The following is a 56904-nucleotide window of genomic DNA, read 5'->3' as shown; positions in this document are numbered from 1 at the left end:
GGCCAGCCGTCCTCGACGATGGTGCTGTCCTCTCCGCTGGCCTGGCGCCCGGTGCGGCCCTCGGGATGATCCGTCCCCGCTCGAACAGGCGCGCGGACCCATCCGGGTGACGTGCTTCGAAAGCGCTGGCGAAGGTCTCGGGTTCTGCCAGACTGCTGCGCAAGGGGCGGCGCGGCGGAAGGCGGGGACCATGACGGCAGGCGGCGCTACGGAGCAAGCCGGTTCAGGCGCGGACGGCGCCGCGGGTCTGCAGGCCATAGACCACATCGTCGTCCTGATGCTGGAGAACCGGTCCTTCGACCACATGCTCGGCTACCTGTACCACGGTGCCGGCAACGTCACGCCGACGGGTCAGAGCTTCGAGGGACTGACCGGTGGCGAGTCGAATCCGGGCACTGATGGCCGGCCGGTGCCCGTCTTCCCGATCACGGCGAGCACTGCGAACGCCTACTTCATGCCGGGCGCGGACCCCGGCGAGGGGTACATGGCCACCAACAGCCAGCTGTTCGGGGCGACCACGGCGCCGAGCGCGCCGACCGCGCCGGCGATGCGGGGCTTCGTGTCCGACTACGCGTACTCGCTGGGCTGGGAGTCACGCGAGGGCTGGTCGATCGTCCCGGGCACGCGGCCGCAGGACATCATGGGCTGCTTCACGCCGGAGACGCTGCCGGTCCTATCGGCGCTGGCCCGCGGGTACGCCGTGTGCGACCACTGGTTCTGCTCGGCCCCGACCGAGACGCTGCCGAACCGGGCTTTCGCGCTGGCCGGCACGAGCCAGGGCCACATGGACGACAAGACCCGCACCTTCACCTGTCCGTCGATCTTCGGCTCGCTGAGCGCCGCGGGAATCAGCTGGAGCGTGTACGGCTACGACGCGCAGCCGCTGACCAGGCACAACTTCCCGGACATCAGCAACGCCCCGGCCTCGCACTTCGGCCGGTTCGCGGACCTGCGCGCGGCCGCCGCGGACGGCTCGCTCGCCGCGTTCACCTTCGTGGAACCGTCCTGGAGCAGCACCGGGAACAGTCAGCACCCGAACTACGACGTGGCGCTCGGAGAGCAGTTGATCCACGACGTCTACGAGGCGCTGCGCGCCGGTCCGCAGTGGAACAGCACCCTGCTGATCATCACCTACGACGAGCACGGCGGGTGCTACGACCATGTGCCACCGCCGTGGGGGGCGACGGCGCCGGACAACACGACCGGCGAGTTCGGGTTCGACTTCACCCGGTTCGGGCCGCGCGTGCCCACGGTGCTGATATCGCCGCTCATCGCGCCGGGCACGGTGTTCCGGGTCGGGGACGGGGCCACCCCGCTGGACCACACCTCGATCCTCAAGACGGTCGAGACGCGCTGGAACCTCGCCCCGCTCACCGCGCGCGACGCGGCGGCCGGGCACGTCGGCGCGGTGGTGACGCTGACCACGCCGCGCACCGACGACGTCCTCGCGGGCGTCGTCGTGCCGGTGTCCGGCGGCATCACGCCGGCGGCCGACAGGATCAGCCACCTGCAGGAGGTCCTGGTGGACCTGATGGCACGCGAGGTCCCGGCCGGCGAGCACGTCCCGGCGCCGCACACGAACGAGGAGGCGCAGTCCTTCATCCGCGAGCGGTCCGAGGCCGAAACGGAGCACCGATAGCGGCCGGAGTCAGGGGCTGTCTGCGTCCGCGCCCGCCACCCCACACCGCGGTGGCCGCGGTGTGGGGTGGCGGGCGTGTCCGAGTCGCCGCGGGCGCCGGCCGGCCCGGCTTACGTATACGGGCCCGGACAGCGATCCGGCAGCGGCCGGCTTCATCAGCCCCCGTAGTTCAATGGCCGCCGTCGCGCAGTGCCTCCAGTATCCGCTGTTCGTCGGCCGGCGGCAGGCCGTGGCCGTTGATGCGGCCGTCGTCGTCCGCGAGAGACGGCGCATCCCTGAGCCAGGCCCAGGTGTCCCGCACGGTTTCGGCGATCGGGCGGCACTCCAGACCCGCCTTGAGCGCGTTCGACACGTCCGTGTCCCAGACCCCCGCGAACGGTTCGCGCCGGGGCGACCAGAGCGGGAGACCCGACCAGACCGGCACGCCCCGCTCCAGCAGCAACTCATCCGGAGCCCAGACGAGGCGCGCGTGCGCGCCGGTGGCTTCCACGCACGCGGCCAGCCAGCCGCCGAAGGTGGTGTGGCCCTTCGGGCCGGTGAGCAGATACGGCTCGGTGCGTCCCTCTTGCAGGCAACGCAGGCCGAACCGGGCGATGTCCCGGGCGTCGATCAGCTGCATCTCACGCTCCGGTTCGCCGGGGGCCAGCACGTCGCCGCCGCGCGCTATGCGGCTGAGCCACCAGGTCAGGCGGCCGGCGTTCTCGTGCGGGCCGAGGATGATCCCCGGCGAGTGAATCAGCACTCTACCGGGGAAGGCCGCGCGGAGCGCGCGTTCACAGCCCGCCTTCAACGGACCGTACTCGCCCTCGGTCGCGTCGGGCTCGCACGCGAGCAGCGGCGAACCGTCGGTGATGCTCCGGGCGGGGAAGTGCGCGAAGGCGGAGACGCTGGAGACGAACAGATACGCGCCGGCCGCGCCGGCCAGCGCGCGTGCGCCGTCGCCGACGACCTTAGGCACGTAGCCGGAGGTGTCGACGACCGCATCCCACGGCCCGGCCGCGGTTCCCTCCGCGACCAGCCTCCCGAGGTCCGCGGGATCCTCGCGGTCGCCGCGTATCGCCTGGACGCCGGGAAGATCGGGACCGGACAAGCCCCGGTTGAACACGGTGACGTCATGACCTGCGGCGAGGGCTTCGGCCGCGAACGCACGGCCGAGGAAGCGGCTGCCGCCTAGAACGAGAATACGCACCCGTTCATCCTCGGCCGCGCGCCCGGCGAGGGCAACGGTGTTCGCGCTCCGCGCGAAACGAACCCGGGACCGCCCGGTGGCGAAACCGGTAGAGATGTCACGAAGCTGATGCGGTGCGCGCGCACCCTGACCGGGGTTTGGAGGAGTCAGTATCTGCGACATTGGGGCCGCACATCGGGAGGGAACCTTGAGCGCCACGACCTTGGGCAGCATGAGCGCACACGAGACGGCTGGGGGCCGGTCCGGGGCGCGGGACGGCGTGCACGCGGCAGGGGCGGTGCCGTACGACGGCGTCCTGCTCTCCGAACAGCAGCGCGCCGACTTCGACCGGGACGGTTACTTCATCGTCCGCGACGCGGTGCCCGAAGAGCTGCTGGGCCGGCTCGACGAGGCGATGGACCGGGTGTACGCCGCGGAGAAGCAGTCCGGCGGCCTGCACCCGGACGACCAGAGCCTGCACCTGATGGGTTTCCTGCACCGGGACAACAGCTTCCTGGAACTGTTGGAGCTGCCCACCGTCTTCCCGCTGGTCTGGGGGATCCTCGGCTGGAACATCCACGCCTATCACCACCACCTGGACGTGCACCCGCCGATCCCGCGGCCGCGCGGGAAGGTCTGGCGCTGGCATCAGGACGGCGGGCGGCAGAACCTGGAAATCGAGACCGAGCCGGTGCGCCCACTGCTGTCCATCCGCACCTCGTTCTGGCTCTCCGACGCCTCCGAGCCGGGCCGCGGCAACTTCATGTGCATTCCCGGCTCGCACAAGACCGGCCGGCTGCCACGCCCGCAGCGTCCGGAACTCGGCTTCGAGGATCCGCAGGGGGCGATCGAGGTCTGCCCGAACCGCGGCGACGTCGTCGTCTTCGACCGGCGCATCTACCACGGCCGGTCCGACAACTACTCGCAGATCACTCGCAGGGTGCTGTTCGTCGGGTGGACGTACCGCTGGATCGCTCCGCACGAGGACCGGGTGATCACCCCGGGGCATCCGTGGTGGGAGCGGTTGACGCCGATCCAGCGGCAGTTGCTCGGCGGCGGCCGCGACGCGATCTCGTACTGGGGCCTGGGTGAGGACCGCTTCCCGCTGCGCGAGTACCTGTCCGAGCGCGGGCTGCTGGATCCGGCCGTGAACAACAACAGGTAGTCCGGGTCGCCACGACGGCGCCGCGCCCGGCCGCGAGCCCGGTGGGCTTGTCGCTCGCTTCCGGATCGCTTCTAGGCGGTGTTGGGGAATGTATCAAGGCAACGATTCGGCCGCCGCTTTGTCGGAATCGTAATGGCGAATCCGGTCAGCGACGAGCATGGGCGCGCGGCCGGAGCGTCCTCGCGCGTTCATGATTCAACACAGCGGTCGTCTGTGGACGTTTCGGCCGTGCGTCCAGGCGAAGTCGATCACCGGATTCGCCCCTTGAGGCATTCCGCAACACTGCCTAGAGCGGGGTGGCGCCGTCCGGCGGCCAGGTCTCTTCGAGGTAGACCACGGTTCCGGGCGCGCTACGGATGGCGGCGAGCCTGCGCGCGATGAAAGGCCGCGTGCCCCGCGGCAGATCGCCGGGTTCGAAGAACCCGATCTCGGCGATCTCCTCCGGCTGCGCCCGCAGCGTATGCGGCGCCTGACACACTCCCGCGTCGAAGGTGAGGCTCAGGAACTGCACCGGGCTGCCGTCGGAGCGCTGCGCCCACTGCACCGCCAGCAGCGGGCCGAGCCGCTCGGCGACGAATCCCAGTTCCTCGGCCAGTTCGCGCACGCAGGCGACCGCGGGCGGCTCGTTGTCGTCCACCACACCGCCCGGCAGCGACCAGCCGTCGCGATAGGTGTTGCGTACCAGCGCCACCCTGCCGTGCGGGTCGCGCAACACCGCGTTGGCGGAGAGCGCCAGCTTCGGCAGGCTCGCGAACCACTGGGCTGACTCGTTCGGGCTGAACGTACTCACGGAGACCGAGTCTGCCAGACGGCCGCCGCGCCGCACGCCCCCCGGCACCCGATCACCGTGCGGCCCTCGCGGCGTTGCGCGAGATCGCCTCGACGAACTCGTTCCACAACGGCTCGGGAAGGTCGTGCCCCATGCCCGGGAAGATACGCAATTCAGCGCCCGGTACAGCCGCCGCGGTGGCGCGCCCGCCGCTGACATCGACCAGCGGATCCTGGTCACCGTGCATGACGAGCACGGGGAGTTTCAGGGCGCCGAGCGCTTCGGTGCGGTCCGGTGAGGCCGCGATGGCGGCCAGTTGGCGGATGCCGCCGTCGGGCCGGTACGCGCGGTCGTAGGCGGCCGCGGCGCGCTCATAGCGCACCTCGTCCGACACGGCGTACTGCGGGGCGCCGGAGCCGATGATGCGCTGCACCTGCACTGCGCGGCTTATCGCCTGCTCCCGGTCCGCTCCGCGCGGCGCCATGAGGGCCGCCATCGCCTCCTGCGTGGGGTAACCGACGTCGCGATTCCCGGACGTCGACATGATCGAGCACAGCGACAGCACCCGCTCGCCGTGCCTTATCGCCAACTCCTGGGCGATCATCCCGCCCATCGAGGCGCCGACCACGTGCGCGCGGTCGACTTCGAGGGTGTCCAACAGCCCGGCGGCGTCATCGGCCATGTCCGCCAGCATGTAGGGAACGCAACCGCGGTCGCCGCCGAGGATGGCGACCAGGTCCGGCTCGGGAAGCCCGTCGAACTGCGTGGACAGCCCGATGTCCCGGTTGTCGAAGCGGATGACGTGGAAGCCGCGCTCGGCGAGCTTTCCGCAGAACCGAGGGTCCCACGCGGTCATCTGCGTGCCCAGACCCATGATCAGCAGAAGCGCGGGGTGCGCCGGGGAGCCGAAGGTGTCGTACTCGAGTTCGATTCCGTTGGCCGCGGCCCGGGGCATGGTGCTCCTTCACTCAAGCGGACCAGCCGTCCGCCGGTTCATCCCAACGGATGATCTCACGTACACCGGCACGACGCCGCGATGACGGATCATGGAGTGGTGCCCGATCGCGCGACCGTACCCGAGAACCTGCGCTCGGACCGCGCGCTCGACCGCTGGCTGCGGGATCTCGACGCGCTGGACCAGCCGCACGTCGAGGTCGCGCTGCCGGACATGAGCGACCTGCCCGAGATCCTGCTCGATCTGGCCGTCGCGCACGAGGACATCAACGAGATCGTCGCGCTGCGGCCGCGCGTCACCGGCGACGACGAGGCGCGCTGGCTGTTCGAGCGCGTCACGCGCTCGCTGATCGGGCGCGTCGGAACGATCAACCATCCGGTGCGGGCTCCGGCGCCGCCCGGCTCGTGGGGCGCGCTCGGCCGGTACTTCTACGTGTTCGTATATATCGCGGTACTGCCGCACACGCTCGACTACCACCGCCGGCGCGGTGTGCCGCCGGAGGTCTCGCGCCGCACGCTCGCTGACATCGGCCGCAACATGGCCGCCTACCGCAGACGGCACGGCGCCGGCGGCCTGCTGAATCCCTGGTGGCCGGTGCTGCACCTGCGCGGCGAGCTCTACCAGCTCGGGCGCTTGCAGTTCCAGCGCACGACGCTCGGCGGCCGCACCGGCAACGCCGTCGCCCGGGCCGGCCTGCCGCTGGGCCCGGGCAGCACGACGCTCGCGCTGCACGTCCCGGACTTCTGCGGCCCGCTCGGCCCCGCGGCGTGCGACCGGTCGCTGGAGCTGGCTCGCGCGTTCTTCGAACGCTGCTACCCCGAGGAGCGCTACGCCGTCGCGACCTGCCACTCGTGGCTGCTCGATCCGCAGTTGCGCGAACACCTTCCGCGGGATTCGAACATCGTCGGCTTCCAGCGCCGTTTCCGCACCGCGTACGTCTCGCCCGAGGATTGCGACCGCGAGACGATCGGTTTCGTCTTCGGCGATCCGGACCTGCCGCTGGACTGCCTGCCACGCCGCAGTACCCTGCAACGCGCCGTAGCCGACCACCTGCTCCGCGGAGGGCACTGGCACGTCGGACACGGCTGGTTCGAGCTCTGATCGCGTGAACCCGTGGTCAACCGGACGCGCGAAGCACACGGCTTCGAACTCGCAGAGCTCAACATCGCCCGTCTGCTCGAACCCCTCGACTCGCCGCGACTGGCGGGCTTCGTCGCGGGACTCGAACCGGTGAACGCGGCCGCCGACGCGGCACCGGGCTTCGTGTGGAGGCTGAAGGACGAGTCCACGGCCGACGCGACTTCGTTCCGGATATTCGAGGACGACTGGCTGCTGGTGAACATGTCCGTCTGGACGACGCACGAGGCGCTGCACGCCTTCGTGTACGACGAACTGCACCGCGCGGTGCTGCGCCAGCGCCGGGACTGGTTCGAGCACCTCGCGGAGGCGGTCACCGTGCTGTGGTGGGTTCCGGCAGGCAGCCGGCCGACGGTGGCCGAGGCGCAGGAGCGGCTGGAGCACCTGCGCAAACACGGCACGACGCCCTATGCCTTCGGACTGCGCGATACCGTCGCGCCGCCGGCACCCGGCGCCGACTACGCGCCGCAATAAGCAGCGCCGCGTGGCGTTTTCCGGCGTGGTGTGTCAGGACACGCCGACGATGGGCAACCGCAGCGCGCCGGGAGCCGACTCGGGTACGGCCGGCCGGCGCGGCGGGACGGGTTCGAGCCGGCGGTACGCTTCGCCGACCCGCGGCCGGCGGTCCGCCTCGCCCTTGTTCGGCCAGAAGGACATCGCCCGCTCGGCCATCGCCGTGATGGTCAGCGAGGGATTCACCCCGAGGTTCGCCGGGACCGCCGACCCGTCGACGACATGCAGCCCTTCGTACCCGAAGACGCGGTGGTAAGGGTCTACGACGCCCCGGTCCGGGCCGGCGCCCATCACCGCGCCGCCGAGGATGTGCGCCGTCAACGGCATCCCGAACAGGTCCCCCACCGTGCCTCCGGACACGCCGCCGAGGTTGTCGGCCAGCAGGCGCGCGGCCTGGTTCGCCGCCGGGATCCAGGTGGGATTCGGCTCACCGTGCCCCTGCCGGCTGTGGATCTTGATCCGGCCGGTGCGCGTGCGCCGCGGATAAACCGTCAGCGAGTTGTCGAGCGACTGCATGACCAAAAGGATGACGGTGCGCTCGGCGAACTTGCGCGTCGTCAACAGCACCGGGACCTGGGTCGGATGCCTTAGGGCCTCGCCGAGCGCCTTGATCACGCGCGGGACGCGGCCGCCTCCGTCGGTGAGCGGGGCGCGCAACAGGCCCATCGCGTTGCTGCCTTTGCCGTAGCGCACCGGCTCGATGTGAGTGTGTTCGTCAGGATGGATCGACGAGGTGATCGCGACGCCCTCGGTGAAGTCGTGGCGGTCGTCGCGCGCGGTGGCCCCGAGCAGCGCTTCGGAGTTGGTGCGCGTCAGTTCGCCGAGTGTCGCCGACAGGGCGGGCAGCCTGCCGTTCACGCGCAGAGTGTGCAACAGCCGCTGCGTGTTGTAGGCACCCGCGCAGAACACCACGTGCTCGGCGGTGAAGGTCTTGCGTGCCTTGCGCGAGCGTCGACGGAACCCGACGGTCGGGCGCGCGGTGACCCGGTATCCGCCGCCGCCGAGCGGTTCCACGTCGGTGACCGTGGTGAGCGGATGGATCTGCGCCCCCGCCTGCTCGGCGAGATGCAGATAGTTCTTCACCAAGGTGTTCTTGGCGTTGTGCCGGCAGCCGGTCATGCACTCGCCGCAGTGCGTGCAGGTGCGCCGCGAGGGCCCGGCTCCGCCGAAGTAGGGGTCCGCGACCTCGGTGCCCGGGGGCTCGTCGTTCGCGCCGAAGAAGACGCCGACTGGCGCCTGGTGATACGTCGCGGCGACACCCATCCGGTCCGCGACGAGCCGCATCTCCTCGTCCGCGGGAGTCATCCGACGGTACGTCACCACGCCCAGCATGCGGCGCGCCTGGTCGTAGTACGGGTCGAGTTCGCTCTCCCAATCGGCGATGCCGCGCCACTGCGGGTCCTCGAAGAAGGCGCGCGGCGGTTTGTAGAGCGTGTTCGCGTACACCAGCGAGCCGCCCCCGACTCCCGCTCCGGCCAGGATCAGCGCGTTGTCGAGGCGGTGGATGCGCTGGATCCCGGTGCAGCCCAGCGCGGGGGCGAACAGGAAGTCGCGCAGATGCCAGGAGTTCTCGGCGAACTCCCGGTCGGCGAAGCGCCGCCCGGCCTCCAGGACGGCGACCCGGTAGCCCTTCTCGGTAAGCCGCAGCGCGGTCACCGAGCCGCCGAAGCCCGAGCCGATCACGAGCACGTCGTAGTCGAAACCGTCCGCGGCCGCGCGGTCGGCGGGATCCTGCACCGGCACCGGGTCAGTCATGCCGCGGATGTTACTACCGACCGGTAGGTTTGGCGACGGCCCGCGCGCTGTTTTCCGTCCTGGCGGGCCGCGATGGCGGACAATGGTCGCCATGACCACGCAGGCCCTGCTGCGGGACTTCACCGAGCGGCAGATCGAGCGCTCGCGCCGCCGCAAGCGCGCCGTGCTGCCGCTGCGCCTGGCCTCGGCGGCGACCGGTTTCGCGGCGGTGTGCGTGCTCGCATTCACTCCCCTCGGCGCGGACCTCGTCCGCGGTGCCGGTTCGCTGGCCGGCGGCGGCTGGATCGCACAGGCCCTGCTCGGCGCGGTGGCCCTCGATCTGGCGCTGACCCTCGTCGGCCTGCCGGCCGGCGCCCGCATGGAGAGCGTCAACCGCCGGTGGCGGCTGTCGAACCGGTCGTGGCGGCTGTTCTGGGCCGACACGGCCAAGGGCCTGCTGATCGGTGCGCTGCTGCTGGCCTCGGCGAGCCTCGGGCTGTTCGCGCTGATCCGCGCGCTGCCCGGCACCTGGTGGATTGCGGCCGCCGCGGCCGCGGCGGCACTGGTGTTCGTGCTCTCCTTCCTGGTGCCGGTGGTCTTCGAGCCCTTGTTCAACCGGTTCCGGCCGCTGGAGGCCGGTCCGCTGCGCGAGCGGTTGCTGCACGTCGCGGCGCGCAGCGGGGTGGCGGTACGGGACATCATGGTCAGCGACGCATCGCGCCGGACCAACGCCATGAACGCCTACGTCTCCGGGATGGGCCGCACCCGGCGCATCGTGGTCTGGGACACCACTCTCACGCAGGGCGAGCCGGACGAGGTCGCCGCGATCACGGCCCACGAACTCGGACACGCCGCCCGGCGCGACGTGCCCACCGGCACCGCGCTCGGCGCGCTCGGCATGATCGCCGGCACCCTGCTGCTCGCCGGGGCGCTGCACTGGCGCGCGCTGCTCGAAGCCGCGGGGACGCCGGGTGCCGCCGACCCCCGCACGCTGCCGCTGATCATCGGCATCGCAGCCGTGTTCAGCACTTTCAGCGCCCCCCTGTTCAATGCCCACAGCCGACGCATCGAGGCCCGCGCGGACGAGTACGCGCTCAACCTGACACGGAACCCGGCCGCCGTCGTGTCCGCGTGGCGCACCCTGGCCGTGCAGAGCATCTCCGACCTGGAACCGCATCCGCTGGCGCAGCTGTGGCTCGGCACTCACCCCGCGATACCGGCGCGGATCGCGCATGCGCGCGGATGGGCCGCGGCGCACGGGGTACCGGTCGCGTTGCCCGACCCGGGCGCTGCGGCACACCCGCGCAGCGACGATGACCAGCACGAACACGAAGCGGCCGACGGGCGACCGGATGGCTGACCGGCAGAGACACGACGGAGGAGTCCCGATGGCACAGCACGCCCCGCTCGACCAAGACACGGTCGAGCGCCTGCTCGGCTCGCTGGAAGGCTGGACCCGCGAGGGCGACACGATCCGGCGGGTGTACCAGGCCGAGGACTTCCCCGGTGCCATCCACCTGGTCAACGTGGTCGCCGTGCTTGCCGAGCAGGCGCGCCACCACCCGGACATCGACATCCGCTGGCGCACACTCACCTTCACCTTGAGCACCCACGACGCCGGGGGCCGGGTCACCATGGCGGACGTGCGCCTGGCCGAGCAGATCAACGAGGCGATCGCCACGCAGCCGGCTGCTCGCTGAGAGCGAACATGCGGGCGGAACACTCCGGCGCGACGGGAAGTTGAGCTCAGCAGACTCAACCTCGCGTCCGCTAGGAGTTACCCGATGGCCCTTGCCCCGACCACCCGTGCGCTGCCGGTCCTGCCCCTCGACGACGCGGTGGTGCTCCCCGGCATGGTCGTGCCGCTCGACCTGACCGACCGCGAGGTGAGCGCCGCAGTGGACGCGGCCCGCGCCGAACGCTCGGAATCCCCCGAACTGCTCCTGGTCCCGCGCCCGGACGGCAGGTACGCCGCTTACGGCACCCTGGCCGTGATCGAGCAGACCGGCCGGCTGCGCGGCGGCCAGCAGGTCGCCGTCGTGCGCGGCACGCACCGCGCCCGCATCGGCCGCGGCACCACCGGTCCCGGCGCGGCGCTGTGGGTGCTGGCCGAGATCCTGCCCGAGACCCCCGCCACCGAGCGCACCCGCGAGCTGGCCGAGACCTACCGCGAGATCGCGGTCAAGATCCTCCAGCACCGCGGCGCCTTCCAGGTCGTCGACGTCATACGGCAGATCCAGGACCCCTCCGCCCTGGCCGACTCGGCCGGCTACGCGCCGTACCTGACGCTGGAGCAGAAGACCTCCCTGCTGGAGACCGCCGATCCGGCCGAGCGGCTGGAGACCGTGCTGACCTGGGCCCGCGAGCAGCTGGCCGAGCTGGAGGTCGCCGAGACCATCCGCAACGACGTGAACGAGGGCATGGAGAAGCAGCAGCGCGAGTTCCTGCTGCGCCGCCAGCTGGAGGCCATCCGCAAGGAACTGGCCGAGCTGGAGGGCCGCCCCGCCGACGAGAAGGAGGACTACCGCGCCCGGGTCGAGGCGGCGAACCTGCCCGAGAAGGTGTTCGAGGCGGCCGTCAAGGAGGTCGACAAGCTCGAACGCGGCAGCGAGCAGTCCCCCGAGGCCGGCTGGATCCGCACCTGGCTGGACACGGTGCTTGAGCTGCCCTGGAACGAACGCACCGAGGACGCGTATGACATCCCGGCCGCGCGCGCCGTCCTGGACGCCGACCACTCCGGGCTGGACGACGTCAAGGAACGCATCGTCGAGTACCTGGCGGTGCGCAAACGCCGGGCCGACCGCGGCCTTGGCGTCGTGGAGGGCCGTCGCTCCGGGGCCGTGCTCGCGCTGGTCGGACCGCCCGGGGTCGGCAAGACCTCGCTGGGCGAGTCGGTGGCCCGCGCCATGGGCCGCAAGTTCACCCGCGTCGCCCTCGGCGGCGTGCGCGACGAGGCGGAGATCCGCGGACACCGGCGTACCTACGTCGGAGCCATGCCGGGGCGGATCGTGCGCGCGATCAAGGAGGCCGGGACGATGAACCCGGTGGTCCTGCTCGACGAGATCGACAAGGTGGGCGCCGACTACCGCGGCGACCCGACCGCGGCGCTGCTCGAAGTGCTCGACCCGGCGCAGAACCACACCTTCCGCGACCACTACCTGGAGGTCGAGCTCGACCTGTCCGACGTGGTGTTCCTGGCGACCGCGAACGTGCTCGAATCCATCCCCGGACCGTTGCTGGACCGGATGGAGTTGGTGCGCCTCGACGGTTACACCGAGGACGAGAAGGTCACCATCGCCCGCGACCACCTGCTGCGCCGCCAGTTGGACCGCGCGGGGCTCTCGGCGCAGGAGGTCACGTTCGAGGACGCGGCGCTGCGCCGGCTGGCCGCCGAGTACACCCGCGAGGCGGGCGTGCGCGACCTCGAGCGCGGCATCGCGCGCGTGCTGCGCAAGGTCGCGGCCCGCAGCGCGACCGGCGAGTCGCAGCTGCCGGTGACGGTCGGCCCGGACGCGCTGCGCGACTACCTGGGCAGGCCGCGGCACACCCCGGAGACCGCGGAGCGCACGGCGGTACCGGGCGTCGCCACGGGCCTGGCGGTCACCGGCGCGGGTGGCGAGGTGCTCTTCGTGGAGGCGTCGCTGGCCGACCCGGAGACCGGGTCGACTGGGGTGAGCCTGACCGGCCAGCTCGGCGAGGTGATGAAGGAGTCGGCGCAGATCGCGTTGTCCTACCTGCGTTCGCACGGCGCGGAGCTGGAACTGCCGGTGAGCGACCTGAAGGACCGCGGCGTGCACGTCCACGTGCCCGCCGGGGCGGTCCCGAAGGACGGGCCGAGCGCCGGAGTGACGATGGTGACCGCCCTCGGTTCGCTGCTCTCTGGCCGTCCGGTGCGCGCCGAGGTGGCGATGACCGGAGAGGTCTCGCTGACCGGGCGGGTGCTGCCGATCGGCGGGGTCAAGCAGAAGCTGCTGGCGGCACAGCGCGCCGGGGCGAGCACGGTGCTGCTGCCGAAGCGCAACGAACCGGACCTGGACGACGTGCCGGCCGAGGTGCGCGAGGCGCTGGAGATCCACCTGGTCTCGGACGTGCGCGAGGTGCTCGAACTGGCCCTGTCGCCCGCCAACGCCCCGCGGCCGGTGACGCTCGCCGCGGGCGCGTAACGCGCCGCTGGAGGCGGTGCCGGGAGACGCTCAGGCTCGGATCAGGGCCCCGCGGACACTCCCCGGCGCCGCCCGGCGTCGGATGCTAGTGTCCCGCGCCGGCAGCGACGAGCATGGGCGCGCGGCCGGAGCGTCCTCATACCGGGGCCTCTAGACGCCGCCGTCCTCTTCGCGGACGGCGGCGTCTTCGTCTGCTGACACGATCTCGGCGGGAGCTGCCGCGGGCCGGTTGCCGGGCGCCTTGATGAACACGGTGCCGGAGTTCAAGTCGATCGGGCCGCGGCCCGGTTCCCCCGGTGTCTCCTCCTCGCGCGTGTTCTCCAACCGGCGCAACTCCTCGGTGCGGTGCCGATTGCCGGGACTGAACAGGTCGAAGAAGATGCTCACCTCATCAAGGTACATGGTGGTCCCGGCGGGTGGTACCGGCCGAACCCGGATATCCGCTCGGCCGCAGGTGAGACCGCGAACCTCGGGGCCGGACGCCGTGGAAGAATCATCATCCGGCCCTGAGCCGTCCCCCGCACCGCGCTCAAGATCCCGCGCGAGGTTGAGGGGTGTGACGGCCAATGCCGCCGGCGCCGCCTGCGCGGCTCATGCGATCAACTCTCCGGCCGCCTACGCGAGCACCCGCGTGACGAAGGTCGCGGTCACCGCGGTCCCGGGCCGGTAGCGGGCCGCGCGGACCGTGAGCGAGTCAGCAAGCTCCCGCGCTATGTAGAGCCCGCGCCCGCCCTCGTCGCAGGCCGCCGCTTCGATCGCGGCGCGGTCGGGTATCTGTGCGCCGGTCCAGCGTCCCGCGTCCCGCACCGTGCACGCGGCGGCCGGTCCGTAGGCCGAGGGTTCGCAGCGCAGCACCAGACGCACCGGACCGCGCCCGTGCCGGAACGCGTTGCCGGCCAGTTCGCTGACCACCATCGCGGCGTCCGAGGAGCGTTCGGCCAGACCCCACTGGTCCAGGGTCCGTACGGTGAGACGACGAGCGTCCGCCACGGCCGTGGGCCCGGGAAGGGTGGTCACCACGAGCCGGTCGAGAGGCACAGGCATGATCCACCGGGCACGGTCCGGGACGTACGTGGTCAGGGAGGGCCCGACCGCTGTGAGCATCCGGCGGGCCAGACGGCGGGCTTCGCGCCGCACGGCCGATCACCTCGGTTTCGCTTCAGTTGATCGCCGCACTCGATCGCCGTGTACCAACTCCGTCAACGGTCACTCTGCGCTACCTTTACCCAAACGTCAAGGTCTAGACCAATTTATCACCGAGTGTGAGTTGACAATCACGCCTGTACATCGCGCGCGGGAAAGCGCGTGACCGCCGCCCGCGCCCCCACTACCGCCGCCCGCGCACCGATATCGTGATCGTCAGGCCCGGGCGAGAAGGAGGCGGCGTGCGCAGCGTCGAAACGGTGTTACTGCTGGTGGCGGTGGCCACCGTGGTCGCCGCGTTCGCCAACCGGCTCGCCATCCCGGCGCCCTCACTGCTCGTGGCCGTCGGCGTGGTGGCGGGCCTGGTTCCCGGGGTGCCGACCGTGCGCGTCTCCCCGGAGGTCATCAGCCTGGTCGTGCTGCCCCCGCTGTTGTATGCCTCGGGTGAGGAACTTTCCGTACGGGATCTGCGCGCGGTGTGGCGGCCCGTGGCGATCCTGGCAGTCGGGCTGGTGCTCGTCTCCGCCGTCGCCGTCGCGTTCGTGGCCGCCGCGCTGACCCCGCTCAGCAGCGCGCTGGCCTTCGTGCTCGGCGCGATTCTGGCCTCCACCGACCCGGTCGCGGTCACCGCCCTGGCCCGCCGCCTGTCCCTGCCGCCGCGCATGCAGACCCTGGTGCAGGCCGAGTCGCTGTTCAACGACGCGACCTCGCTGCTGCTGTACAAGGTGGCGCTCTCGGTCGCGGTCGCGGGCGGCGCCACCTCGGGCGGCAAGGTGACCGTGGAGTTCGTGAAGCTGGCCGCGGGCGGCGCGGGGGTCGGCGCCGCCGTCGCGGCGGCCGCCCGGCTGGTGCGCCGCCGGGTCGAGGATCCGCAGGTGGACACCGTGATCTCACTGGTCACGCCGTACGCCGCCTATGTGATCGGCGAAGGGCTGGGCACCTCGGGGGTGACCGCCGTCGTGGTCACCGCGGTGATCCTCGGCACTCAGGTGACGAAGGTGACCAACGCGCACACCCGCATCCAGCGGCACGCGGTCTACGAGACGCTCATCTTCCTGCTCGAGTCCACCGTCTTCGGCCTGATCGGCCTGCAGTTGCCGGTACTGGTGCGCGACCTGCCGGCGCAGGACCAGCCCTGGGTGCTGCCGGTGCTGGGCATCACCGCGACGCTGGTGGCCACGCGCTTCCTCGGCGTCTTCCCGCTGTCCGCCGCCGCCCAACTGCGCGGCGGTGCGCGCCTGGGCCGGCGCGCGGGACCGGGCGAACAGCGGCTGTCGCTGCGCGTGCCGGTCGTCATCTCCTGGTCCGGCACCCGCGGGGTCGTACCGCTGGCCGCCGCGCTCTCCCTGCCGCTGGTCACGGACAGCGGCGCCCCGCTGCCCGACCGCGGCCTGCTGCTGGTCCTGGTGACCGGCACCGTCGTGATCACGCTGCTGGTGCAGGGCTTCACCCTCGCGCCGATGGTCGCCTGGGCCGGCGTGGCCGTCACCCCGGGCGTGCTGCACCAGGAGGACACCCTCGCGCGCATCAAGCTGGCCCGGGCGGCGCTCGCCCGGCTCGACGAACTGACGGACGACGATTCCGCGCCCCCGGCGGTCCTCGAACGCCTGCGCGGCGAATACGACACGCGCCTGGCGTACACCGCCGACAAGGCGGATTTCGGCGAGACACCCGCGATCGTGACCGTGTACCGGCTGCTGCGCCGCGACCTGATCGAGGTGGAGCAGAGCGAACTGGACCGGTTGCACGCGGACGGGGAGATCACCGACCGCACCCGGCGCAAGCTCCAGCGGATGCTCGACCTCGAAGACCTCACCCTCGGGGGCGAGTGAACCGGCCGAGCGCGGTCGCCGGGGGAACCCGCCGGCACCGCACAGAACCGAACAGCAACAGCACCAGCACGAAGTCAGCGCACCCCGGTCCACCACCGGTCGCGCAGCAGTGCCAGCACCGTGACGGAGACGGCCAGCAGCACCAGGCTCAGCGCCACCGCGGACTCAGGGTCCTGTTGCAGCTGTAGGTAGACCGCGAGCGGCATCGTCTGCGTCGTGCCCGGGAAGTTGCCGGCGAAGGTGATCGTCGCGCCGAACTCGCCGAGCGCACGCGCCCAGGCCAGCACCGCCCCGGCCGCGATGCCGGGGGCGAGCGACGGCAGCGTGACCCAGCGGAAGATCTGCCACTGGTTCGCCCCGCAGGTGGCCGCGGCCTCCTCCAACTGCGGGTCGGTCAGCCGCAGCGCGGACTCCACTGAGACCACCAGGAACGGCAGCGCGACGAAGGACTCGGCGACGACGACGCCGGGCATGGTGAAGGGCAGCGTGACGCCGAACTCGCGGTCGAGCCAGCCGCCGATCAGCCCGTGCCGCCCCAGTACCAGCAGCAGCGCGAGGCCCGCCACCACCGGAGGCAGCACCAGCGGCACCGTCACCAGCGCCCGCACCAGCCTGCGCGCGGGCAGCCGGGTACGCGCCAGCAGCCAGGCCAGCGGCACGCCGAGGGCCAAAGCGACGCCCATCGCCAGCGTCGCGCACTCCAGCGAGAGCCGCAGCGCGGTCCATGAGCTGTCCTGCGCCAGCAGCGCGGGCAGCCGCCGCCACGGGGTCTTGGCCAGCAGTCCGATCACCGGCAGGACGAGGAAGCCGAGCGCGAGCAGTCCCGGCACGACCAGCACGGCGTGCGATGTGTCCGACTTGCGCGGTTTCATCCGCGGCCACCCGTCACGGCTTCAGGAAGCCCGCCTGAAGCAGCACGCTCTCCCCCGCGCTCGAGAGCAGGTACTGCTCGAAAGCCTGCGCGGCGGCCGGATTCGGAGCGTCCTTCAGCACGGTGACGGGGTAGGTGTTGATCGCCGACGCCGCCGCGGCGAAGTCGATCCCGGAGACCTTGCCGGCGGCTCCGGCCACATCGGTGTGGTACACGAGAGCGGCGTCGACGGAGCCGAGCTCCACCTTGGTCAGAGCACTGGTGACGTCCTGTTCCTGGGTGACCGGCGTCAGGTGCACCCTGGCGGCCTTCAGCGCCTTCTGCGCCGCCGCGCCGCACGGCACGCTCGGTGCGCACAGCGCCACCTTGACCCCGGGCCCGGCCAGGTCGGCCAGGGTGGCGATCCTGAGCGGGTCGCCCGGCGCCACCGCGATCTCCAGCTCGTTCCTGACGAACACCACCGGGTCACCGGCCGCGTCGCCGGCCTTTGTCACGATGCCCATCGTCGTCGTGCTGGCCGCGGCGAACACGTCGGCGGGCGCGCCCTCGGTGATCTGCGCGGCCAGGCTGTCACTGCCGCCGAAGGAGAACTTCACGTTCACGCCCGGGTGCGCCGCCTCGAAGCGCTTGCCCAGTTCCGTGAAAGTCCTGTCGAGCGAGGCCGCGGCGAACACCGTCACCGTCCCGGACAGCGCCTGCCCGGCGCCGCCGGAGGCCGCCTCGACCGCGGGGCGCACCGTGGAGTCGTGCGCCGTCGACGTGGTACCCGCGTTCGAACCGCAGCCGGCCAGTACCGCCGCGAGAACCGCCGCGGCCGCCAAGGGGCCCGCCGCACCGATTCCGCGGCCTCGGCGGCTCGTGCGCGCCGCACCCGACCCCGCACCCGAAGCAGATCCCGTTCCCCGAATCCCCATGCCCGCTTCCCTCATCCCAAGGCGGGAGGCATCGCCTCGCCGCGCTCCACGACGACGTTGGTGGATTTGACGACCGCCACCGTCACGACGCCGGGTTCGAGTCCGAGTTCGTCGGCGGCCTCGCGGCTGAGCAGCGAGACGATCCGGTGCGGCCCGGCCTGGATCTCCACCTGCGCCATGACGCCGTCGCGCATGACCCGGGTGACGATGCCGCGGAAGCGGTTGCGCGCGGACGAGTGCGCACCGGCCCGTTCGTGCTCCTCGGTGTCGGCCAGGCCGCGCGCGAAGGCGGCCAGGTCGGCGCCCTGGATCGCGCGGTGCCCGTGCTCGTCGCGGGCCGCCGGCAGCCTGCCGCTGTCGACCCAGCGTCGGGCCGTGTCCGGGCTCACCCCCAGCAGTTCGGCCGCCTCGCCGATCCGGAAAGTCGTCACCCCCGCAGTGTAGACTGGCATCTGCGAGAGTAAATGCGCGACCCCCCTCGCAGTTGCGCTACCTCCGCAGCCTCTCGACGTTCGGCGCCAGGTCCGCGAACCGCGTCAGCCGGTTCCGCGGCCGTGGCCGGCTTCCCCCGCGGGCGCGCAGTCCGCCTCGGCCCGACGCTCAGGATCCCGCGGGGTCCGTCCGGTCGCTTCGGCACCTGAAGCGCATTGCGAATGCGGGCAAGCATGTCCGCGAAGGATGTACGTTCGCGCTTTCATGATTTCGGGAACGGCGCGCAGGATTCCCGCGAGAGCCATGAAAAGCCCTGCGACGGCTAGCGGCCGGCTGTGCGCTGTCCAGATCCCGAAGGTCGTGACCACCAGGAGCAACGCACCGAGCACAGACCACCGCAGTCCGCTCCTGTCGAACAACTGCCGGAGTGTGGGCGCTTTCAGACCCCCGTCGATCGGGCCACGCTCTTTTGCGTTCCGCATACCTGACAGTTCATCAGATGTGACCCGGCTCACCACCGAGCGATACCGCCAGTATCCCGAGATCGATTTTGTAGTGAACAACCAAGTCAGAACCGGACATACGCCAGACACCGGGTCGCGCGGGTGCACGCTGGTTCGAGTACGACGCCTTCGACGCGATGCCGGGTCGACCGGAAAACAGCACGCCTGACGCCGCGTCACTCGTGGTGATGACCGTGGACATGTGCGTGATCGAGCTCGTCCCGTTCGTCCCGATCGGCTCGTATCGCCCCGGTTACACTCTCAGGCGTCAAGGTTATTCGAACGTAATATTTTCAACGAAGCCCTGTCGCCCCGAGTGCCCGGCCTGGCAAGGTAGGGACGCCAATAGGGTCCGCGGCGGTTGCAGAGCCTTGACGGCCGTCGCCGCGGCACCGGACCGCAAGGGGTCACACCATGCCTGGGCACAAACGCACGCCGGCGGACCGGGTCGGGAACCGGGCCGCCACGCAGCATCGCGGTCAGACCAGCGACACGCCCTCCGTCACAAGTCATGGTCCCGCCGACACGAATCAGCGTGGAATGAATCAATACGGCGATTTACCGCACCACTCGGACAACGCGGATCAGCACAGCGCGAACCGGTACACGGGCAGGCGGCGTGCGAGGTTCGACACCGACCACACCGGCATCGACGAAGGCGGACAACTGCTGCGGTCTCCGGCCGACACCGCTACCGTTACCCGCTACCGCACCGGTCCGAAACACCCCACCGCCGGCCTTTCTGACACCGCCGCGACCGCGGCGGGCGCGCAGCACGCCACGCGGCGCCCGGCGGCCGGAGCGCGCACCCCCGGGCGGCGGCGCGCACCCGACGCCGACGTCACCCGCGGGCGCCTTTCCGGGCGCCTCGCCAAGGCCGGGCCGCTCGCCCTGGCGATGGCGGTCGGCGGCGCGGTGGCCGCATTCGCCGCGCCGGCCAATGCCCCGGTGGCGGCCGAGCCCGCCGCGGTCGCCTGCGCGCTCACCGTGCCCGACCAGCCGTTGACGGCTCAGGGCCTGGCCACGCCCTATCAGCTCTCCGGCGTCGGCGGCAACGCCTGCCACGAAGCCGACGCGGGCACCGCGGCCTTCGTGCAGGGGCTCGTCCTCGACCCGGCGACCGGCCGGCTGTCCGTCTACGACCCCTTGGTCGTAGACGCGGGCAGCGAACCGGCCGTCGCCCCGGTCGTGCCGACGCTGCCCGCGAACGCGATCGTCGCGCTCTGGTTCGGTTTCAACGGCAACGTGCTGACCCTGCGGGGCAGCGGCGTGCAGGCGGGCGCCTGCGTCAACGGCACGGACAACTCGCCGTTCGGACAGTTCGCGTACTGCAACGCGCCCGCGCTCTTCACCGCGGCCCGCACCGCGGTCCAGCAGGGCAGGCTCTCGATCCCGCCGCTGGGCACCGCGGCCGACAAACAGCCGTGCCCGACGACGCGCGACTTCGGCATGGTCGACCAGGACCAGAGCGACAACGTGACCACCACATACCTGGTCCTGGCCGACGGCCGCACCGCCCAGAACACCCAGACCGCCGTGAAGAGCCTGCGCGGCAAGGCGCCGAGCGTGGTGGCCAACGGCAGCGACAACCTGCTGCTGGACCACTTCATCGACCCGGCCCTCGGCTGTACGCCGTTCACGGCGCCGGACCTGGCCGACAACGGATTCGCCGCCACCGCGCTCGGCCTCAACGAACTGCAGGCCGCCGCCGACCAAGCCGCGCCCGTCGCCTACGTGCCGCTCAACGACCCGATGGTGCTCGACGGCAACGGCGCCCAGGACGATCAGAAGACGGACCTCTACCGCGCCGGCGTGGATCAGCCCGCGCTGGCGCAGGTGCCCGGCTCAGCCGCGCAGTACTGCGAGCAACTGCGCACGATCGGCGTGACGCGCACCAAGATGGACCACAGCCTGACGGACACCACCGTCTCCCCGGACACGGGTGCGGCATCCAATCTGTTCACGTTCCTCGCCATGCGGCTGCAACAGTCGTACGTGAACCTCGGGTGCGCTCGGCTGCTGAACATGCGCAACCCCGTGCACCTGAAGGTGAATGGGAACGGTCTCGTCGTCGATGCGGCATTCGATCAAGTCACCGCGGGTGTTTCGGCGAGCGCGAGCGCGAGCGTCGGCGCGAGTACGACTGCGAGTGCGAGTACGAGCGCGAGTGCGGTGGTCAGCCCGAGCGCGAGCGTGAGCGCCGCGGTTTCGGTGAGCCCGAGCGTTCCCGCCTCCGGCGGCGGGTCGGGCGCCAGCGGCAAACCGGTGACGTCGACGCGCACCCCTGCTCCCACGGTCCAGTCCAGCACACCCGCGATCCCGATCACCACGCCGCCGGCCACGTCCGCTCAGGCGGTCCCGCCGCCCCCGGCGAGCGCCGCGGCAGGCGGTCCCGGCTCGCACAACACGGGGAGTTCTCCGAGCGCGGGGGCCGCGGCCCCCGGCTCGCCCGGCGCGCCGGCCCAACAGACCGGGCGGCCCCGCGACGGCGCGACCCCCTCGTCGCCGGGCGCGATGGGCGCGGCCGGTCCCGGCAACGACCCCGGCGCCTCGAGCGCGGTCAAGCCGATCACCGCGGTCACCAGCACCCCGATCAGCGTCACAGGCTTCGAGCACAAGTTCGCGGCCTCATCCAAGAACCCGGACAGCGCGCTGGCCGGGCCGGACCCGATGGCCTCCGCCGGATTCAGCGTCATGAACTCGCGGGTGTTCTGGGCGCTCGGCGGAGCGCTGCTCGTGCTGTGCGTCTCACTGCTGTATCGGCGCAGGCCCAGGCCGGCGAAGCAGAGCCGGCGCGGAGTTTCCTCGTGACACGGGCGTCCTCGTGACACGGTGACGCGGGCGTCCTCGTGACGGCGCAGAGCTGACCGCCGACGAGGAACAGGGAGGGGAAGCAGGAGGGAGCAGCTGAGCCGGGCCGCGCAGGCGGCCCGGCTCAGCCGTTCCCACAGGCGATCGCGTCAGCTCACGGACGAGTAGGCGACGACGCCGCGGCGCAGCAACTCCACGGCGGCGAACGCGGTCTCACGGATCCTGGCGCTGTCCGGGCTCTGCTGTGCCATCGTCCCGGCGGCGTCGGCGAGCTGGCCGAGCAGGTCGATCAACTGCTTGCACCAGCGCACGAAGTCACCCGCGGGCAGGGCGCACTCCTCCAGCACCTTGTCCAGCCGGTGCCCCTCGGCCCACTGGTACGCGGCCCAGGCGAACCCGGCGTCCGGTTCGCGCTGGAAGTCGACCGCGTGGTCGCCCTCCAGGTCGTGCACGCTGATCCACAGCCGCACCGTGCGCTCGATCGCCTCGCGCGCCAGGCCCTTGGGCAGCCGCGGCGGCCCCGAATCCTCGGCGCTGCGCGACTCGTACACCAGCAGCGAGACGGCCGAGGCCAGTTCCGCCGGGCTCAGCCCGTCCCACACCCGCTCGCGCAGGCACTCGGCGGCCAGCAGGTCCAGCTCCGAATAGATGCGCGCCAGGCGCCTGCCCTCCGCGGTGACCCGCTCGCCGTCGAGGTAGCCGAGCACGGTGAGCACCGAGCACACCCGGTCGAAGGTGCGCGCGATCGAGTGTGTACGACCCTTGACTCGCCGGTCCAGGCCCTCGGTCTCCCGCTCCAGCCGGGCATGGCGCTCCGCCCAGCGCGCGTGGTTCTCCCGATCCTCGCAGCCGTGGCAGGGGTGCGCCCGCAGAGCCCTGCGAAGCCGGGCGACGTCCGCGTCCTCCGCGGCGGCCGAACGCTCCCGGCGCGGTCGCGGCGGCTTCTCCCCGTCGGCGAACCCCGCCTTGTCGCGCAGCGTGGCAGCGAGGTCGCGCCGGGCCTGCGGCGACTTGGCGTTGAAGTTCTTGGGCACCCGCATCCAGCCGGTCGGCTCCACCGGCACCGGGAAGTCGAGCAGGGAGAGCGTGACGACCTGCCGCTCGGCGGTCAGCACCCGCGGCCTCGGACCGTCGCGTCCCGCGTCCAGGCCCGGATCCAGAACCACCGCGAGCCCGGCCTTGCGGCCGGAGGGCACCACGATGATGTCCCCGGTCTTGAGCGTTTCGAGGGCCGAGGCCGCCGCGGCACGACGCTGGGTGGCGCCCTGCCGGGACAGCTCGGCCTCCCGCTCGGACAGCGCGCGGCGCAGGCCCATGTACTCGTCGAAGTCACCCAGATGACAGCTCATCGCCTCGCGGTAGCCGTCAAGGGCCTCCTGGTTGCGCCGCAACTGCCGGGTCAGCCCGACCACCGCCTTGTCCGCCTGGAACTGCGCGAAGGAGCTTTCCAGCAGCGCCCTGGCGCGCACCTTGCCGACCTGGCCGACCAGGTTCACCGCCATGTTGTACGAGGGCTTGAAGGAGGAGCGCAGCGGATAGGTGCGGGTCGAGGCGAGCCCGGCCAGCGCGCGTGGGTCGAGGCCCGGCCGCCAGACCACGACCGCGTGGCCCTCGATGTCGATGCCGCGCCGACCCGCGCGGCCGGTCAGCTGCGTGTACTCCCCCGGCGTGATGTCGGCGTGGAACTCGCCGTTCCACTTCACCAGCGCTTCGAGCACCACGCTGCGGGCCGGCATGTTGATGCCCAGCGCCAGGGTCTCGGTCGCGAACACCGCCTTGACCAGCCCGGCCGCGAACAGTTCCTCGACGATCTCCTTGAAGGTCGGCAGCATCCCGGCGTGGTGGGCCGCGACCCCGCGCTCAAGGCCGTCCGCGAAGTCGTGATATCCCAGGATATTGAGATCCTCGGCGGGCAGTTGCGCGCAGCGCGCGGAGACGTGCGCGCGCACCCGCACCCGCTGCTGCTCGGTCAGCAGCCGCACCCCGGAACGCAGGAACTGCTGCACCGCCGCGTCGCAGCCGGCGCGGGAGAAGATGAAGGTGATCGCGGGCAGCAGCCCGGAGGCGTCGAGCCGCTCGATCACGTCGACCCGGCTCGGCGGCGGGGGCATCCGGCGCGGCCGTCCGCCGCGCGCCCCTGTGCGCGGCGAGAACCCGAAGCGCTCCTCCTCGCGGGCGAACCGCACCAGCTCCGGATTGACCCGTGCGACGTCCGCCTCGTGCGGATCGGCACCCGCGTAAAGGTCGTAGAGCTTGCCGCCGGCCAGCACGTGCTGCCAGAGCGGGACCGGCCGATGCTCGGAGACTATGATCTGCGTCTCACCGCGCACCGTCTCCAGCCACTCGCCGAACTCCTCGGCATTGGACACGGTGGCGGAGAGCGACACCAGCTGCACCGACTCGGGCAGGTGGATGATCACCTCCTCCCACACCGCGCCGCGGAACCGGTCGGCGAGGTAGTGCACCTCGTCCATCACCACGTAGCCGAGGCCGTCGAGCGCCGAGGAGCCGGCGTAGAGCATGTTGCGCAGCACCTCGGTCGTCATCACCACCACGGGCGCGTCGCCGTTGATCGAGTTGTCCCCGGTCAGCAGGCCGACCCGGTCCGCGCCGTGCCGCTTGACCAGGTCCGCGTACTTCTGGTTCGACAGGGCCTTGATGGGTGTGGTGTAGAAGCACTTGCGGCCCTGCGCCAGCGCGAGGTGCACGGCGAACTCGCCGACCACGGTCTTGCCGGCGCCGGTGGGCGCGGCGACCAGCACGCCGCGTCCCTCCTCAAGCGCCCTGCACCCGTCGAGCTGGAACTGGTCGAGGCCGAATGAATAGAGCTTGGCGAAGCCGCTCAGCTGCGTCCGCTCCTCGGCCTGGCGGCGGCGGGCGGCGGCGAACCGCTCGGCGGGCGAGGTCATACCGCAATCCTAGGCGACAGCGCAGACAACCCGCTGATCGTTTCCGGCGGCGGGTGACTACACCGCAACGATGTTCAGCTGCGACTCCAGGCCCTTGAAGTCATCGACGTTGCGGGTATATAGCGGCAGCCCGTGAACGACGGCGGTCGCGGCGATCATCAGATCGTTCTTGCGCGGCTTGGGGTTACGGCCGATCGCGAGGATCAAGGCGACCAGGTTGCCGTAGGCGCGAGCCGTGACCGAGTCGAAGGGCAGCGGCTCGAAATTCGCCTCGGCCGAAATGAGCCGAGTGATCCTCGCCGAACGCTCAAGCCCGTCCTTGGCCAGATGGACACCCGCCGAGAGTTCTGCGAGCGTCACGGTCGAGACGCCGGCGCTCACCGGCAGCACTTCGTCGGGGATCTTGCGAAAATCGATGATGACGCAAGTGTCGAGCAGTCCGGCACGCAACCGCCCGGGCTCAGTCATCACCGATCCGGTCCTCCCCGAAATAGGCATCGATCTCTGCGCGCATCGCCGCATAGTCCGGATCCGGGCCGGCTGCGAACGCTTGCCGAAGCTCGCTGACCGCCGTGAGCCGGTAACGCTTGATCGGACCGAGTTGAGCCACCGGGACGCCGTTGCGGGTGATGATCATAGTTTCGCCGGCCTCGACCGCATCCATGACAGCGGCGCTCTCATTGCGCAATTCGCGCTGTGTGATAGTACGCTGCGTGGTCATTGCACTCATATAAGTAGCGTAGCACAGTGCACGTAATGTGCTACACGGTCAATCGCTCTCGCTAGCGTTCTGCAACCCGCACGTACGCCCGCAGCGCCCCGGGCACGGTCTCGATACGAGCCGGCAGAATTCCCGCCCATTCGCCGTCGGCCCAGATCGACACGGTCCGTTCCGGCCGCCCCGGCTCGTCGCGGCAGGAAAGGTCGACTGCGGCGGCGTGCAGCACACGCACCTTGGGGTGCTCGACGTGGCGACCGGAGAACACCTTCGGGAAGATCCGCAGCAGCGTCGGCTTGGACACCCGGTCCACGGCGGTGATCTGGAACTTCCCGTCACGCGGGTCGGCCTGCGGGCAGATGCGCATCCCGCCGCCGTAAGTCGGGCCGTTGCCCACCGCGATGAGCATGCCGTCCAGTTCCAGGCGCGCATCCGGCCCGTCGAGCACGAACGGGATGGCGCTGAACGGCCCGAGTTCGGCGAGCAGGGCGATGGTGTACCGGGACGGTCCGCGCGGCCGGCGCATCCGGTTCGCCCGCTCGTTGACCTTCGAGTCCAGGCCGCAGGCCAGCACTGCGCCGAACCAGCGCGGGTCGGGCGAACCGGGACCGGTGATGCGGCCCAGGTCGAAGGTGTCGGTGTGGCCCGCGGTGACGACCGCGACGGCCGCGTCCGGGTCACGCAGCGGCAGCCCGAGATATCGCGCCACGTCGTTGCCCGTTCCGGCGGGTATGACTCCCAGGGGGATGCCGGTTCCCGCGACCAGTTGCAGGCCGAGACTGACCATGCCGTCACCGCCGACCACCACGACGCTGTCGGCGTCGTGCTCCAGCATCGCGCGGGCCTTCTTCGCGGCCTGCTCCGCGGTGTGCTCGACCACGAACAGCACGTCGTGGCCGGCCTCTTCGAGCGCGGCCCTGGCCCGCTTCCCGTACTCCCAGCCCCTGCCCTTGCCGGAGGTCGGGTTGACCACCAGCGCGGGCCGCGAAGGCGCGCTCACCCCCGCTCCGCGGTCACGAGATGTCTTCGAGACTGCTCGCGTGCTCGACCGGCAGCGGGTTCAGGTCGAGCGAGGAGGCTTCGTCCGGGGAGAGCTGGTGGATCGGGTCGGCGGCACGCCGCGCGGCGCGGCGCTTGTCGTTGGCCAGCGCGATGCCGATGGCGCCGAAGTAGAGCACGCAGATCGGGATGGCCAGCACGCTCATGCCGATCGGGTCGCCCGTGGGCACCGCGATCGCCGCGAACACGAAGATCGCCAGCACCACCACGCGCCAGTGCCGGCGCATCCGATCGCCGCTGAGGACCCCGAGGAAGTTGAACAGGACCAGGATCAGCGGCAGCACGAACGAGGCGCCGAAGACCACCATCATCCGCAGGAAGAACACCAGGGTCTGGTCCAGCGGCAGCTGCGCCGCGACCCCCGAGGGCACGAAGCCCATCAGCACCCGCAGGATGGTCGGGAAGAACACGTAACACAACGCCGCGCCCGCCGCGAACAGCGGGATGGCCGCGCCGACGAAGGTCAGGCCGTACTTCTTCTCGTTCTTGTACAGCCCCGGCGCCAGGAAGGCCCACATCTGGTACATCCAGACCGGCGCGGCCAGCACGATGCCGGAGAACATCGCGATCTTGAACGCCAGGGTGATGCCCGCGCTCACGCCGACCAGGACCAGCACGCCGTTCTTGCAGTCCTTGTTGGGCGTCCCGACCCCGTGCACACCCTTGATGTCGCAGATCGGGGTTTCCAGGATGTTGACGATGTGGCGGTAGAAGACGAAGCCGACGATACCGGCGACGACGAGCGCCAGCGCCGACTTGATCAGCCGCGAGCGCAGCTCACGGATGTGCTCCATGAGCGGCATCCGCGCCGCGTCGTCCGCCGAGCGTCCGGCCTTACCAGCCACGTCCCGTGCCACCCGTTCTCGTCGTCGTGATCGTTTACAGCCTGCTATTGCGGGCGCCCCGGGGTGCGGTCGACCACATCCTGCGGATCCGCCACGACCGTGCGCTTCGGCGGCGGCGGGACGTCGTCGCGCAGCGCCTGCGCCTCGGCTTTGAGGATACGGCGGGTCCTGCCCAGGTCGCGCATCGCTCCGGGCAACCGCCTCCAGCCGAACAGGATCAGGCCGATCGCGATGAGCAGGAAGAGTCCCTCAGCACGCAGCAACATCGTGACGCGCCCTTTCGACGGCCAGTACGTGGGCGCGGTGCGACGCACCGCCACGCCGCCTTAAGGTTTCAGCCGGTCGCGGCTGTTGTCAACGGTCCGCCCGTTGCCGGCCGGCCCCGGCACCGGCCCCGGAGCCCTCGCCGAGCGACAACTGCGCCAGCGCGGACGTGACGGGCGCGGCCGCATCGGCCAGCAGCCGCGAGGCCCGCCCGAGTTCGCGCGACAGGCCCTTGGCGGCGAGAAAAACGCCGAACGCGAAATAGCCGATCGCGGCGAGTGCCAGTACGGCGAGACTCACCCCGACGATCACCCAGACCATCACGAGACGACCTTACCTGGTAGCTGCTGCCTTAAGACGCGCAGTCGCCGGTATCCGGGGAGCTCAGTTCGGCCACCCCGGCTCCGCGCAGCGCCGCCCGCAACGCCTCGTCGGCAGACCTGTGCACGCGCGCCCTGCAGCCCGGGCACGTGAACACGTATTCCCAGCGCCCGGACCGCCCCACCAGCCGCACCGAGGACAGGGTGACGACGCGCGGGCCGCAGGACTCGCAGCGCACGCGCAGAGCTACTGTGCCGCTCGCGTGTGCCGTGCCGCCGACCTCCGCACTGCCCTGTGGCGTGCCGGCGTCGGCCGAATGCCCGCTCACGCCGGCGCGTCCGCTCCATACGCCGCGAGCGCGAGCGCGGCCGTGTCGCGGACCTTGTCGGCGAACTCCTGCGGGCCGAGCACCCGTGCCGCGCCGCCGAGCCGCAACACCAGCCTTCTGATGCGGTCCTGGTCGGCCGCGCGCAGCGTCACGCGCAGAAACCCGTCAACGCCGGGGTCCTCCGCGACGCTCTCGCAGGGGTAGTACTCGGGTACCCAACGGGCCTCCGCGGCCAGTTCCAGGGTCACCAGCGGCGCGTCCTGGCCGACCCGCAACGCCGAGGCGGGCGCTTCCTCGGTCAGGTCCAGGCCCTTGGCGTCCGCGGGCGGTTGCGCCGGCTGGTCCAGCACCTCTATGCCGACGATGCGGTCCAGGCGGAAAACGCGCACCGCGCCGGACGCCCGGCACCAGCCCTCCAGGTAAGCCCGCCCGGCCAGCAGCGCGACCCGCATCGGGTCCACGTCCCGCTCGGTCACCTCGTCCCGCGAGGGGACGTAGTACCGCAGGTGCACCAGCCGCTTCTCGGCCAGCGCGCGCTGAGCCGCCTCGAAGACCACGTCGCGGGCCTCGAACGCGACCGAAAGCCGTTCCGCGACCCGCGCCGCCTCCCCGGTCGCGCTCTCCAGCTTCGCCAGCGCGCGGTCCAGCGCGTCCCGGTCCGCGATCCCCGGCACCTGCGCCAGCGCGCGCAGCGCCACCAGCAACGCCACCGCCTCCCGGGTGGACAGCCGCAGCGGACGCACGATCGGCTCGGCGGCGTTCTCCAGATGGATCGCGCCGCCCTCCTCGACGTGCGCCTCCATCAGGTCGTCCGCGAAGCCCCCGGGCAGCCCGCAGAACCACAGCACGTTGAGATCCTTGGCGACCTGCTTCGCGTTGACCCCGAACTCCTGCGCGACCTGCTCCACCGTGCTGCCGGGGTGGCTGAGCAGGTACGGCACCAGGTTCAGCAGCCGCTCGACCTGCGAGACCGCGGTGCTCACGACGCCACCTCCAGCGGTTTGCGGCGCTCGGCCGGGCCGGCGTGCCTGGCCGGCGGGATGGGTCCGGCGACCGCCGCGCCGGCGGACGTCGCTTCGGGCCGGGCGATCGCGCGCAGCCTGGCGATCACCGCGGCGCGCAGCGAGGGCGGGTCCAGCACGACCACGTCCGGGCCGTACTCGGCCAGCCAGCCCGCCGTGTCCGCGTAAGCGGTGATCACGATCGTGTCCCAGCCGTCCTCGCCCTCGACCACCGAGCCGGCCCCGCGCCGCAACGGGAAGCAGGTGCCCTCTCGCACGCGCAGCGTCGCCGGGCCCAGGTCGCCGCTGCTGCGCACGGCGAAGGCGTCCACCTGCGCGCGCACGTCGAGCCGGTCCGGCACCTTGTGCTGCGGCGCACGACCGGTGAGCAGGACCGGGCTGGTGATCCGGTCGAGCCGGAAGACCCGCGCGTCGTCCCGGCCCAGGTCGTAGCCGGCCAGGTACCAGCGTCCGCGCCACGAGTCGATGGTCCACGGCTCGACCTCGCGGGCGCGCACCTCGCCGTCCGAACGACGGTAGGAGAAGCGCACCACCTGACGGTCGTAGACCGCCTCCAGCAGCGGTTCGAAGGCCGGGGCCTCCGCGCGCACCCTCGGTTCGATCCCGGCGGGCGCGGCCTCCCCCACGTCCAGTCCCGCCGCCTTCAGCTTGAGCAGCGCCGAAGAGGCGGCCTGTGCCAGCGTCGCCTGCTGCCAGAACCGCGCTGCGATCCCGATCGCCGCAGCCTCGTCCGGCTCCAGGTGCAACTCCGGAAGCGCGTACTCCCCCGGGGCGATGCGGTAACCGACCTCGTCTTCGAACAGTGCGCTGACTGTTCCCACTTCGAGTGGGATACCGAGTTCGCGCAACTCCTCCTTGTCCCGCTCGAACATTCGCTCGAATGCCTCGTCCGTCGGGCAGTTGCGGTACGGCTCCAAGGTCGTGCGCAACCGCTCCTTCGTCACGAAGGTCCGCGACGCGAGCAGGCAGATCACAAGGTTGACCAGCCGCTCGGTCTTGCTCGCTGGCATACGCCGGCTCCCTCCTCGTCGCCGCTGCGCCCCGTGCCAACGGTGCGTCTCCGACGCTACTGCGTCCGCATGTGCTTTCGCACCAAAGGACGCACAATACCGAATAGGCTTGTCCGCCGTGATCAGTTGGCGAGCAGGGCGAGTGACCGCCTTCGGCCGCGCGTGGCGCGGAGCCCGCGAGTTGACCGTCGACGTGGACGGTTCCGCGGTCAAGGCGCTGGCCTATCCGCTGCTGACCGGCGAACCCGTGCTCGGGGACCGGGTACTGCTCAACACCACCGCGCAGACGATGGGCCTGGGCACCGGCGGATACGCAATGGTCGTGGCGGTGCCGGACCGGCTGCCCGAGGACGCCCCGCCGGGTCCGGGCCACCTGGTCAAGGCGCGCTACACACCGCTGCAAGCCATCGTGTTGGGCGCGGACGAGCAGGACTCCCCGCACCATGCGCTGCTGGAAGACGCCGACTCTCTCGACGGCATGCCGGTGATCACCGCCGACCTTCACTCGGCGCTACCCGCCGTGTGCGCGGCGATCCTGGCCGACCGGCCCGGCACCCGGATCGCGTACGTGATGAGCGACGGCGGGGCGCTGCCGCTCTGGTTCTCCCGAACGGTCGCGGGCCTGCGCGACGCCGGTTGGCTGGCCGGCTCGGTCACCGTCGGCCAGGCGTTGGGCGGGGATCTGGAGACCGTTACCGTGCACACCGGCCTGTTGGCGGCGCGCTTGATCCTGCACGCCGACATCGCCGTGGTGACGCAGGGCCCGGGCAATCTCGGCACCGGCACCCGCTGGGGTTTCTCCGGGGTGGCCTGCGGCGAGGCGGTCAACGCGGCCGGGGTGCTCGGCGGCAGGCCGGTCGGCGTGCTGCGCGTCTCCGAGGCCGACGCGCGAGAACGGCACCGGGGTTTGAGTCACCACAGCCTCACCTCCTACGGCCGCGTGGCGCTGTGCCGCGCGGACTTGGCCGTGCCGGACGAGGCCGGGCCGTTCTGGGATGCGGTCCGCGAGCAGGCCAGGGCGCTGACAGCGCGGCACGCGGTGCGCGAGGTCGACTGCGCGGGGCTGGACGAGGCGCTGGCCGCCAGCCCGGTCGGCCTGTCGACGATGGGCCGCGGGCCGCAGCGCGATCGGGCCAACTTCCTGGCCGCGGCGGCCGCGGGACGCCTGGCCGCGGCGCTGCTGGCGGCCTGATCCGGGCCCGGACGGCTCGCGCACCGCGCGCACCGGGCGCCCACCCCGACCGGCCCGCTGTGGCAGGGTAGGGAACGGAAAGACGGAAGCATTGAGAGAGGAACGAGCCGAGATGACGCTGCAGAAGCCGGAGATCGACTTCCCGGAGGGTCCGCCGCCGAGCGACCTCGAAATCAGGGATCTGTGGGAGGGCGACGGCCCGGAGGCCGCCGCGGGCCACAACGTCACCGTGCATTATGTGGGGGTTTCGCACTCGACCGGCGAAGAGTTCGACGCCTCCTGGAACCGCAACGCCCCGTTCCAGTTCCCGCTCGGCAAGGGCCGGGTCATCGCGGGCTGGGACCGCGGCGTGGCCGGGATGAAGGTAGGCGGCCGCCGCCAGTTGACCATCCCGGCGCACCTGGCCTACGGAGACCGCGGCGCGCCGCCGGTCATCAAGCCGGGCGAGACTCTGATCTTCGTGGTGGACCTGCTCGGCGTCGGCTGACACGGCAGCCAGGCGGTCGCCTCCCGGGGAGGGATGCGACCGCCTGGTTACCGGGCGTCAGAGGGCGTCTCTCAGAGAGCGTCGACGATGTCGACGACGAAGACGAGAGTGTCGTTGGCGCCGATGCCCGCCGAGGATTGGCCGCCGGACGGCCCATAGCCGAGCGAAGGCGGGATCACCAGCAGAACCCGGTCGCCGACATGCTTGCCGACCAGGCCGTCGTCCCAACCCTTGATCACTTTGCCCGCGCCGATCGTGGTGCTGAACGCCTGCTTGCGGGTGAACGAGGAATCGAAGTTCTTGCCCGTGTTCCAGTCCACGCCGGTGTACTGCATAAGGAGCGTCCGACCGCTCTGCACCGCCTCACCGCTGCCGTGAATCAGCGTGTCGGCGACGAGCGAAGCGGGCGGCTTGGCGCCCGCGGGGATGGTGACCTTCGGGTTCCCGCCACCCGGATCACCGGCCACCGTCGGCAGCCCGGCGCCGGCCTGGGTGGCCTGCTTGCCCGTGATGTCGGCGGACGCCTCGTAGCCGCCGATCACGTCGAGCACGAAAACCAGGTCGTCCTTCGGCCCGACGCCGGCCTGCGCGTTGCCCTGGCTGCCGAACGCGTCCGCGGGCGGCGCCACGATCTCGATCCGGCTGCCGATGCGCGCGCCGGTCAGCGCCGTGTTCCAGGCCGGCAGCAGGCCGGTGGAACCGAGCGTGACGACCTGCGGCTGGTTCGGCGTCTTACCGCCGTCGGCGGAATAGGTGTCGCCGAGTGCCTTGTCCCCGGTCCAGTTCACGACGGTGTAGTTGACCGCCGCGAGCTGTCCGCTGACCAGAGTTGCCCCGCTGCCCTGAACCAGCGTCCTGGTCTCCAACTTGGCCGGCGCGGCCACCCCGCTCGGCAGCGTGATGACCGCCTTCTGGCCTACCGCTCCCGTCACCTGGGGCAGCCCGGAACCCGGGGACTGCTTGGGACCGGAGCCCGAGCTGCAGCCCGCCGCGAATGCCGCGGCCAGCGCCAGCGGCGCGACGGCCCGCCGGACGATCATCTTCCTTTTGTGTACCACGGGCCCAACCCTACAAGGCCCTACATGGAGGCGATGAGTTTCTCCACGCGTTCGTCCACGGAGCGGAACGGATCCTTGCACAGCACCGTGCGCTGCGCCTGGTCGTTCAGCTTCAGATGCACCCAGTCCACCGTGAAGTCCCGGCGCTGCTCCTGGGCCCGCTTGATGAACTCGCCGCGCAGCTTGGCCCGCGTGTTCTGCGGCGGCACCGACTTGGCCGCGAAGATGTCCAGGTCCCGCGCCGTGCGATCGACCATCCCGCGCCGCTCCAGCAGGTAGTACAGGCCGCGGCGGCGGCTGATGTCGTGGTAGGCCAGATCCAGCTGCGCGACCCGCGGGTGCGAGATCGCCAGGTCGTACTTCTCCTGGTAGCGCTGGATCAGCCGGTACTTGATCACCCAGTCGATCTCGCGCTCGATCTTGGACAGGTCGCCCAGCTCGATCGCGTCCAGCGTGCGCTCCCACAGGTCCAGCACCCGCGCCACCGAGTTCGTGCGCAGGTCGCGCCGGTCGGCGAAGTCCGCGGCCTTGCTCAGGTACTCGCGCTGGATCTCCAGGGCGGAGACCTCGCGCCCGTTGGCCAGCCGGATGCGCCGCTGCCCGGTCAGATCGTGACTGACCTCGCGGATCGCCCGGATCGGGTTCTCCAGGGTCAGGTCACGCATCACCAGGCCCGCCTCGACCATGCGCAGCACCAGGTCGGTCGCCCCGACCTTGAGCATCATCGTGGTCTCGCTCATGTTCGAGTCGCCCACGATGACGTGCAGGCGCCGGTAGCGCTCGGCGTCGGCGTGCGGCTCGTCGCGGGTGTTGATGATCGGGCGGGAGCGGGTCGTCGCGGAGCTGACACCCTCCCAGATGTGCTCGGCGCGCTGGCTTACGCAGTAGACCGCGCCGCGCGGGGTCGGCAGCACCTTGCCCGCCCCGCAGATCAGCTGACGGGTGACCAGGAACGGGATGAGCACGTCCGCCAGCCTGGAGAACTCTCCATGCCGGGTGACCAGGTAGTTCTCGTGGCAGCCGTAGGAGTTGCCGGCCGAGTCCGTGTTGTTCTTGAACAGGTACACGTCCCCGGCGATGCCCTCTTCGTGCAGCCGGCGTTCGGCGTCGACGAGCAGCCCCTCCAGTATCCGCTCGCCGGCCTTGTCGTGCACCACGAGTTCCTCGATGGAATCGCACTCCGGGGTGGCGTACTCCGGGTGCGAGCCGACGTCCAGGTAGAGCCGGGCGCCATTGCGCAGGAACACGTTGGATGAACGGCCCCAGGACACGACGCGGCGGAACAGGTACCGGGCCACTTCGTCCGGAGACAGCCGCCGCTGCCCACGGAACGTACAGGTGACCCCATATTCGTTCTCCAGTCCGAAAATCCGACGGTCCATCGGTTCCCCACCGCCTCAACTGTCCCTAGGGGGAGTATGTGGACTCTTACAAGTACCTATCCACCCTCGCGACCTGCCAACCCGCCTCAGTCACCAGCGTCGTCCTCGCCGTCTTCGCCGTCCTCGAGCACCTCGTCGATGTCGTCCAGGATGTCGCCCTGCGCCGGCTCGGGCGCCTCGGGCTGCGCGCCGTCACCGTCGCCGTTCTCCGCGATCGCGGCCTCCTCGGCGCCGGGCTCGTCGGCCAGCAGCCGGACCAGGTGGTCGCCGACCAGGCGGCGGAACTTGCGGTCGCGCTTGCGCCCCCGGTCCAGCACCGCGACCTCGAGTTGGGTCGGGGACAGCTCCCGGGTCTCGCTCCCGTCGCGCCCGAGCGCGGCGACGGCCGTGCGCAGCGCGGCACTGAGGTGAGCGCCCTCGGTGTAGCTGCCCTCCAGTACCCGGCTGACCTCCTCGGCCGCGCCGCCGATCACCACGAAGCCGTGCGCGTCGGCAACCGAGCCGTCGTAGGTGAGCCGGTAGATCTGGTCCTGCGCGGGCCGATCGCCCACCTCGGCGATGATCAGCTCCACCTCGTAGGGCTTGCCGCCGGCCTCGGAGAAGATGGTGCCCAGGGTCTGGGCGTAGGCGTTCGCCAGCCCGAGTGCCGAGACGTCGCGCCGGTCGTAAAGGTAGCCGCGGGTGTCCGCGAGCCGCACCCCCGCCTGCCGCAGGTTCTCGAACTCGTTGTACTTGCCGGCCGCGGCGAAACCCACCCGGTCGTATATCTCGCTGATCTTGTGCAGCACCCGGGAGCGGTTCTCCGCGACGAACAGGATGCCGCCGTCGTAGTTGAGCACGGCCACCGAGCCGCCGCGCGCGATGTTCTTGCGCACATAGTCGGCCCGGTCCTTCATCAACTGCTCGGGCGACACGTAGAACGGGGTCGTCATGTTTCCTCGTCGTCTGTCGGTCTGAGAGGGCGGGAGGCGGCCGCGCTAGCGCAGCGGGGCCTGCGGTCCGTCGGGCTGGCGGTGCCTCGCGTCGACGACCTCGTGAACCAGTTCGGAGACCTCGTCCTCGGGCAGCCGGCGGTAGCCCTCCTCGGTCACCGCGGCGATCACCGGGTAGATGCGGCGGGTCATGTCCGGACCGCCGGTGGCCGAATCGTCGTCGGCCGCGTCGTAGAGCGCCTGAATGGCCGCCGTGGCCGCTCCTCGGACGTCCAGGTCGGAGCGGTAGAGCTTCTTGAGCGCGCCGCGGGCGAAGACCGAACCCGAGCCCACCGAGTGGAAGCCGTGCTCCGGGTACTGTCCGCCCACCGGGTCGTAGCTGAAGATCCGGCTCTCGCCGGTCTCAAGGTCGTACCCGGCGAACAGCGGCACCACCGCCAGGCCCTGCATGGCCAGGCCCAGGTTCCCGCGGATCATGGTGGCCAGCCGGTTGGCCTTGCCGTCCAGGGACAGCTCCACGCCCTCGATCTTCTCGTAGTGCTCCAGCTCGACCTGGAAGAGCTTGACCATCTCGACCGCGATGCCGGCCGTGCCCGCGATGCCGACGACGGAGTACTCGTCCGCGGGGAAGACCTTCTCGATGTCCCGCTGCGCGATCATGTTCCCCGCGGTCGCGCGCCGGTCACCGGCCATCAGCACCCCGCCGGGGAAGGTGAGCGCCACGATGGTGGTGCCGTGCGGCACGTCGAGAGGCACCGCGCCGCCCGGCGCACCGAGCGCGGCCATCCGGCGACCCGGCAGATACTCGGGGTTGTACGCCGCGAGGAACTCGGTGAACGAGGACGTACCGGATTGCATGAAGGCGCCACCCATCAGGCCGCCGCCGATCCCGGCCGCCCGTCCTGGAAACCGCCCTGCCCCTTGGCCTTCCACGAGCTCCCTCTCAGAAATAGTTGACCGCGCGGATCAGACTGCGTATGTCGTCCCGGAAGTTGCCGAGCCCTTGGTCACAGCTGAAGCGCAGGATGCCTCGTACCTTACCCGCCCGGTGGTCGCGGTCGGCGTGTTCCGGACCGGGCCGCTCGCGGATCAGGCGTTTGCCGTCCTGCTCGGCGAGCAGCGCCGCGAAAGCTTTGGCCCGGGCGCGTGACGTCGGCGCACGTGGAATCCGCGCGCACCCGCCAAGGCCGCCGCCGATCCTCACCAGTCCGCGAGTTGCGTCATGCCGGCCTCATCCGCGTCGTGATCGCCGGCGGCGATGACCGAACCGCAGGTCATTGACCGCCCTTCTGCACGAACGAGCGGACGAAGCTCTCCGCGTCCGTCTCCAGGACCTCGTCGATCTCGTCCAGGACGTCGTCGACGTCCTCGGAGAGCTTCGCGTGACGCTCCTTCAAGTCGCCGGTCTCGTCGACGAGTTCATCGTCGACCTGCTCGCTCTGCTTGGAGGCGCGCTCCTGCCCGCCGCTGTCCTTGGCCGCCACGGTGATCACCCGCATTTCTTCTGCTCATTGAGACACGCTCGTGCCGGGTTGTGCGACGCTTCCGGGCCGTACGAAGGGACCGGAGGCCATGATCAGACACTACGCCGCAGCACCGACATGCGGAGGCGAATTTGCGATGCCGCGGCGGGCCGACCCTGGGCCTTTGATCACAGCTTCCCCATGCCTGAACGGTTCACACGTTCGGACGCTGTGGGCGAACTCGGCCGTGTCCGGGAATGCCGGCGAGAACACCGTCTAACTTCCGGTGATCTCGCGCACCAGGTCCGAGGCTGTGCGGCAGCGGTCGATCAGAGTCTCGACGTGCTGCTTGGTCCCGCGCAGCGGATCGAGCGTCGGCACGCGCTGCAGGGACTCGCGGTCCGGCAGGTCGAAGATCACCGAGTCCCAGGACGCCGCCGCCACCGAGTCCGCGTACTTGTCCAGGCAGCGGCCCCGGAAATAGGCCCGGGTGTCCACCGGAGGCTGGTCCACGGCCCGGCGGATCTCCTCGTCCGTGGTGATGCGCTCGAAGCGGCCGCGCGCCGCCAGCCGCTGGTACAGGCCCTTGGCCGGGCGCACGTCCGCGTACTGGAGGTCGACCAGGTGCAGCCGCGCGTTGTCCCAGTCGATCCCGTCGCGCTTGCGGTAGCCCTCCAGGATCTCCAGCTTGGCGACCCAGTCCAGCTCCCGGTTCAGCGACATCGGGTCGCTCTCCAGCCGGCTGAGCACGGACTCCCAGCGCTCCAGCACGTCCTTGGTGATCTCGTCGACGTCCGCGCCGTACTTGTCCTCGACGTACTTGCGCGCCTGCTCGAAGTACTCCATCTGCAGTTGGACCGCCGTCAGTTTCCGGCCCGAGCGCAGCGTCACCAACTGCTTGAGGCTCGGATCGTGGCTGATCTGGTGCAGCGTCCTGACCGGCTGGTCCACCGAGAAGTCGACCGAGACGAACCGGTCCTCGATCATGGCCAGCACCAGGCTGGTGGTGCCCATCTTCAGGTACATCGAGATCTCGGACAGGTTCGCGTCGCCGATGATCACGTGAAGTCGGCGGTAGCGCTCCGGGTCCGCGTGCGGCTCGTCGCGGGTGTTGATGATCGGGCGCTTGAGGGTGGTCTCCAGCCCGACCTCGACCTCGAAGTAGTCGGCGCGCTGAGAGATCTGGAACCCGTTGGCGCGCCCGTCCTGGCCGAGGCCGACGCGCCCGGCCCCCGCGACCACCTGCCGGCTGACGAAGAAGGGCGTCAGGTGCCGCACGATGTCCGCGAACGGCGTGGTGCGGGCCATCAGGTAGTTCTCGTGGGAGCCGTAGGAGGCGCCCTTGTTGTCCGTGTTGTTCTTGTACAGGTTGATCGGCAGCGAACCGGGCACGGTGGCCGCGTGCCGCGCCGCCTCGGCCATGATCCACTCCCCGGCCTTGTCCCAGATCACCGCGTCCCGCGGATTGGTGACCTCCGGCGTCGAGTACTCGGGATGTGCGTGGTCCACGTAGAGGCGGGCGCCGTTGGTCAGGATCACGTTGGCCAGGCCGGAATCCTCGTCGGTCAACTGGCTGGCGTCGGCCAGCTCGCGGGCCAGGTCGAAGCCCCGGGCGTCGCGCAGCGGGTTCTCCTCCTCGAAGTCCCAGCGCGCCCGGCGGGCCCGGTGCATCGCGGTCGCGTAGGCGTTGACGATCTGGGAGGAGGTGAGCATCGCGTTGGCGTTCGGGTGTCCCGGTACCGAGATCCCGTACTCCGTCTCGCTGCCCATCACGCGCTGTACGCTCATGACGACAAGCCTATGCCGCCGCGCCGACGATCGGGACCGAGTACGGGCACGAGTTCTCCCTTGGTCGAACCCGGCGTGGGACGCGGGCGTCCCACGCCGGAGACGGATGCGACACGCGGCGCGGTTGGGGCTATGGATGCGCCGGCCACGTGCTCAGAGGTACTGCCCGGTGTTGCTGACGGTATCGATCGAGCGACCCGTCTCAGCGCCCTTCTTCCCGGACACCAGGGTGCGGATGAACACGATCCGCTCGCCCTTCTTGCCGGAGATGCGGGCCCAGTCGTCCGGGTTGGTGGTGTTGGGCAGGTCCTCGTTCTCCTTGAACTCGTCCACGCAGGCGCCCAGCAGGTGGGAGACCCGCAGGCCCTTCTGCCCGTGGTCCAGGAAGTCCTTGATCGCGGACTTCTTCGCCCGGTCCACGATGTTCTGGATCATCGCGCCGGAGTTGAAGTCCTTGAAGTAGAGGACCTCCTTGTCGCCGTTGGCGTAAGTGACCTCCAGGAAGCGGTTCTCGTCGGTCTCCGAGTACATCCGCTCCACGGTGCTCTGGATCATCGCGGAGACGCAGGCGCTCTCGTCGCCGCCGTGCTCCTTGATGTCGTCCGGGTGCAGCGGAAGGGTCGTGGTGACGTACTTGGAGAAGATGTCCTTGGCCGCCTCGGCGTCCGGCCGCTCGATCTTGATCTTGACGTCCAGCCGGCCGGGCCGCAGGATCGCCGGGTCGATCATGTCCTCGCGGTTCGACGCGCCGATGACGATGACGTTCTCCAGGCCCTCGACGCCGTCGATCTCCGAGAGCAACTGCGGCACGATGGTGTTCTCCACGTCGGAGGACACGCCGGAGCCGCGGGTGCGGAAGAGCGAGTCCATCTCGTCGAAGAAGACGATGACCGGGGTGCCCTCGCTGGCCTTCTCGCGCGCCCGCTGGAAGACCAGGCGGATGTGCCGCTCGGTCTCGCCGACGTACTTGTTGAGCAGTTCGGGGCCCTTGATGTTCAGGAAGTAGCTCTTGCCCTTGTCCTTGCCGTTGATCTCGGCGACCTTCTTGGCCAGCGAATTGGCCACCGCCTTGGCGATGAGGGTCTTGCCGCAGCCGGGAGGGCCGTAGAGCAGCACGCCCTTGGGCGGGCGCAACTCGTGCTCGCGGAAGAGGTCCGCGTGCAGGTACGGCAGTTCCACCGCGTCGCGGATCTGCTCGATCTGGCCGCTCAGCCCGCCGATGTCGTGGTAGTCGATGTCCGGGACCTCTTCGAGCACCAGCTCCTCGACCTCGGACTTCGGCACCCGCTCGTAGACGTAGCCGGAGCGCGGTTCGAGCAGCAGGGCATCGCCGGCCCGGATGACCGAGTCCAGCAGCGGCTCGGCGAGGCGCACCACGCGCTCCTCGTCGGTGTGGCCGATCACCAGCGCCCGCTCGCCGTCCTCAAGCAACTCCTTGAGCATCACGATCTCGCCGACCCGTTCGTAGCCGAAGCCGGCCACGATGTTCAGGGCCTCGTTGAGCATGACCTCCTGGCCGGGACGCAGCTCGGCCAGCTCGATGTTCGGCGTCACGGTGACCCGAAGCTTGCGTCCGCCGGTGAAGATGTCGGCGGTGCCGTCCTCGTTGGCCTGCAGGAACACGCCGAAACCGGAGGGAGGCTGAGCGAGCCTGTCGATCTCCTCCTTGAGCGCGACGATCTGGTCGCGCGCGTCGCGGAGGGTCGCGACGAGACGCTCGTTCTGTGCGGTCAGTCCGGCGACCGTGGCTTGGAGCTCGCCGACGCGCTCTTCGAGCGCGCGGCCGCCCCTGGGCACCTCGGCCAGGCGCCGCCGCAGCACGGCGATCTCCTGTTCGAGGTACGCGACCTGGGCCATCGGATCGGGATCGGAACCCATCGGTCCGCCGCGACCAGACCGGGAACCGGGATTGCGCAACGGCTTGTCGTCTTCGTGGGCTGGCACGGTCCTCACCTCCTCGCGGAGTGTTGCGACGTTACGACCCTACCTGGAGTACGCCCGGCCCAAACTGAAGACTCGCTCACAGCTCGGGTTTCGGCGGTTCCGGGGACTCCTCGTGGCCGGGTCGCCACCTCGGTCGTCCCCCGTTGAGCCGGCAACACTGCCATCAACACGATTCCCCCTTCAGTGCTCGTTCATGTGACATGGCGGGCACCCGTTCGGATCAGTGCGCCTGCCTTCCGGCGGGCGTGATCGGTTGCGGGACTCGATCATTACTCCCCCGTTCGTCGTGTGTCCATGCTTATTTGTCCGGGCGGTGCTTCCGGAGCGGCGTCCCGGCGTACGGGACACGCGCGCGACGCCGTCCGGGTTCGACTTGTTAGGGTCGTTGGTGACCACAACGCGGATGGGATGGTTGGCGTTCCGGATGAGCGGCGAAGAGCTTGAGGTTTGGATCGACCAGGACCTGTGCACCGGCGACGGCCTGTGCGCCCAATACGCCGCCGATGTGTTCGAACTCGACATCGACGGGCTCGCGTACGTGAAAGACGGCGCGGGCGAGTTGCAGAGCGCGCCGGGGTCCAGAGTTCCCGTTCCGGGCGACCTGGTACTGAATGTGATCGATTCGGCGAAGGAATGCCCGGGCGACTGCATTCACGTGCGCCGGGCCGGTGACGGGAAGATGGTCGCCGGCCCGGACGCGGAGTAACCGCCCTTCTAGGCAGCCTTGGGAACGTGGCCGAAGGCGGCGGTAAGCCGAGGCCCGGACACGTTCCCCAACGCTGTGTCTAGGGCAGCTCGCCACGGCGGGCGAGGCGGGCCTCCCGCGCGGCGGACTGCGCCTCGCGGTCGTCGCCTGGAGCGTCCGGCGCCCAGGTGTCTTCTCCGTCCGCGCCTTTCGCGGGCCGACGCCGGCGCGGTGGCAGGTCCACGCCGTCGGCTATACGCCGGGCGGTGACCAGGAAACCGGTGTGCCCGACCATGCGGTGGTCGGGACGGACCGCGAGACCCTCGACGTGCCAGGTGCGCAACAGGGTCTCGGTCGCGGCCGGTTCCGCGAAGCGGCCATGGTCCCGAAGGGTCTCAACCGTCCGCGACAGCTGCGTCGTCGTCGCGACGTAGCAGATCAGCGCGCCTCCGGGCACGAGCACCTTGGCGACCGAGTCGATGCACTCCCACGGTGCGAGCATGTCGAGCACCACGCGGTCCACCTCCTGAGGCCGGATCGCCGAGACCAGGTCGCCGACGCAGAGGGTCCAGGCCGGGTGTTCCCCGCCGAAGAAGGTGCGCACGTTCTTCGCGGCGATCATCGCGAAGTCCTCGCGCCGCTCGTAGGAGTACACCGCACCGCTGTCGCCTACCGCACGCAGGAGCGTGCAGGTCAGAGCGCCGGAGCCGACCCCGGCTTCCAGGACCCGCGCGCCCGGGTATATGTCGGCCATGGACACGATCTGTGCGGCGTCCTTGGGATAGACGACGGCTGCGCCGCGGGGCATCGACAGCACGTAATCGGCCAGCAGTGGCCGCAGGGCTAGGTAGTCCATACCGCCGCTGGACCGCACCAGGACGCCTTCAACCGCTCCGATGAGGGCATCGTGGTCGACGGAGCCCTTGTGAGTGTGAAACTGCCTGCCCGGCTGGAGCGGGAAGGTGTGGTGCCGGCCCTTGGTGTCGGTCAGTTGAACGAGGTCGCCGGGCTTGAAGGGGCCGCGGCGGTGCTCGGCTCCGTGCGGTGCGCTGGGGGTTTCACTCACGGGCGGGAGTCTACCCGCGGGACATCGACGTCAAGGCACGGATATGACTGTAGGTGCCGTGCCGGAGGTACCGCACAGCGACGGCCGAACGGTTCAGGCTCAGCCGTTGAGAAAGGCGTGCTCGACGTCGGCTGCGGCCAGCACGCCGTAGATCGACCCGCCGGGCTCGGTGACGAGGTACTCAGGCGCGGGCGCGGCGCGCAGCGCGGCCAGAAGCCGCTCGCCGGACAGGTCCGTGGTCAGCGTCATCCCGGGGCGCAGCGCCCTGGAGAGCGCCCCGACTTGGACCCAGGGATGCCGCTCCGGCGGCGTCGCGGTCACCGAGGCTTCGTGCACGATCGCGGTGGGTTTGCCCGCGTGATCCACCACGATGACCGCGCGGGCACCGGCGGCTGCCGCCCGGCGCAGCGCCTCGGCCAGCGGCATGTCCGCGTTCACCGGGATGGCCCGGCGGGTGAGGGCGCGCACCTGGAGCCGCGGGATGCGGTCGCGCAGCCGCGCGACGGTGAGCGACTGGCTCGCGCCGATCCAGATGAAGGAGGCGATGAACGCGGCCCACATGATCGTGTACAGGTCGGCGCCGGTTCCGGACTGGCCCCGGCCCTGCCAGATGGAGAAGAGCAGGACGAAGACCGCAAGGCCCCGGCCGGCCCAGGCCGCGGCGACGGTGCCGTTCATGGGCTTCTTGGTCACCGCCCAGACCGCGGAGCGCAGCACCCGGCCGCCGTCCAGCGGCAGTCCGGGCAGCATGTTGAACACGCCGACCACCAGGTTCGCAGTCCACACCGCGGAAACGAGGTAGATGACCACCATCAGCGCGGTGGGAGTGTCGTCCGAGGTGGACGGCAGAGCCTCCCAGATGCCCCAGAAGGCGCCGGCGAGCGTGAAGGAGAGCGCGGGACCCGCGATCGCGACCGCGAACTCCTGGCCGGGCGACTCGGGTTCCCGCTCGATCTCGGAGACCCCGCCCAGGAAGTAGATCACGATGCGGCGCACCGGCAGACCGAAGTGCTTGGCCACGACCGAGTGCGCCAGCTCGTGCAGCAGCACGGACAGGTAGAGCAGCACGGCGAAGCCGAACGCGACCAGGTAGCGGCCCTCCCCCACGCGGTCGCCGAGCCTGGTGTTCTTGAACTGCTCACCGAAGTAGAAGGTGATGAAGGCCGCGATCAGAAACCAGGTCGGGGAGACGACGATCGGAATACCGAAGGGGCGGCCCATGGCCAGACCGCCGCCCGAGGGCCTTCCGGCGCCGGGCGGCGGGGTCTGCTCCGGGTTGCCGCTGGAATCGCCCTCGTTCGGATTCGTGTCGCTCACGTAGGCGATGCTACGTGGATATGGCGGCGCGGGCTGTGGCGGGCAGGGATTGTCGGTGCCCTGAGCTAGTGTTCCCGGCATGGAGGGCACAGTGACGGCGGAGGACGACCCGGCGGCGGAGCGCGGCCCGGCGGCGGAGTCCGCCACGGCGGCAAGGGGTGACGCGCAGCGCGGCGGCGCACCGGCGGCAGTCGCAGCCGAAGCTCCGGCGGTCATCAAGTCACCCGGCTGTGGCGGGACCGAATCCGGCACGCTGTTCGATGTGGATGTCCCGGTGCGCCTGCCTTCGGCGCTCTCGCCCTCCCGGGCCGGGGATTTCATGCAGTGTCCGCTGCTGTACCGGCTGCGCGTGGTGGACAAGTCGCCGGAGCCGCCGAACGCCGCCGCGGCGCGTGGAACCCTCGTGCACGCGGTGCTGGACCGGCTGTTCGACCTGCCGGCCGGCGGGCGCACACCGGACGAGGCCGCGGCGCTGTTGCAGCCGGAATGGGACCGGCTGCTGGTGAAGGATCCGCGGTTGGGGCAGCTGTTCGGCGCGCCTGAGGACCTGGCGGACTGGCTGGCCACGGCGAAGTCTCTGCTCGGGCGCTATTTCACCCTGGAGGATCCGAACCGGCTCGAACCGGCCCGGCGGGAGTGGTTCGTGCGGGCCGTGGTCGGCGAGGGGGACGAGCGCTTCGTCCTGCACGGCGTGGTGGATCGGCTGGACGTCGCGCCGAACGGACTGCTGCGCGTGGTGGACTACAAGACAGGCAAGGCCCCGTCGGCGGCCTACGAGGCCAAGAACCTGTTCCAGATGAAGTTCTACGCCCTGGTGCTGTGGAAGTTGCGCGACGTGGTGCCCAAGCGGCTCCAGTTGATCTTCCTCGGCAGCGGCGACGTCCTCACCTACGATCCGGACGAGCAGGATCTGCGCGGCATGGAACAGAAGATCACCGCGGTGTGGGCGGCGATCCGCGCGGCGGCGCAGCGGCGCGAGTGGCCCGCCAGTCCGTCGCGACTGTGCGACTGGTGCTCGTTCAAGGCCGGGTGCCCGGCGCACGGCGGCCAGGTGCCGCCCGCGCCGGTCGTGGAGTTCACTCCGGCTTCGTGACCGGGCCCGTCATCAGGCGAACAGGCCGCGCAGCCGGTCGATGCCGACCTCGGCGAGCGAGCCGGCCACTGAGATCAGCGGGTGCGGCTCGATCGGCGCCGCGTGCGGAACCACCAGGACCCGGCAGCCGGCGGCGGTCGCCGAGCGCGATCCGTTGGGCGAGTCCTCGATCACGACGCAGCGGGTCGGATGCACGCCGAGTTCGCGCGCGGCGGCCAGGTAGGGCTCCGGGTGCGGCTTGCCGTTCGTGACGTCGTCGCCCGAGATGGTCAGCCGGAAGCGGTCCGCACCGATCGAGCCGAGGCTCGCCTCGACGATGCGCCGCGAGGAGGCCGTGACCAGCGCGGTGGGGACGCCGGCCGCCTCGAGCTCGATGAACAGCTCCTTCGCGCCCGGGACCAGCTCGATCCCTTCGCTCAGGCGCGCGACCATGGCGTCCTCGATGCGCTGGTTCAACTGTTCGGGGGTCAGCGCGATGCCACTGATGTCCAGCAGGTACCGGACGGCCACATCGTTGGGCTTGCCGAGCACGTTGACCCAGTGCTCCCGGCCGAGCAGGAAGCCGTGGTCGGCGAGGATGGACATCTCGGTGTCGAACCACAGCGGCTCTGAGTCGATCAGGGTGCCGTCCATGTCGAACAGCACTGCCTCGGGCGGTGTGGGCAAGGTTCTGCTTTCCGGTCGGTCGCGCCGCGCTCGGTCGGGGCGCGGCGTTCCGCGCGCGGCGTTCTGCGCGCGGCGCCCCGACCGCACCCGTTCTCGCTGCGGGATCAGGTGTTGAAGTACTTCGCCTCGGGGTGGTGCACCACGATGGCGTCGGTGGCCTGCTCGGGGTGCAGCTGGTACTCCTCGGAGAGTGTGACGCCGATCCGGGCGGGATCGAGCAGCTCGACGATCTTCGCGCGGTCCTCCAGGTTGGGGCAGGCCCCGTAGCCGAGGGAGAAACGCGCGCCGCGGTATTCGAGCTTGAGCATCCCGTCGATGGTGGCCGGGTCCTGTCCCGAGAAGCCGAGTTCGGCGCGCACCCGCGCGTGCCAGTACTCGGCCAGCGCCTCCGTCAGCTGGACGGAAAGGCCGTGCAGTTCGAGGTAATCGCGGTAGGCGTTGGCCGCAAAGAGTTTCGCGGTCTCCTCGGCGATCCGGGAGCCGACGGTGACCAGTTGGAAGGCCACCACATCGCTCTGGCCGCCCTGCACGTCGACGCTGTCGCTCGGGCGGAAGAAGTCTGCGAGGCACAGGTGCCGGTCGCGCCGCTGCCTCGGGAAGGTGAACCGGGTGCGTTCGTTGCCGCCCTCGTCCAGGATGATCAGGTCGTCGCCCTTGGAGACCGCGGGGAAGTAGCCGTAGACGACGGCCGCTTCGAGCAGGTTGTCGGTGTGCAGCCGGTCGAGCCACATGCGCAGCCGCGGCCGGCCCTCCGTTTCCACGAGCTCATCGTACGAGGGGCCGTCCTCGGGTCCGCGGCTGCCGCGCAGACCCCACTGGCCGAGGAAGGTGGCGCGCTCGTCGAGCCAGGAGGCGTAGTCGGCCAGCTGGATGCCCTTGACCACGCGGGTACCCCAGAACGGCGGGGTGGGGAGCGGGTTGTCGGTGGCCACGTCCGAGCGCGCGGGCATTTCGTCCGGCTCTGCGAGCACGGCCGAGGCCCGCTGCGCAACCCGGCGCTTGCGCAGCTCGGGCAGGGCCGCGCCGGGGGCTCCGGTCTTGACCGCGGCGACGGCGTCCATGAGCCGCAGCCCCTCGAAGGCGTCGCGGGCGTAACGCACCTCGCCCTCGTAGATCTCGGCGAGGTCCTGCTCGACGTAGGCGCGGGTGAGGGCGGCGCCGCCGAGCAGCACCGGCCAGCGCGCGGCCACGCCGCGCTGGTTCATCTCCTGCAGGTTCTCCTTCATCACCACGGTGGACTTCACCAGCAGGCCGGACATGCCGATCGCGTCCGCGGCGTGCTCCTCGGCGGCCTGCAGGATCGCGGAGACCGGCTGCTTGATGCCGAGGTTGACGACGGTGTAGCCGTTGTTGGTCAGGATGATGTCGACCAGGTTCTTGCCGATGTCGTGCACGTCGCCCTTGACCGTGGCCAGCACGATGGTGGCCTTGCCCGAGGAGTCCGTCTTCTCCATGTGCGGTTCGAGGTGCGCCACGGCGGTCTTCATGACTTCGGCGGACTGGAGCACGAACGGCAGCTGCATCTGCCCGGAACCGAACAGTTCGCCTACGGTCTTCATGCCTTCGAGCAGCACCTCGTTGACGATCGCGATGGCCGGGCGGACGGTCAACGCCTCGTCGAGGTCCGCTTCGAGCCCGTTGCGTTCACCGTCGATGATGCGCCGCTGAAGCCGCTCCTCCAGCGGCAGCGCGGCCAGTTCCTGCGCGCGGGTGGCCTTCGCCGAGGCCGCCGAGACCCCCTCGAACAGATCGAGGAAGCGGCCGAGCGGGTCGTAGCCGGGCTCGTCCGCGGTTTCCGGGCGCCGCCGGTCGTAGACCAGGTCGAGGGCGACCTGCAGTTGCTCCTGCGGGATGCGGGAGATCGGCAGGATCTTGGAGGCGTGCACGATGGCCGAGTCGAGGCCGGCTTCGACGCACTCGTGCAGGAAGACCGAGTTGAGCACCTGCCGGGCGGCGGGGTTGAGGCCGAAGGAGATGTTGGACAGGCCGAGGGTGGTCTGCACGTCCGGGTGCCGGCGCTTGAGTTCGCGGATCGCCCCGATGGTCTCCAGGCCGTCGCGGCGGGACTCCTCCTGGCCGGTGGCGATGGTGAAGGTGAGGCAGTCGACCAGGATGGCGGACTCGGGGATCCCCCAGTTCCCGGTGAGGTCGGCGATCAGCCGCTCGGCGATGGCCACCTTGTGCTCGGCGGTGCGCGCCTGGCCCTGTTCGTCGATGGTCAGCGCGACGACCCCGGCGCCGTGCTCGGCCGCCAGGGCGGCGATGCGGGCGAAACGCGAGTCGGGGCCGTCGCCGTCCTCATAGTTGACGGAGTTGACCACGCTGCGGCCGCCGAGCAGTTCCAGCCCGGCGCGCAGCACCGCGGGCTCGGTGGAGTCCAGGACGATCGGCAGGGTGGATGCGGTGGCCATCCGCCCGGCGACCTCCCGCATGTCGGCGACCCCGTCGCGGCCGACGTAGTCGACGCACAGGTCGAGCATGTGGGCGCCGTCGCGGATCTGTGCCCGGGCGATCTCGACGCAGGCGTTCCAGTCCTCGGCCAGCAGCGCCTCGCGGAACGCCTTGGAGCCGTTGGCGTTGGTGCGCTCGCCGATCGCCAGGTAGGAGGTGTCCTGCCGGAAGGGGACGCTCTGGTAGAGCGAGGAGGCGCCGGGCTCGGGCTTGGGCGCGCGGCGGGCCAGTTCGCGTCCGCGAACCCGCTCGACGACGTGGCGAAGGTGCTCGGGGGTGGTGCCGCAGCAGCCGCCGACGAGGGAGAGCCCGTATTCGCGTGTGAAAGTCTCGTGCGCGTCGGCCAACTCGGACGGGCTGAGCGGATAGGCCGAGCCGTCCTTGGTCAGGATCGGCAGGCCCGCGTTGGGCATGCAGGAAAGGCCGATATGCGCCTGCTTGGCCAGATAGCGCAGGTGTTCGCTCATTTCGGCCGGCCCGGTGGCGCAGTTGAGCCCGATCAGCTCGACGCCGAGCGATTCAAGACTGGTCAGCGCGGCGCCGATCTCGCTGCCGAGCAGCATGGTGCCGGTGGTCTCGACCGTGACCTGCGCGAAGATCGGCAGGTCGGTTCCGGCTGCTTTGAGCGCGCGGCGAGCGCCGATGATCGCGGCCTTGGTCTGCAGCAGGTCTTGGCTGGTCTCGATGAGCAGGGCGTGCGCGCCGCCGGCGATCAGGCCCGCGGCCTCCTGCTCGTACCCGTCGCGTACAGCCGAGTAGGAGATGTGTCCGAGGCTGGGCAGTTTGGTGCCGGGTCCGATCGAGCCGATCACCCAGCGCGGGCGGTCCGGGGTGCTGTAACCGTCGGCGACTTCGCGGGCCAGGCGCGCGCCGGTTTCGGACAGTTCGTAGATCCGGTGCGCAATGTCGTACTCTCCGAGCGCGGTCAGGTTCACGCCGAAGGTGTTGGTTTCCACGCAGTCCACGCCGACGGCGAAGTAGGCGTCGTGTACGGAGCGGACGATGTCCGGCCGCGTGGCGTTCAGGACCTCGTTGCAACCCTCCAGGCCTTCGTAGTCGTCGAGGGTGGGGTTCTGGGCGTGCAGCATCGTGCCCATCGCCCCGTCGGCCACGACGACGCGCTCGGCCAACGCGCGGCGCAGTTGCGCTGCGGTGGAAACCATGGGCAGTCCTTTCCGTGCCTGGGAAACCCCCCCCGTGCTTAGCTCATCAAGGGTAGCGGCGAGCGCGCGCTCAGCGGCGAAGCGTCTCACGGGCGTAGGCTGAGAGCGGCGCGCGCCGTGGCGGCGTAACGCCTGGCAGTGTGTTTTGTGTATGAGATCGTGTACTGCTGCTGCCTTGGGCGTGCGTCGCGCAGGGCCGAGAAGGACGAGGAGGCGCGGGTGATCGAGCTCGAGGAGCTGCCCGAGCTGGTCGACCCGGTGATGGTCGCGGCGTTCGAGGGGTGGAACGACGCCGCGGACGCCGCGTCCAACGCGGTCCGGCATCTGGCCGAGGTCCTGGATGCGGACCTGTTCGGCGCGATGGACGCCGAGGAGTACTACGACTTCCAGGTAAACCGCCCCGTGCTGGCCCTGGACGACGACGGCGAGCGGGAGATCGTCTGGCCGACCACCCGGTTCTCGGTGGCCCGGGTGCGCATCGCCAGCGCCCAGGCGGAGTCGGCGCAGCCGGAGCCGCACGCGCCGGATCCGGCCGGCGTCCAGCAGAACGACGAGGCGGGCGAGACGACGGGCTTGCGCGACGTCGTCCTGGTGCACGGCATCGAGCCGAACATGCGGTGGCGCTCCTTCTGCGAGGAACTGTTCGACCTCGCCCGCGACCTGGGCGTGCGCACGATCGTGACGCTGGGCGCTCTGCTGGCGGACGTGCCGCACACCCGGCCGGTGCCGGTGAGCGGCTCGTCGAACAACGACGAACTCCAGGGCGCGCACGGGCTGGACAAGCCGACCCTGCAGGGCCCGACCGGGATCAACGGGGTCATGCAGGAGATGGCCCGGCAGGAGGAGATCGACCTGGTCTCCTTCTGGGCGGCGGTTCCGCACTACGTGGCGCAGGCCCCGTGCCCGAAGGCGACTTTGGCGCTGATCCGGCGCATCGAGGACGTGCTGGATCTGACGATCCCGCTGGGCGATCTGCCCGAGGAGGCGCGCGCCTGGGAGAGCGGGGTGGACGAACTGGCGGCGGAGGACTCGGAGGTCGCCGAGTACGTCCGCACCCTGGAAGAAGCCAAGGACACCGCTGAGCTTCCCGAGGCCAGCGGGGAGGCGATCGCCCGTGAGTTCGAGCGGTATCTGCGTCGGCACGAGCGGCGCCGACGGGGCGGTTCCGCGGAGGACGGCCCGGCGTAACACCGGACTCTGGGCTCGGGCCATGGGCGTGGACCGGCCACCAGCCGGATCGCTGGGCGGTGAGCCCGGCTCGTCACGACGTCACCGATGATGCGGAAACGCGTCCCCGGCGACGACCGTACCGTCCGGCATGATCGTAGCCACGGCCGGCCGGCGCCGTCTGGGCCTGCTCACCCGTACGCCCTCGTCGCCCTCATAGCAGAGCTCTGTTCTCATGACGATGCGCGTACGCGGGTCCAGGCCGCGCAGGTGACCGAGGGACACGGGCACCTCGGTCAGATCCGCGATCGCGAGCAGGTGCGAGTCCGACGTCAGTTCAGCGACCTCGCGGATGTCATCGCGTAACCTCGGCGACAGCGCGGCCATCGTCTCGTAGACGCCGCCGGTCCGCAGCAGCACGTCGGCGAGAAGGACTCCCGGTGGCCCAGGGCAGGTGCGCAGGCCTGCTTCGTAGATCCGCATCGCCGGGTCATCGGGCTCCAGCACCTTGGCATATGCCCGGAAGATGGCCATCCGATCCCACCCGTCGCCGTCACGACTGGCCTGCTCCTTGCTGGGGCGGCCCGGCTCAGGTGCCAGGATACCGAGAAAAGACCGGCAGCGCTTTTCAGGAGAGAATCATCGGCGGGATCGGCGAGCGGCTCGCCGGCCCGCGGTGCTCCGTGCCGGGAACACCGATTGTCAGCCTTCGAATTCGAACGGGTTGAGCAGCCGGGCTCCGGTGCGCTCGAAGTCCCGGGCGTTGCGCGTCACGACGGTCCAGTCCCGGGAGAGCGCCTGCGCGGCGATCAGCGCGTCCGCCTCCGGCAGATGCTTGTTGCCCGCCGTGATCCGGCCCCAGGTCAGGGCGTCTTCGAGGGTCACCGGCAGCAGTCGGTCGCCGAACGCGTAGTCGTCGATGAGTTCGTCGAGCCACAGGTCCAGCCGCTGAGCGTCGTGCGGATTGGTCTTGGCGCGCATCAAGATCCCGCGCCGGATCTCGCCGATGACGATCACGCTGATGTGTAACCGGTGGTCCGGTACGGAGGCGAGCCAGGCGAGCATGCGCCGATTCGGCGACGGTCTTCTCGCCTCGGAAAGTACGTTGGTGTCGAGTACGTACACGGTCACTCTTCCGGATCGAGATCCCCGAAGAGGTCGAGGTCCTGCGCAGAGGCGTAATGCTTCGGACGGTCGTTGATCAGCTCCACGAACTCGTCGTCGATCGTCGGGCCGTCCAGCAGCCAGGATTTGAAGGTCCGCCTCGGTCCTCGGGCATGATGCAGGCGGTTGTACTCCTCGATGTCGATCACGACGGCGATCTCCTCCCCGTGTTTGGTGACGAACTGCGGGCCGTCCGCCTGGACGGACCGGATCAGCTCGCTGAACCGCTGTTTCGCTTCCTGGATCTGCCAGTGCGCGTCCGGTTTCGCGATGGGCATGGCGAACCTCCCGGTCCCGGCGTTCACACTTCCACCTAGACAGACTAGACAGAAGTCGACGCCGCGGGCAAGCAGATCCAATTAACCGTGATGATATGACCGCTCCCACGGCGCCCGGCGATCAAAGCGCGACGCCGAGCAGGGCGTCCACCGCACGCGCGACCAGGCCGGGGGCCCCGCTGTCGGCTTCCGCCTCGGTCGCCGCGCCGCCCGCGAGCACCGAGTCGGCCCAGGCGTCCACCGCCGTCAGTGCGCCCGGGGTGTCCAGGTCGTCGGCGAGCCGATCGCGCAGGTTCGCGAGCAGTGCGTCAGCCGGGATGGCGTCCGGCCTGGAGACGGCGGCGCGCCAGCGGGCCAGGCGCCGTTGCGCGGCCTCCAGGTCGGCGGGGAGCCACTCCCAGTCCTCGCGGTAGTGGTGCGCGAGGATCGCCAGGCGGATCGCCATCGGCTCGTGGCCGGCGGCACGCAGCTTGGAGACGAAGACCAGATTGCCCTTGGACTTGGACATCTTCTCGCCGTGCAGAGCGACCATGCCGGCGTGTGCGTAAACCCTGGCGAAAGGGCGTTCGCCGGTCACCACCTGCGCCTCGGCCGCTCCCATCTCGTGATGCGGGAACGCCAGGTCGGATCCGCCGCCCTGCACATCGATGCCGCTGCCGAGGTACTCGAGCGCGATCGCGGCGCATTCGATGTGCCAGCCGGGGCGGCCCGCGCCGAGCGAAGTGCGCCAGGAGGGCTCTCCCGGGCGTGCGGCGAGCCACAGCAGGCAGTCCAGCGGGTCGCGCTTCCCGGGCCGGTCCGGGTCGCCGCCGCGTTCCGCGAACACCTTCACCTGCAGCGCGGGGTCGACCCCTGAGACGGAGCCGAAGCCCGGGTCGCTGTGCACGTCGAAGTAAACATCCTCGTCGACCCGGTACGCCGCCCCGCACGCCAACAGGCGCTCGACGAGTTCGACTACGAGCGGAATCGCTTCGACCGCGCCTATGTACCGATATGGAGGCAGGATGCGCAGCGCGGTCATGTCCTCGCGGAACAACGCGGTCTCGCTCAGCGCCAGCACCTGCCAGTCGGCGCCGTTCTTGTTCGCTCGCTCCAGCAACGGATCATCGACATCGGTGACGTTCTGCACGTACTGCACCTCGTGACCGGCGTCGCGCCAGACACGCTGCACCAGATCGAAGGCGGTGTACGTCGCGGCGTGCCCGATGTGCGTCGCGTCGTATGGAGTGATTCCACACACGTAGATGCGCGCCGGGCTGGCCTCCTCTGCGCGATGCGCCGGAGTCGCGATCCGCTTGCCGGTGGATGTGTCGTAGAGCCGGAGGGGTTGGCCACGTCCGGGCAGGGTCGGCGGGGTGTTCGTCGGCCAGGCATGCATGCGTTCCACTCTACGGGCTGGCCGCGATCAAGAGCGAGGGCCCAGCAACCCGCGGAGCCGTCACCGGGCCCGCTTCACACCAGCGGCCAGGGAATCGGCCGACGCCGCCCCTCCGGGCCGGGGAACCGACCGGCCGCGAGAAGAGCTGCGACGCGCTCGCGGAAGGCTGCGGTTTCCTGATCGCTGAGCAGCGCGGTTATGCGGCCCGCGAGGGCGTGGTCGGTGTGTACTCGCTTCAGGTCGGCCGCTTCGGACTCGCCGAGCGGCCTGCCCGCGAAGCCCCACAGTAGGGTGCGTAGTTTGTCCTCGACGTGGAAGGAGACGCCGTGGTCGATCGCGTAGACCTGCCCGTCCGTGCCCGGCAGCAGGTGGCCGCCCTTGCGGTCGGCGTTGTTGATGATGGCGTCGAACAGCGCGACGCGACGTAGCGCCTCGCTGTCGCGGTGGGCGAGTATGCCCTGCTCGTCATCGTCGAGCTGGACGGTGATGATCGGACACCATCCGTCGAGGTCGCCGTCGCGGGCTCGCGCCGGCAGAACGGCGAGCAGTCGCGCCTCGTCATCCGTGTCCACCCAGCGCTGGCACATGCCCGGACCGTATGGTCCGTCGCGCATCACCGTATCCGGCACGAGCCCCCAGCCGAGCGCGGCGCTGACCTCATACGCGGCCACTTCGCGCGCGGCCAGCGTGCCGTCGGGGAAGTCCCACAGCGGGTTCTCCCCCGCGATCGGCTTGTACACGCACGTGACAGTCGACTTCTCGTCGCCCTCGCCCAGCACGGCCACGCAGTAAAGAGTGGCGTTCGAGGCGTCGGTCAAGCGGCCATCGACCTTCAGCTCACCCTCACGCAGCGCGTCGGTCACGCCGCCGTCCGGCGCCGGTAGCCGTTCTGCCGCGGGCACACGTGTCCTTCGGGATCAAGGGGCAGCTCACACAGCGGACAGGGCGGCCGGCCCGCGGCGACCACGGCTTGTGCTCTGGCCGCGAACGCACGGGCCTGGCCACCGGTGAGCCGGACGCGCAGCGCATCCGGAGCTTCGGCGCTCTGATCGTCGGACAGCGGCTCAGCCGGGTTCTCGTCCTCGGTGACCGCGCCTGCCTCGATCACGATGCGGGCGTGCGGCTCATCCCACGCCAGGGCGAGGGAGCCGACCCGGAACTCCTCCAGGATGGGCTGGTCCAGCGGGTCGTTGTCGGCGAGGTCGGCCGGCACGGCGGCGGGCACGCTGGTGCTGCCGCCGGTGCGCCGCACGATCTCGTCGAGAAGTTCCTCCAGGCGTTCGGCGAGCAGCGCCACCTGCTCCTTCTCCAGCCCGACCGAGGTGATCCGCGGCCCGGAACGGGCCTGTAGGAAGAAGGAACGAGAGCCGGGCTCACCGACGGTGCCGGCCACGAACCGTTCCGGCGGGTCGTACACGAACAGATGCCTCGGCACGGTGTCAGCCTCCCTCTCAATGCCCTTTGTCGCGGCGACAAGCCGCATCCCGTTCTCGCCGCGTTTGCGCGCGTCGCCATACCCCGCATGCAGCGTGTTCCGGGCCTCGCATCGCGGCATGCCGCGTACCGCCAGACGGCTTCGGATCACACGCTCACGTCGAGTCTGAGCCTACGCGGTTCTGTCAGGCGCCTGCACCGCCACCCACGGCGGCGTCGCTTTCCGCCGCGTTGGCGCGCGCGGATGCACGCCTGCTGCGGCGCTTCGGGGGGATGAGTGCGGCCACGTCCCCGCCGGTGTCGTTGAGCCGCAGGATGAAGGGGCGGGTTGCGGTGTACCGGATGACGGTAACGGAGCAGGGATCTACCTGGAGCCGCTGAAACAGGTCCAGGTGCATGCCGAGCGCGTCTGCGGCGATCGACTTGATGATGTCGCCGTGGGTGACGACAGCATATGTGGCGTGTTCGCCGAGTTCCGTGTTCCATCGCCGGACCGCGGTGACCGCGCGGGCCGACATCGCGGCCATCGCTTCGCCCCCGGGGAAGACGGCCGCGGCCGGGTGCGCCTGGACGGTCTTCCAGAGCGGTTCCTTGGCGAGGGTCTTGAGGTCGCGGCCGGACCAGTGTCCGTAGTCGCACTCGGTGAGCTGCTCGTCGAGGTGCAGCGGAACCGGCGGCCGCGCGGCGATCAACGCCTCAGCGGTCTGATGGGTTCGTTCGAGCGGGCTGCTGACCACGGCGGCCAGCGGTACGGCTGCCAAGCGTGCGGCCAGGGCCTCGGCCTGGGTGCGGCCGCGCTCGTCCAGGTCGATGCCCGGGGTCCGGCCGGCCAGCACCCCGGAGGCGTTCGCGGTCGTGCGTCCGTGTCGGATCAGCAGGACTGTCGTCATCGCTCCAACGTACCCGCCGGTAGTGGTGCGCTCGAACCCGGGCCGCCGGTGGGGGACGCCGCCCGGCGGCCCGCGGACGTTGTGACGCTTTACTCGGCGAGATCCGCGGCGCTCAGTGCCTCGGAGCAGACTCGCAGCGTCTTCAGGCGCTGGTCCAGGTCCCCGGCGAACGGCGAGAGGCTCAGCGTGGTGACTCCCGCCGCCGCGTATTCCTTCATCCGCGCGGCGATGCGCTCCGGGGGGCCGAGCAGGCTCGTGGCGTCGATGAACTCGAAGGGCACCGCCTCAGCAGCGTTACGGTGCTCCTTGGCGAGGTACAGCTCTTGCACGCGCGCGGCCTGCTGTGCGAAACCCATGCGGCAGGCGAGTTGGTTGTAGAAGTTCTGCTCGCGGCTGCCCATTCCGCCGATGTACAGGGCCGCATACCACCGGATCTGGTCGGCCGCGCGTTGTATGTCATCGTCGATCACGACGGGGACCGTGGGGACAACGTCGAAGCCCCGCAGGTCCTTACCGACCTGCTTGCGGCCTGCTTCGATCGCGGCCAGTTGCTCGCCGGCGTACTGCGGGGAGAAGAACACCGCGAGCCAGCCGTCGGCGATGCGTCCGGCCAACTCCAGGTTCTTCGGGCCGACCGCGGCCAGATAGATCGGGATGTGTTCGCGTACCGGATGCACCGTCAGCTGGAGACTCTTGCCGGGACCGCCGGGCAGCGGGAGCTTGAAGTGCTCGCCGTCGTAGGAAAGCCGCCGGCGGCTCAGGGCGAGACGCACGATGTCGACGTACTCGCGGGTGCGTGCCAGCGGTGCCTTGAATGCGACGCCGTGCCAGCCCTCCGAGACCTGCGGACCGGAGACCCCGAGCCCGAGCCGGAAGCGGCCGCCGGAGAGTGAGTCAAGGGTGGCGGCGGTCATCGCGGTCATCGCGGGGGTGCGGGCGGGAATCTGGAACACCGCGGAGCCGATGTCGATTCGCTCGGTCTGCGCGGCGACCCAGGCGAGGATGGTCGCGGCATCGGAGCCGTAAGCCTCCGCGGTCCAGCACACCGCGTAGCCGAGCCGGTCGGCTTCGCGGGCCAGCGCCAGGTTGTCGGCGTCGTTTCCCGCGCCCCAGTATCCGAGATTCACGCCCAGCTTCATCGCCGCTCCGCATCTGACGACCGATATCGCCGCTTACCCTACCCGCCGGTAACAAGCTCGTCGAGCCAGCCGGAGGCATCGCCCGAACGAGCGACGAGCCCTGATTGTCCACAGCCGAACAGGTGAGGGGCCAGCGGCGAGGCGGGCCCAGCCAGTACATTCACAGCTATGGAGCAGCGACATCTGGGGCGCACCGGCCTGCGTGTCTCCCGCCTGGGTCTGGGGACGATGACCTGGGGCCGGGACACCGACGAGGCGGACGCGGGCGATCAGCTCAAGACCTTCCTCGACGCAGGGGGCACGCTGGTGGACACCGCGGACGTCTACGCGGACGGCGAGTCCGAGGCACTGCTTGGTCGGCTGGTGGAAGGCATCCGTTCGGAGGTCGTGATCGCCACCAAGGCGGTCTCGGTCCCGCACAGCCCGCGGCGCTTCGACGCCTCGCGCGGACACCTGCTCTCCGCGCTGGACGCCTCCTTGACGCGGCTGGGCACGGACTACGTCGACCTGTGGCAGCTGCACGCGTATGACGATCACACTCC

56 protein-coding genes (2 of these 56 cut by a window edge) are annotated in these 56904 nt (G+C 70.5%); 16 read left to right on the top strand and 40 right to left on the bottom strand.

Annotated elements, in window-relative coordinates:
* Both KGA66_RS01295 and KGA66_RS01290 read left to right on the top strand, forming a co-directional pair.
* Window positions 1–69: the 3' portion of an Lrp/AsnC family transcriptional regulator gene (locus KGA66_RS01295; RefSeq protein ID WP_211463535.1), read on the top strand. 393 nt of this gene lie to the left of the window's left edge; only the last 69 of its 462 coding nucleotides appear in the window; its start codon lies beyond the left edge, outside the window; the stop codon is at window positions 67–69.
* 121 nt (window positions 70–190) lie between these two features.
* Window positions 191–1639: an alkaline phosphatase family protein gene (locus KGA66_RS01290; protein ID WP_211463533.1), complete on the top strand. Its 1449-nt coding sequence runs from the start codon at window positions 191–193 to the stop codon at window positions 1637–1639.
* A gap of 169 nt (window positions 1640–1808) precedes the next feature.
* Here KGA66_RS01290 and KGA66_RS01285 read toward each other — a convergent pair whose 3' ends face one another.
* Window positions 1809–2828 (bottom strand): NAD-dependent epimerase/dehydratase family protein, encoded by a 1020-nt coding sequence (locus KGA66_RS01285; protein ID WP_211463531.1) that lies wholly within the window; start codon window positions 2826–2828, stop codon window positions 1809–1811.
* A 187-nt stretch (window positions 2829–3015) separates the two neighbouring features.
* Here KGA66_RS01285 and KGA66_RS01280 point away from each other — a divergent pair, with 187 nt between their 5' ends.
* Window positions 3016–3972, top strand: a complete 957-nt coding sequence (locus tag KGA66_RS01280; RefSeq protein ID WP_211463529.1) for a phytanoyl-CoA dioxygenase family protein — start codon at window positions 3016–3018, stop codon at window positions 3970–3972.
* A 286-nt stretch (window positions 3973–4258) separates the two neighbouring features.
* Here KGA66_RS01280 and KGA66_RS01275 read toward each other — a convergent pair whose 3' ends face one another.
* Together KGA66_RS01275 and KGA66_RS01270 are read right to left on the bottom strand one after the other, a co-directional pair.
* A complete protein-coding gene (locus tag KGA66_RS01275; protein WP_211463527.1) occupies window positions 4259–4762 on the bottom strand; it encodes an NUDIX domain-containing protein in 504 nt (167 codons plus the stop codon).
* A gap of 52 nt (window positions 4763–4814) precedes the next feature.
* Window positions 4815–5696 (bottom strand): alpha/beta fold hydrolase, encoded by an 882-nt coding sequence (locus tag KGA66_RS01270; RefSeq protein ID WP_211463525.1) that lies wholly within the window; start codon window positions 5694–5696, stop codon window positions 4815–4817.
* A 99-nt stretch (window positions 5697–5795) separates the two neighbouring features.
* On the opposite strand from KGA66_RS01270, the gene KGA66_RS01265 reads away from it, so the two are divergent.
* Both KGA66_RS01265 and KGA66_RS01260 read left to right on the top strand, forming a co-directional pair.
* Window positions 5796–6797, top strand: coding sequence for an acyltransferase domain-containing protein (locus tag KGA66_RS01265; RefSeq protein ID WP_211463523.1), 1002 nt, complete (start codon window positions 5796–5798; stop codon window positions 6795–6797).
* 12 nt (window positions 6798–6809) lie between these two features.
* Window positions 6810–7307 (top strand): DUF3291 domain-containing protein, encoded by a 498-nt coding sequence (locus KGA66_RS01260; protein ID WP_211463521.1) that lies wholly within the window; start codon window positions 6810–6812, stop codon window positions 7305–7307.
* 33 nt (window positions 7308–7340) lie between these two features.
* Here the strand turns inward: KGA66_RS01260 and KGA66_RS01255 are convergent, their stop codons facing one another.
* Window positions 7341–9101, bottom strand: a complete 1761-nt coding sequence (locus KGA66_RS01255; protein WP_211463519.1) for an FAD-dependent oxidoreductase — start codon at window positions 9099–9101, stop codon at window positions 7341–7343.
* Between the two features lie 91 nt (window positions 9102–9192).
* Between KGA66_RS01255 and KGA66_RS01250 the strand changes: the two genes are divergently transcribed.
* From KGA66_RS01250 to lon, 3 genes are all read left to right on the top strand, one after another.
* On the top strand, window positions 9193–10440 hold the full coding sequence (locus KGA66_RS01250; protein ID WP_211463517.1) for a M48 family metallopeptidase: 1248 nt from the start codon (window positions 9193–9195) through the stop codon (window positions 10438–10440).
* A gap of 28 nt (window positions 10441–10468) precedes the next feature.
* Window positions 10469–10780, top strand: a complete 312-nt coding sequence (locus tag KGA66_RS01245; protein WP_211463515.1) for a 4a-hydroxytetrahydrobiopterin dehydratase — start codon at window positions 10469–10471, stop codon at window positions 10778–10780.
* A gap of 84 nt (window positions 10781–10864) precedes the next feature.
* Window positions 10865–13243 carry an endopeptidase La gene (gene lon, locus KGA66_RS01240; RefSeq protein ID WP_211463513.1) on the top strand — a complete coding sequence of 793 codons (2379 nt, stop codon included), beginning with the start codon at window positions 10865–10867 and terminating at the stop codon, window positions 13241–13243.
* A gap of 150 nt (window positions 13244–13393) precedes the next feature.
* Here the strand turns inward: lon and KGA66_RS01235 are convergent, their stop codons facing one another.
* Together KGA66_RS01235 and KGA66_RS01230 are read right to left on the bottom strand one after the other, a co-directional pair.
* Window positions 13394–13630 (bottom strand): DUF6191 domain-containing protein, encoded by a 237-nt coding sequence (locus KGA66_RS01235; RefSeq protein WP_211463511.1) that lies wholly within the window; start codon window positions 13628–13630, stop codon window positions 13394–13396.
* Between the two features lie 228 nt (window positions 13631–13858).
* Window positions 13859–14380 carry an ATP-binding protein gene (locus tag KGA66_RS01230; RefSeq protein WP_211463509.1) on the bottom strand — a complete coding sequence of 174 codons (522 nt, stop codon included), beginning with the start codon at window positions 14378–14380 and terminating at the stop codon, window positions 13859–13861.
* Between the two features lie 248 nt (window positions 14381–14628).
* Here KGA66_RS01230 and KGA66_RS01225 point away from each other — a divergent pair, with 248 nt between their 5' ends.
* On the top strand, window positions 14629–16218 hold the full coding sequence (locus KGA66_RS01225; protein ID WP_211463507.1) for a Na+/H+ antiporter: 1590 nt from the start codon (window positions 14629–14631) through the stop codon (window positions 16216–16218).
* 74 nt (window positions 16219–16292) lie between these two features.
* On the opposite strand, the gene modB is transcribed toward KGA66_RS01225, so the two are convergent.
* From modB to KGA66_RS01205, 4 genes are all read right to left on the bottom strand, one after another.
* The gene (modB, locus tag KGA66_RS01220) at window positions 16293–17090 is read right to left on the bottom strand and encodes a molybdate ABC transporter permease subunit (protein WP_211463505.1); all 798 of its coding nucleotides are present in this window, start codon (window positions 17088–17090) and stop codon (window positions 16293–16295) included.
* Window positions 17091–17103: 13 nt separating this feature from the next.
* Window positions 17104–18003 carry a molybdate ABC transporter substrate-binding protein gene (gene modA / locus KGA66_RS01215; RefSeq protein WP_438822010.1) on the bottom strand — a complete coding sequence of 300 codons (900 nt, stop codon included), beginning with the start codon at window positions 18001–18003 and terminating at the stop codon, window positions 17104–17106.
* A gap of 11 nt (window positions 18004–18014) precedes the next feature.
* The gene (locus tag KGA66_RS01210; protein WP_312886673.1) at window positions 18015–18434 is read right to left on the bottom strand and encodes a TOBE domain-containing protein; all 420 of its coding nucleotides are present in this window, start codon (window positions 18432–18434) and stop codon (window positions 18015–18017) included.
* Window positions 18435–18930: 496 nt separating this feature from the next.
* Entirely contained in the window at window positions 18931–19140 is a 210-nt protein-coding gene (locus KGA66_RS01205; RefSeq protein WP_211463501.1) for a hypothetical protein, read from the bottom strand.
* A gap of 338 nt (window positions 19141–19478) precedes the next feature.
* Here KGA66_RS01205 and KGA66_RS01200 point away from each other — a divergent pair, with 338 nt between their 5' ends.
* Window positions 19479–21749, top strand: coding sequence for a hypothetical protein (locus KGA66_RS01200; protein WP_211463499.1), 2271 nt, complete (start codon window positions 19479–19481; stop codon window positions 21747–21749).
* A gap of 149 nt (window positions 21750–21898) precedes the next feature.
* Here KGA66_RS01200 and KGA66_RS01195 read toward each other — a convergent pair whose 3' ends face one another.
* From KGA66_RS01195 to KGA66_RS01150, 10 genes are all read right to left on the bottom strand, one after another.
* Window positions 21899–24658, bottom strand: coding sequence for a DEAD/DEAH box helicase (locus KGA66_RS01195; protein WP_211463497.1), 2760 nt, complete (start codon window positions 24656–24658; stop codon window positions 21899–21901).
* A gap of 57 nt (window positions 24659–24715) precedes the next feature.
* The gene (locus KGA66_RS01190; protein WP_211463495.1) at window positions 24716–25126 is read right to left on the bottom strand and encodes a type II toxin-antitoxin system VapC family toxin; all 411 of its coding nucleotides are present in this window, start codon (window positions 25124–25126) and stop codon (window positions 24716–24718) included.
* The gene (locus KGA66_RS01185) at window positions 25119–25388 is read right to left on the bottom strand and encodes a type II toxin-antitoxin system Phd/YefM family antitoxin (RefSeq protein ID WP_211463493.1); all 270 of its coding nucleotides are present in this window, start codon (window positions 25386–25388) and stop codon (window positions 25119–25121) included. Before KGA66_RS01185 ends, KGA66_RS01190 begins: the two co-directional genes overlap by 8 nt.
* 52 nt (window positions 25389–25440) lie before the next feature.
* Window positions 25441–26376 (bottom strand): diacylglycerol kinase family protein, encoded by a 936-nt coding sequence (locus KGA66_RS01180; protein WP_211463491.1) that lies wholly within the window; start codon window positions 26374–26376, stop codon window positions 25441–25443.
* A gap of 13 nt (window positions 26377–26389) precedes the next feature.
* Entirely contained in the window at window positions 26390–27280 is an 891-nt protein-coding gene (tatC, locus tag KGA66_RS01175) for a twin-arginine translocase subunit TatC (protein WP_211463489.1), read from the bottom strand.
* Window positions 27281–27324: 44 nt separating this feature from the next.
* Window positions 27325–27546, bottom strand: a complete 222-nt coding sequence (locus KGA66_RS01170; RefSeq protein WP_211463487.1) for a twin-arginine translocase TatA/TatE family subunit — start codon at window positions 27544–27546, stop codon at window positions 27325–27327.
* A gap of 88 nt (window positions 27547–27634) precedes the next feature.
* Entirely contained in the window at window positions 27635–27868 is a 234-nt protein-coding gene (locus KGA66_RS01165) for a hypothetical protein (RefSeq protein ID WP_211463485.1), read from the bottom strand.
* Between the two features lie 28 nt (window positions 27869–27896).
* Window positions 27897–28193 (bottom strand): hypothetical protein, encoded by a 297-nt coding sequence (locus KGA66_RS01160; RefSeq protein WP_211463484.1) that lies wholly within the window; start codon window positions 28191–28193, stop codon window positions 27897–27899.
* Window positions 28190–29176: a helix-turn-helix transcriptional regulator gene (locus KGA66_RS01155; protein WP_211463483.1), complete on the bottom strand. Its 987-nt coding sequence runs from the start codon at window positions 29174–29176 to the stop codon at window positions 28190–28192. The genes KGA66_RS01160 and KGA66_RS01155 overlap by 4 nt, the downstream gene beginning before the upstream one ends.
* Window positions 29173–30225, bottom strand: a complete 1053-nt coding sequence (locus tag KGA66_RS01150) for a helix-turn-helix transcriptional regulator (RefSeq protein ID WP_211463482.1) — start codon at window positions 30223–30225, stop codon at window positions 29173–29175. Before KGA66_RS01150 ends, KGA66_RS01155 begins: the two co-directional genes overlap by 4 nt.
* A gap of 118 nt (window positions 30226–30343) precedes the next feature.
* Here KGA66_RS01150 and KGA66_RS01145 point away from each other — a divergent pair, with 118 nt between their 5' ends.
* Both KGA66_RS01145 and KGA66_RS01140 read left to right on the top strand, forming a co-directional pair.
* On the top strand, window positions 30344–31417 hold the full coding sequence (locus tag KGA66_RS01145) for a DUF3866 family protein (RefSeq protein WP_211463481.1): 1074 nt from the start codon (window positions 30344–30346) through the stop codon (window positions 31415–31417).
* Window positions 31418–31529: 112 nt separating this feature from the next.
* Window positions 31530–31904 carry an FKBP-type peptidyl-prolyl cis-trans isomerase gene (locus KGA66_RS01140; protein WP_246506809.1) on the top strand — a complete coding sequence of 125 codons (375 nt, stop codon included), beginning with the start codon at window positions 31530–31532 and terminating at the stop codon, window positions 31902–31904.
* A gap of 71 nt (window positions 31905–31975) precedes the next feature.
* Here the strand turns inward: KGA66_RS01140 and KGA66_RS01135 are convergent, their stop codons facing one another.
* From KGA66_RS01135 to arc, 8 genes are all read right to left on the bottom strand, one after another.
* Window positions 31976–32944 (bottom strand): FKBP-type peptidyl-prolyl cis-trans isomerase, encoded by a 969-nt coding sequence (locus KGA66_RS01135; protein ID WP_211463480.1) that lies wholly within the window; start codon window positions 32942–32944, stop codon window positions 31976–31978.
* A gap of 38 nt (window positions 32945–32982) precedes the next feature.
* Window positions 32983–34344, bottom strand: coding sequence for a Pup--protein ligase (gene pafA / locus KGA66_RS01130; protein ID WP_211463479.1), 1362 nt, complete (start codon window positions 34342–34344; stop codon window positions 32983–32985).
* 86 nt (window positions 34345–34430) lie between these two features.
* A complete protein-coding gene (prcA, locus tag KGA66_RS01125; protein WP_211463477.1) occupies window positions 34431–35276 on the bottom strand; it encodes a proteasome subunit alpha in 846 nt (281 codons plus the stop codon).
* Between the two features lie 45 nt (window positions 35277–35321).
* Window positions 35322–36134 carry a proteasome subunit beta gene (prcB, locus tag KGA66_RS01120; RefSeq protein WP_246506808.1) on the bottom strand — a complete coding sequence of 271 codons (813 nt, stop codon included), beginning with the start codon at window positions 36132–36134 and terminating at the stop codon, window positions 35322–35324.
* An 85-nt stretch (window positions 36135–36219) separates the two neighbouring features.
* Window positions 36220–36480, bottom strand: a complete 261-nt coding sequence (locus KGA66_RS31325) for an endonuclease domain-containing protein (RefSeq protein WP_211463473.1) — start codon at window positions 36478–36480, stop codon at window positions 36220–36222.
* Window positions 36481–36550: 70 nt separating this feature from the next.
* Window positions 36551–36760: a ubiquitin-like protein Pup gene (locus tag KGA66_RS01110; protein ID WP_369015781.1), complete on the bottom strand. Its 210-nt coding sequence runs from the start codon at window positions 36758–36760 to the stop codon at window positions 36551–36553.
* A 255-nt stretch (window positions 36761–37015) separates the two neighbouring features.
* Window positions 37016–38527, bottom strand: coding sequence for a depupylase/deamidase Dop (gene dop, locus KGA66_RS01105; protein ID WP_211463469.1), 1512 nt, complete (start codon window positions 38525–38527; stop codon window positions 37016–37018).
* A 153-nt stretch (window positions 38528–38680) separates the two neighbouring features.
* A complete protein-coding gene (gene arc / locus KGA66_RS01100) occupies window positions 38681–40471 on the bottom strand; it encodes a proteasome ATPase (RefSeq protein ID WP_211463467.1) in 1791 nt (596 codons plus the stop codon).
* 424 nt (window positions 40472–40895) lie between these two features.
* Between arc and KGA66_RS01095 the strand changes: the two genes are divergently transcribed.
* Window positions 40896–41177 (top strand): ferredoxin, encoded by a 282-nt coding sequence (locus KGA66_RS01095; RefSeq protein WP_211463466.1) that lies wholly within the window; start codon window positions 40896–40898, stop codon window positions 41175–41177.
* Between the two features lie 79 nt (window positions 41178–41256).
* Here KGA66_RS01095 and KGA66_RS01090 read toward each other — a convergent pair whose 3' ends face one another.
* Together KGA66_RS01090 and KGA66_RS01085 are read right to left on the bottom strand one after the other, a co-directional pair.
* Window positions 41257–42222 (bottom strand): tRNA (adenine-N1)-methyltransferase, encoded by a 966-nt coding sequence (locus KGA66_RS01090; RefSeq protein WP_211463465.1) that lies wholly within the window; start codon window positions 42220–42222, stop codon window positions 41257–41259.
* Window positions 42223–42321: 99 nt separating this feature from the next.
* Window positions 42322–43539 carry a site-2 protease family protein gene (locus KGA66_RS01085; protein ID WP_211463464.1) on the bottom strand — a complete coding sequence of 406 codons (1218 nt, stop codon included), beginning with the start codon at window positions 43537–43539 and terminating at the stop codon, window positions 42322–42324.
* A gap of 79 nt (window positions 43540–43618) precedes the next feature.
* On the opposite strand from KGA66_RS01085, the gene KGA66_RS01080 reads away from it, so the two are divergent.
* The gene (locus tag KGA66_RS01080; protein ID WP_211463463.1) at window positions 43619–44632 is read left to right on the top strand and encodes a RecB family exonuclease; all 1014 of its coding nucleotides are present in this window, start codon (window positions 43619–43621) and stop codon (window positions 44630–44632) included.
* Between the two features lie 12 nt (window positions 44633–44644).
* Here the strand turns inward: KGA66_RS01080 and KGA66_RS01075 are convergent, their stop codons facing one another.
* The gene (locus KGA66_RS01075) at window positions 44645–45298 is read right to left on the bottom strand and encodes an HAD family hydrolase (RefSeq protein ID WP_246506807.1); all 654 of its coding nucleotides are present in this window, start codon (window positions 45296–45298) and stop codon (window positions 44645–44647) included.
* Between the two features lie 104 nt (window positions 45299–45402).
* Complete coding sequence (gene metH / locus KGA66_RS01070; RefSeq protein ID WP_211463462.1) at window positions 45403–48912, bottom strand: methionine synthase; 3510 nt, start codon at window positions 48910–48912, stop codon at window positions 45403–45405.
* Window positions 48913–49131: 219 nt separating this feature from the next.
* Here metH and KGA66_RS01065 point away from each other — a divergent pair, with 219 nt between their 5' ends.
* Window positions 49132–50100 carry a PAC2 family protein gene (locus KGA66_RS01065; protein WP_211463461.1) on the top strand — a complete coding sequence of 323 codons (969 nt, stop codon included), beginning with the start codon at window positions 49132–49134 and terminating at the stop codon, window positions 50098–50100.
* A gap of 81 nt (window positions 50101–50181) precedes the next feature.
* Here KGA66_RS01065 and KGA66_RS01060 read toward each other — a convergent pair whose 3' ends face one another.
* From KGA66_RS01060 to KGA66_RS01025, 8 genes are all read right to left on the bottom strand, one after another.
* Entirely contained in the window at window positions 50182–50613 is a 432-nt protein-coding gene (locus tag KGA66_RS01060; RefSeq protein WP_211463459.1) for a hypothetical protein, read from the bottom strand.
* A gap of 168 nt (window positions 50614–50781) precedes the next feature.
* Window positions 50782–51204 (bottom strand): type II toxin-antitoxin system VapC family toxin, encoded by a 423-nt coding sequence (locus tag KGA66_RS01055; protein ID WP_211463457.1) that lies wholly within the window; start codon window positions 51202–51204, stop codon window positions 50782–50784.
* A gap of 2 nt (window positions 51205–51206) precedes the next feature.
* The gene (locus KGA66_RS01050) at window positions 51207–51521 is read right to left on the bottom strand and encodes a type II toxin-antitoxin system Phd/YefM family antitoxin (RefSeq protein WP_211463455.1); all 315 of its coding nucleotides are present in this window, start codon (window positions 51519–51521) and stop codon (window positions 51207–51209) included.
* 121 nt (window positions 51522–51642) lie between these two features.
* Window positions 51643–52899: a cysteine--1-D-myo-inosityl 2-amino-2-deoxy-alpha-D-glucopyranoside ligase gene (gene mshC / locus KGA66_RS01045; protein ID WP_211463453.1), complete on the bottom strand. Its 1257-nt coding sequence runs from the start codon at window positions 52897–52899 to the stop codon at window positions 51643–51645.
* 74 nt (window positions 52900–52973) lie between these two features.
* A complete protein-coding gene (locus KGA66_RS01040) occupies window positions 52974–53801 on the bottom strand; it encodes an SCO1664 family protein (RefSeq protein WP_211463451.1) in 828 nt (275 codons plus the stop codon).
* Window positions 53759–54334 carry a DUF3090 family protein gene (locus tag KGA66_RS01035; RefSeq protein ID WP_211463449.1) on the bottom strand — a complete coding sequence of 192 codons (576 nt, stop codon included), beginning with the start codon at window positions 54332–54334 and terminating at the stop codon, window positions 53759–53761. The genes KGA66_RS01040 and KGA66_RS01035 overlap by 43 nt, the downstream gene beginning before the upstream one ends.
* 184 nt (window positions 54335–54518) lie before the next feature.
* The gene (locus KGA66_RS01030) at window positions 54519–55223 is read right to left on the bottom strand and encodes an MSMEG_4193 family putative phosphomutase (RefSeq protein WP_211463447.1); all 705 of its coding nucleotides are present in this window, start codon (window positions 55221–55223) and stop codon (window positions 54519–54521) included.
* A gap of 89 nt (window positions 55224–55312) precedes the next feature.
* Window positions 55313–56362 (bottom strand): LLM class F420-dependent oxidoreductase, encoded by a 1050-nt coding sequence (locus KGA66_RS01025; RefSeq protein ID WP_211463445.1) that lies wholly within the window; start codon window positions 56360–56362, stop codon window positions 55313–55315.
* 168 nt (window positions 56363–56530) lie between these two features.
* Here KGA66_RS01025 and KGA66_RS01020 point away from each other — a divergent pair, with 168 nt between their 5' ends.
* A protein-coding gene (locus tag KGA66_RS01020) for an aldo/keto reductase (protein ID WP_211463443.1) crosses the window boundary here: on the top strand, window positions 56531–56904 show its 5' end (the start). Its footprint extends 601 nt past the window's final position; only the first 374 of its 975 coding nucleotides appear in the window; the start codon lies at window positions 56531–56533; its stop codon lies beyond the right edge, outside the window.

Source organism: Actinocrinis puniceicyclus (genome assembly GCF_018283645.1).
In the GTDB taxonomy this organism is placed as follows: domain Bacteria; phylum Actinomycetota; class Actinomycetes; order Streptomycetales; family Catenulisporaceae; genus Actinocrinis; species Actinocrinis puniceicyclus.
This window is presented reverse-complemented; position numbering and strand designations above follow the sequence as displayed.

Bases quoted from the DNA above. Each gene is read 5' to 3' on its own strand.
- KGA66_RS01290 (WP_211463533.1), top strand. From the start codon at position 191: ATGACGGCAGGCGGCGCTACGGAGCAAGCCGGTTCAGGCGCGGACGGC.
- KGA66_RS01270 (WP_211463525.1), bottom strand. From the start codon at position 5,696: ATGCCCCGGGCCGCGGCCAACGGAATCGAACTCGAGTACGACACCTTC.
- KGA66_RS01255 (WP_211463519.1), bottom strand. From the start codon at position 9,101: ATGACTGACCCGGTGCCGGTGCAGGATCCCGCCGACCGCGCGGCCGCG.
- KGA66_RS01250 (WP_211463517.1), top strand. From the start codon at position 9,193: ATGACCACGCAGGCCCTGCTGCGGGACTTCACCGAGCGGCAGATCGAG.
- KGA66_RS01245 (WP_211463515.1), top strand. From the start codon at position 10,469: ATGGCACAGCACGCCCCGCTCGACCAAGACACGGTCGAGCGCCTGCTC.
- lon (WP_211463513.1), top strand. From the start codon at position 10,865: ATGGCCCTTGCCCCGACCACCCGTGCGCTGCCGGTCCTGCCCCTCGAC.
- modB (WP_211463505.1), bottom strand. From the start codon at position 17,090: ATGAAACCGCGCAAGTCGGACACATCGCACGCCGTGCTGGTCGTGCCG.
- modA (WP_438822010.1), bottom strand. From the start codon at position 18,003: ATGGGGATTCGGGGAACGGGATCTGCTTCGGGTGCGGGGTCGGGTGCG.
- KGA66_RS01205 (WP_211463501.1), bottom strand. From the start codon at position 19,140: ATGTCCACGGTCATCACCACGAGTGACGCGGCGTCAGGCGTGCTGTTT.
- KGA66_RS01200 (WP_211463499.1), top strand. From the start codon at position 19,479: ATGAATCAATACGGCGATTTACCGCACCACTCGGACAACGCGGATCAG.
- KGA66_RS01195 (WP_211463497.1), bottom strand. From the start codon at position 24,658: ATGACCTCGCCCGCCGAGCGGTTCGCCGCCGCCCGCCGCCGCCAGGCC.
- KGA66_RS01190 (WP_211463495.1), bottom strand. From the start codon at position 25,126: ATGACTGAGCCCGGGCGGTTGCGTGCCGGACTGCTCGACACTTGCGTC.
- KGA66_RS01185 (WP_211463493.1), bottom strand. From the start codon at position 25,388: ATGAGTGCAATGACCACGCAGCGTACTATCACACAGCGCGAATTGCGC.
- KGA66_RS01170 (WP_211463487.1), bottom strand. From the start codon at position 27,546: ATGTTGCTGCGTGCTGAGGGACTCTTCCTGCTCATCGCGATCGGCCTG.
- KGA66_RS01150 (WP_211463482.1), bottom strand. From the start codon at position 30,225: ATGCCAGCGAGCAAGACCGAGCGGCTGGTCAACCTTGTGATCTGCCTG.
- KGA66_RS01140 (WP_246506809.1), top strand. From the start codon at position 31,530: ATGACGCTGCAGAAGCCGGAGATCGACTTCCCGGAGGGTCCGCCGCCG.
- KGA66_RS01135 (WP_211463480.1), bottom strand. From the start codon at position 32,944: ATGATCGTCCGGCGGGCCGTCGCGCCGCTGGCGCTGGCCGCGGCATTC.
- pafA (WP_211463479.1), bottom strand. From the start codon at position 34,344: ATGGACCGTCGGATTTTCGGACTGGAGAACGAATATGGGGTCACCTGT.
- prcA (WP_211463477.1), bottom strand. From the start codon at position 35,276: ATGACGACCCCGTTCTACGTGTCGCCCGAGCAGTTGATGAAGGACCGG.
- prcB (WP_246506808.1), bottom strand. From the start codon at position 36,134: ATGCAATCCGGTACGTCCTCGTTCACCGAGTTCCTCGCGGCGTACAAC.
- dop (WP_211463469.1), bottom strand. From the start codon at position 38,527: ATGAGCGTACAGCGCGTGATGGGCAGCGAGACGGAGTACGGGATCTCG.
- KGA66_RS01095 (WP_211463466.1), top strand. From the start codon at position 40,896: ATGAGCGGCGAAGAGCTTGAGGTTTGGATCGACCAGGACCTGTGCACC.
- KGA66_RS01080 (WP_211463463.1), top strand. From the start codon at position 43,619: ATGGAGGGCACAGTGACGGCGGAGGACGACCCGGCGGCGGAGCGCGGC.
- metH (WP_211463462.1), bottom strand. From the start codon at position 48,912: ATGGTTTCCACCGCAGCGCAACTGCGCCGCGCGTTGGCCGAGCGCGTC.
- KGA66_RS01060 (WP_211463459.1), bottom strand. From the start codon at position 50,613: ATGGCCATCTTCCGGGCATATGCCAAGGTGCTGGAGCCCGATGACCCG.
- KGA66_RS01050 (WP_211463455.1), bottom strand. From the start codon at position 51,521: ATGCCCATCGCGAAACCGGACGCGCACTGGCAGATCCAGGAAGCGAAA.
- mshC (WP_211463453.1), bottom strand. From the start codon at position 52,899: ATGCATGCCTGGCCGACGAACACCCCGCCGACCCTGCCCGGACGTGGC.
- KGA66_RS01030 (WP_211463447.1), bottom strand. From the start codon at position 55,223: ATGACGACAGTCCTGCTGATCCGACACGGACGCACGACCGCGAACGCC.
- KGA66_RS01025 (WP_211463445.1), bottom strand. From the start codon at position 56,362: ATGAAGCTGGGCGTGAATCTCGGATACTGGGGCGCGGGAAACGACGCC.